The following is a 57,671-nucleotide window of genomic DNA, read 5'->3' on the forward strand; positions in this document are numbered from 1 at the left end:
ATTCCTCTGTTATGGGCCTCATTCACAAGAGTTTTTAAATCATATTCAGTACCGTAGTATTTATCAAGAGAAAGCATGGCAAAGGGATTATAGCCCCAGCTTAAGTTGCCTTCAAATTCCATAACAGGCATAAATTCAATAGCATTTATCCCTAAAGATTCAAGATAATCAAGTTTTTTCGTGACTGCATCGAAAGTTCGTAAATCCGTAAAATCCCTTACCAAAAGCTCATAAATTACCAGATCTTCCTTTTCAGGTTTAACAAAATCTCCATCAGACCAATCAAATTGTGGCTTATTAGTTTGAATATATCCTGCAGCTTCCGATGTTTGGCCAACCGGATAAGGTTTTAAGTCAGGATATCGGTTGTCATCAATGATCTCCGGATCGTCAAATTCAGAACTTATTTTTTCGGTATATGGATCATGAATTCTAATAGTTCCGTCTACCAGGTATTGAAATTGATATTCCTGTCCTGGAATAAGATTATTAATAGTGAGCCAAAATTGATTGCCATCTTTAAACATTAAATAATCCACGTCCAAAGACCAATCGTTAAAATCTCCGATAACAAAAACATTCTCTTTATTAGGTGCTACTAAAACAAGTGTTACACTCGTTTCACTATTGTAATTAATTCCTGCAAAGGCCCCCTCTGGTGTTGGCTGTTCCTCTACTACAGGTGTGGTTGAATAGCTGTAGTTAATTTCTTTTGTTTCATCACCATTATTAGCAACAAAAGTAAGCTGATGTGTATTTCCATCATCAATTACATTGTGGGTGGTAATAAATTCTTGTATTGAGGTAGCTGATTCTTCAAGAACCCCATCTACCAAAAATTGTACATCTGACGCTTCGGATACTATTAAACGTACAGGGATTTGATCTCCTGAATCATAAAAAGCAAAATTACCTTCAGGGCTCTCCAATCTAACATCAAAGCCATCACTTACGGAAGTAATAAAATCACCAGTTTGCCCGTCTGACCAATCATTTCCTTTTAATAACATGCCTATTTCAGAGATTTGGCTGGCATTCTGATTATAAAAATCAGCCAGCACCATATTTATAGAAAAGAATGTCCTGCCATCGCTAGTAGACTTAGTAAATTTTGCCTGAGCAGTAGCTTCAGGGTTAGAGTTAGCTGGATTGATATTGCTGGGAGCATTAATGCTTTTATCAGGCAACCACATCCAAATGTAAGCCTCCGAAAGACTGGCTAAATTTGTTCCTGTTACATCATAAGTAATAGTAAGCTCATCACTTGCAGTAAAGAATTCAGGTGAGATGGTGGGAGTTTGTGCAAATGAGGTGTTTATTAGTGCACTTAAAATTAAAAATGAAAAAAGGAAGTATATTTTATTCATCAATATAAGATTTAAAGAATGAAAAAAGGATGAGGCGAAATGCCTCATCCTTTAATTAGGAAAAAAAATTACTGGGCAGTAAAAACTGCTGAGTAGTTTGTTCCATCAAAAGATAATACTACTTCATAGTCGCCTGCTTCCACTGATAAGTTTCCACCACCTATTGTAAGATCAGGGATAGTTCCACCTAAATCGAACTGCCATTCTCCTCCAGCTCTGAATTTGAACTCTCGACCATCGAAATTTCCCGTATAGCTATATGTAGTAACCCCATCTGCAAATCCGTTCGCTGTCATTTCAACATCTTCATCCCAACTAGCTGTTGGAGAGCCTTCTCCTATTAATGCCCATCCAAAATCCTTCATAGTAGCAGTCCATGTATCGCCTTCATCAGCAGTAGAAAGCGTTATATAATATGCCCCGGCAGCAGGAGCCTGAATGTCCGGGCCATTTGCTGTTAGTTGAGCTTCTCCTTCAGTCGTTAGAGGACCGCCTAAATTAAATGCCCAATCATCATTAGTTCTTAGTTTAAATCTTCTTCCTTGGTCATCCACACTTTCTTCCGCAAAATATACAACTCCATACCATGTATGTACCCCATTAGAAACACCTTTATAAAACATATCTCTGTCCGCATCAAATCCATTAGCTGTAACACTTCCCAAAATACCAAATCGATAATCATCAGGATCAAAAGTAATAGGCTCTACAGTGCCGGTTTTTGTAGCTTCGAAAGAAGCCCCACCGTCATTCGTCAAAAGAATCCTCACCGTATAAACTCCCTCGTTAGCTTCATCAAAGGGAATATTACCTCCTCCAGGAACTAAATTATCTGCACTTCCTCCATAATTAGTAAAAGCCACATATCCTGTTCCTGCATCATTATTACGAACAATTTTCCATGAGTTATTTATTCGAACTTTATACTCACCTTCTCTCAGAGTCAAGCCACTAACCTCAGCCACTATTCCCTCATCAGCATTAACCGAAATTATATTGAGTTGCGTATCATTTTCCCACCCGTTAGGAGTCGCATTTCCCCTTAATGAAACATTCTGCACTTCCATAACAATTAATTCTGAAAGAGTCTCATCGTATGAAATTTTAAACAAACCATCAGAATCTATGGTAATTTGTTCATCTCCTTCTTCTAATAAAGCGAGTTGATAGCCTGTAGTGGTAGGTTCATCAGCCGACAAACTATCCCCGGAGATTTGCCTAAGGTCTCCCCCAATAGTTGAAACTACTTCCCTAGCCTCTACTTTTTGTAATTGATAATTCCCTGCTTGTAAGAAAACGTAATTTCCAAAAAAGCCCTCTCTATCAGTAGGAGCGTTCCCTTCTCCTTCAACCTTTTCAGGAAGTAGCGCCCGCTCTTCTACTGGCTCCTCTCCTTCTTGTACAAAGTAATAACCATCTGCCACAGCAATACCATCTCCAACATCAATCACTGGTTCATCATCCTCTCCACAAGAGAAAAGAAACAATGTTGCAGAAAGCAAAACTGCCATGCTTAAAATTTTTGTTAAGTGTTTCATAATCTATTAATTGTTTTAAGTTTAATATTTACCGATACCAGCAGCTCGACAATCACCGCAACAGTATTTTCAATGATCAATGTTAAAGCTCTTAAAGCTCATTCAGTAACCTAAAGCAACATTTTTTACCGCAAACGTCTTCGCAATCGTTTGCGTAAATTGATTGTTTTTTGCACTTTTGCATTCGCTCAAAATTTTGTAGATTATTTTATTATTAATTCTGTCATCAACTTCTGAAAGCGTAGTTAAAAGCGTACATACATTTCTATAAAATGAAAAAAACCAATATCACAATAAAAGACATCGCCAGAAAACTGGGGGTCTCACCTTCTACAGTCTCCAGGGCCTTGAAAGATCACCCGGACATCAGCCCGCAAACTAAAAAGGAGATCCAGGAGCTGGCCTCAAGTTTAAACTACCAGCCTAATTCCGTGGCATTAAGCCTTCGCCAAAGTAAAACCCATACAATTGGTGTGATTATTCCTGAAATAGCTCATTTTTTCTTCTCAGCAGTAATTAGTGGTATTGAGGATATTGCCCATAGTGCAGGTTACCATGTAATTATTACGCAATCCAATGAATCTTTTGAGCGTGAGGTCATGAATACAAAAGCACTGTTCAACTCACGTGTGGACGGTATTATGCTTTCCATTTCAAGGGAAACCAATAATTATCAGCATTTGCAAAACCTGCTTGATAATAATGTGCCGCTGGTCTTCTTCGATAGAATGGTGGAATCATTGAATGCCTGTAAAGTGATTGTAAATGATGAACAGGGGGCTTATGAAGCCACCACTCATTTAATTGAACAAGGTTACTACAGAATCGCCCATCTGGCAGGCCCTCAAAACCTGGGCATCAGCAAAAACAGGCTCAATGGCTATAAAGCTGCACTAGCTGACAATAAATACATGATGGACGATAACCTGGTCAAAGTTTGTGGATTGGGGACTTATGAGGAAGCTGAAGCCATCACTAATGAGCTGCTTGACTACCGCTTCCCGCCTGACGCCATTTTTTCCAATAATGATGTGGCTGCTTATGGTGCCATGACGGCTATTAAGAAAAGAGGATTAAGGATCCCTGAAGATGTAGCCATAGTGGGCTTTAGTAACTGGCGTTTTTCCAGTTTAATCCAGCCAGCTTTGTCTTCTGTTACACAACCGGGTTTTAAAATGGGACAGGAAGCTACCCGCTTATTAATGAAACAAATAGCACTGGGAGACGATGAAGAAGCCATTACAGAAACAATTTCCCTTAAAACCAATCTCGTGGTGAGAGAGTCCTCTTTAAAAAAGAAAAAGCCTGCAGTTAGTTAACTACCGGCATTCAGTAAGTATTTGAAAGAGGCAGCACTTTAAAGATCTTTGGTTATTGCGAGTTTCTCAAACTTTCTCAATTCCATTGGTAAAGTTTTAAGCGTTTCTATCTTTTTATTATAAATTTAACACAAAAGTCTGGCTCTTATATACGGTGTCAGTCCGGAATTTCTTTGAACGGATTTCTTCATTTTGAATACTAAACAAGTTGAAATTTAGAAGATTAGAAATAACCAATTAAAGAATAAAGATATACCTCCATGAAAGAACCAATAGTTAGTGCGAGCTGCTAATACTTAGCCAATATAATGGGGTGAGCATTAAACGCGGCAATCATTGAATTATAAAACAAATGAAGAGTAATTAGCCATAACCTCTTCACATCTTTATATTACAACATATTTCTCCAAGTTAAATAATCCACAACATCAATTTTTCAATAACTTGTATTCCGCAATCGTTACCGCAATCGTTTGCGGTCTTTTAGTTGTTCTCTTTTCAACTTTATATATGCTTTATTAAATAGTTTAGCGGTTTAACCGATAATATTATATATGATTTCTCAACAAACCATCAAAGCTTCAGGACTTAGCCAACATTGTGGGAAAATAACTCACTATGAAAGAATTCCTTATGGGATGATGGGAACTACCGAATATACATTTTTTAAGGTTTCCGTTGTTCAGGAAGGCATCATTAAAGTACACTTGAGCAAAAATGAAGACCTTGATGAGCATTCCTATGCGGTAATTTCCAAACCTGTAGGGATTGATTTTAGCATTGTAGATAAAAACGACTATTTAGAAATTCATACGAATAAATTAAGTCTCTACATTAATAAAGAGCCTTTCACTGTTACTTTTAAGAATAAAGGAGGTGAAATAATTAATGAAGATGATCATGCTTTAGGTACCTCCTGGATTGGTGAACAGGTGAGTACATATAAAAAACTCCAGAATGGGGAGCGTTTTATAGGACTGGGAGAAAAAACCGGACCACTCGACAGAAAGGGCCATGGTTATCAAAACTGGAACACTGATCATTTTGGATATCCTCCCGATAGCGATCCACTTTACTGCACCACTCCCTTTTACATCGGGATTCATAGCAATTTAGCCTATGGAATTTACTTCGATAATTCACATAAAACGCATTTCAATTTCGGTGCTTCCAACCGAAGGTTCTCAAGCTTTTCTGCCGATCAGGGAGATATGGCCTACTACTTTATTTATGAGGATAGCATAGAAGAAATTATTTCCAGCTATACTGATTTAACCGGAAGAATGGAACTTCCACCATTATGGAGCCTTGGGTACCAGCAGTGCAGGTATAGCTACAGACCGGATAAAGAAGTATTAAGTGTCGCAAAAACATTTCGGGATAAAGAAATTCCTGCTGATGTGATTGTGCTCGATATCCATTATATGGAGCAATATAAGATCTTCACCTGGGACAAAAAAGATTTTCCTGATCCCGAAGGAATGCTGAAACAGCTAAAAGATTTAGGTTTTAAGGTAGTAGTAATCTGTGACCCGGGTATAAAAATAGAGTCAGGATATGAGGCTTACGAATCAGGTTTACAGCAAGATGTGTTTGTTAAATTTCCGGATGGCAGCAACTATGAAGGGGAAGTATGGCCGGGCTGGTGTCATTTTCCTGACTTCACTAATCCTAAAGTGCGTGGATGGTGGGCAGAAAAGCTGGAAAGCTACACTAATATGGGCATAGAAGGCTTTTGGAACGACATGAACGAAATAGCCACCTGGGGCCAGCAGCTTCCGGAACTCATAGAATTCGATTTTGAGGGAAACAAAGCCACTGCCAGAAAGGGTCGCAACGTATATGGTATGCTCATGGCTAAAAGTGCGTATGAGGGTGCCAGGAAAAACCTTCCCAATCAAAGAATTTTCAACCTGACAAGAGCAGGGTTCTCAGGCATTCAGCGTTATGCAGCGGTTTGGACAGGTGATAACGTTGCTGACGATGAGCATATGCTGCTAGGTGTGCGGCTGGTAAACAGTTTAGGAATAGCAGGGGTAGCATTTGCAGGCTATGACATTGGCGGTTTCGCAGGCGAGGCCGACAGCCAGCTTTTCGCTCGTTGGATTTCCATCGGAGCTTTTGCCCCTTTCTTCAGAGGTCATTCTATGATTAATAGCAGGGATTCCGAGCCATGGGCTTATGGAGAAGAGGTGGAGGAAATCTCGCGAAACTACATTAATCTAAGGTATAAAATGATGCCTTACATCTATTCAGCTTTTTACCAGGCACATGAAAAGGGAATTCCTGTTGCCAAAAGTTTGGCCATAAAATACCCACATGACCCCAGGATATATTCCTCACTATATGAGAATCAGTATTTATTTGGATCAGACATTTTGGTTGCCCCGGTAGCCAGTAAAGTGAACCTGGCTAAAGTGTACTTTCCTGAAGGCGAATGGTACGACCTTTTCAACGACACCCATTACAGCGGAAATCAGGAAATTATTGCAGAATGCCCTATTGAAAGGCTTCCAGTATATGTAAAAGCATCAGCTATATTGCCAATGCAAGACAAACTGCAGAGCTTGACCCATAACAGTAATGAGATACTTATTATCCACATATATTGTGGTAGCAATGATAATGTTTTTCAATATTATGAGGATGACGGAGCCACTTTTGACTACACAAATGGGGACTCATACCAAAGACAAATAGCTTACCATCCGGCAAATAAAGAAGTCTTATTTACTGAAAAGTCAGGGGATTATACTTCTCAATATAAAAAGCTGAAAATCTATTTTCATGGATTTAATGGTCAGTTGAAAGATAAGATGAAAGTCAACCAAAAAACCGTTCCTATTCAAAAAGAGGATTTTAAATTTATTGATCAAATCTCAAATTTTGATCCACTACCCATGTCGGAAAGGATTTTCCTGCAAGTGGAAAACCTCCCTTTTATTGAAATTGATAATATTGATGAGTTTATTGTAATCAACTGGTTATAAACCATATACTAACGTAATATGTATAAAATACAGCACCTGTTAATTGCTATACTTCTGACCGCTCTACTTCTGGGTTGTGGGAACACTAATGAGCAAAAAGCAGAAAATAGAGAAGTTTCTTTTCCTGAAAAGGCTAGCCACATGAATATCTATGAAGTAAACATAAGGCAATATACGTCAGAAGGTACTTTAAGAGCATTTTTACCCCATATGGAAAGATTAAAAAATATGGGCGTTAATATCCTATGGATCATGCCCGTACAGCCAATTGGTGAAAAGAATAGAAAAGAACCGCTGGGCAGCTATTATTCTATAAAAGATTACACAGACGTAAACCCTGATTTTGGAACTCTTGAAGATTTTAAAGCAGTAGTAGAAAAAGCGCATGAACTGGATATGTTGCTTATCCTGGACTGGGTAGCCAACCATACGGCTTATGATCATCATTGGGCTGAAGAACATCCTGAATACTATAACCTGGATTCACTGGGTAATTTGCAATCTCCTGTAGCTGATTGGACGGATGTGGCAGATTTAAATTATGACAATCCTGATTTGCATCAGGCAATGATCAGCGAAATGAAATGGTGGATTACTGAAACAAATATCGATGGTTTCAGATGCGATGTAGCAGGCATGGTGCCTAATGAGTTTTGGCAGAAGGCTATTGATTCATTAGAAGCCACAAAGGATGTGTTTATGCTGGCAGAATGGGATGAAGCTGAAATGCATGATGCCGGATTTGATATGACTTACGGTTGGTCATACCATCACTTAATTAATGATATTGCACAAGGAAAGGCTAATGCTGATTCTTTAGATGTCTTCCTCCAAAGAGATAACACAAAATATGATTCAGCTGATTTCAGAATGTTTTTCACCTCCAACCATGATGAAAACTCCTGGAATGGAACTGTATTTGAAAGAATGGGGGATGCTTATGAAGTAATAGCTGTATTGACATCCACAGTTAAAGGAATGCCTCTCATTTATGGCGGACAGGAAGCAGGCCTCAATAAGAGGCTTCCCTTTTTTAGTAAAGACTCCATCGACTGGAGTAATTTATCCTACGAAGATTTCTATGCTGATTTATTAAAGCTAAAACATGAAAATCCAGCACTATGGAATGGAAGCTACGGGGGAAAAGCCGTAAGAATCAACTCGAATAGTAATACGGAAAATGTATATGCTTTCAGTAGAAAAAAAGATGACAATGAAGTGATTGTGTTACTCAATCTTTCAGATACTGTCCAGACTTTTAAAGTAGATGCCCCTTATTGGGGAACTTCTTACACAGATTTCCCCAGCGGCAGCGATATGACGATAAGCGAAAAAGAATTAACACTTGACGGCTGGTCCTATAAAATCCTTACTAAAACCATCAAAGAAAATTAATGGAAAGTGTATCAATCACCTCAGAAAAACCCAGGTTAAGTTTTTGGCAAATCTGGAATATGAGCTTTGGCTTTTTGGGAATCCAGTTTGGTTTTGCCTTACAAAATGCCAACGTCAGCAGGATTTTTGAAACGCTGGGAGCAGATAAAGAGAGTTTACCAATTCTGTGGTTGGCTGCACCTGTCACAGGCTTACTGGTCCAACCAATTATCGGCTATTATTCTGACCGAACCTGGTCTCCACGCTGGGGACGAAGAAGACCTTTCTTTGCTGTAGGAGCCATTTTAGCTTCCATTGCTTTATTTATCATGCCCAATTCACCCGAGTTATGGGTAGCTGCAGGCATGCTTTGGCTTATGGATGGCTCCATTAATATCAGTATGGAGCCCTTTCGTGCTTTTGTAGGCGATATGCTTCCTGGCGACCAGCGTACAGTAGGATTTGCCATGCAGAGCTTTTTCATTGGAATAGGTGCCGTAATCGCCTCCTGCCTTCCTTATATTTTCACCAACTGGATTGGCATGAGTAAAACTCCCGCACCGGGTGAAATACCGGATTCAGTAAAATGGTCTTTCTACATAGGAGGAATAGCTTTTCTTTCTGCGGTTATGTGGACTGTTTTTAATAGCAAAGAATACCCACCGGAAGACCTGGAGCTGCTAAAGAAACAGAATAAAGAAAAAGGCATCTTTGGCGGATTGGCGGAATCTTTTATGGGAATCTTTAAGATGCCTAAGACGATGGTGCAACTCGCCTTTGTACAGTTTTTCTCGTGGTTTGCTCTATTTTCCATGTGGATTTATACCACTGCTGCTGTTACAGAACACGTTTATGGCACTACTGATACCAGTTCCGCCTTGTACAATGAAGGTGCAGACTGGGTTGGGATATGTTTTGGGGTTTACAACGGAGTGGCAGCTCTGGCTGCATTTCTATTGCCGCTGCTAGCTAAGAAAGTCGGCAGAAGAATGACTCATTTAATAGCCCTTTTTTGCGGAGCAGCAGGACTTATTTCTATTTTCTTCATCAATGATCCGGATTTCTTAATCTTATCAATGATAGGCGTTGGTATTGCCTGGGCTAGTATTCTATCCATTCCATATGCACTTCTTTCCACTGCTTTACCCGCAGAAAAAATGGGCTATTACATGGGCGTATTCAATTTCTTTATTGTAATTCCGCAAATTGTAGCAGCAGGCTTACTGGGATTTATCCTAAAGAACTTCTTTGGAAATGATGCTATTTATGCCCTCATAGTAGGAGGTGCGGCCATGATATTGGCAGGTTTATTAAGTTTGCTTGTTAATGACAAAGATGAAGTGAAAGTAAGCTAGAAAATAGCATTATTCATTGAGTCTATCAAATCCCTTATCACAAAATAAGAAGGTAAAATTCTATTTATGGATTCTTAGTGATATGTTTACATAACTTACGGACATAAACAGGAATGCTCAAAATATATCAATTTTCTAAATCTTATTCATCAGGGTTTACATTAGAAATACAATCTTTAGAGTTAAAACAGGGAACGCATTTAATAAAAGGAGAAAATGGATCAGGCAAATCCACTCTTTTTAAAGCCATTGCAGGAATCCATGCATTTGAAGGTGAAATCATTCTGGAGGGTGTATCGCTACAGCAACAGCCGGTAAAATTCAGGAAATTGGTAAATTATGCTGAAGCTGAACCCCAATTTCCCGATTTTCTTAGCCTGGATGATCTGATTTTATTTGTTTCTAAAGCTAAAGAGGCTTCCTCAAGTCAAATAGCACATTTAAAAGAAGCATTTGGTGTCAATAACTACGCTGCCAATAGCATTTCTTCTTACTCGTCAGGAATGCTCAAGAAGGCCTCACTCCTACTGGCTTTCCTCGGTACTCCTAAATTGATTATTCTTGATGAGCCCTTTACCACAATTGACGCTGAAGCCCAACAAAATCTTCTGGGGATTATTAAGAATAAGAAGGCTAAAGGAATAAACTTTCTCATCTCTTCCCATCACTTACCTGATATGCAGGAGTTTGAATTCACTTCCATTCAGCAACTCATCAATGGCAAACTTATCAATAGATGAAAGCAGTTTTTACCAAAGCATTTACTCTAACATTCTATAAAGCTTTTATAGGTTTTTTCATCCTTCTATTAATTGTTTTTGGTTCCTTTATGCGGGTTACAGAGCATATTATGCTTGCTCAATTTATACTGCATAGCCCTTTTGGTTTAGCATCTGCTTTGTTTCTCTTTACGTTGTATGCTTATTTTGAAATGAATTTCAGGATCAAGCTCTCTCATAGTAAAGAATACCTGATTTTTCACCAAACAGGTTTATTCAGCCGAGCACAATTCTTCAAAACCCACTTATATATCTGGGTTTATAACCACCTGTTAATTGTGATTTATTCTCTGTTCTTAACTTATCAGGGGTTAATAACAGAAAATGTAAACATTGTTGTAATATTTTCTATCTGGTTGGTGCTTATACTCTTGTTTATTGGCTCTACTACTTACCAATTCCATCTGCTGAAAAAGCCTCTGCCGGAATATAAATTTAAAAAAGTTAAATTCAGATGGTTTATGCAATCAAAAATTACAAGAGTATTTTGGTTTCCTATCCATCTATTGCAGGAAAGACCTTTACTATTCATAGGCTCTAAATTTACGAGTCTGCTGTTGCTCAACATCTTCTTCAGTTCCTACTTAGCGGGCGGATATGACGAAAGATGGCTCTTCTTCTCTATAACATGCTCTGCTTATCTTAACACAATGATTTGGTCAGAAAAAGCATCATTCGAGCAAAAAAAACTTTCCTATTTCCTTAACATGCCTTTAGATATAAAAAGCAAGATTTTTAATCATCATCTGGTTTTCTTAATGATTCTTATTCCTGAATTCTTAATAATTCTCTACCAATCCAATTACAATGTACTCTCCCTATTTTCCCTCATCGCTATTGCTTTAGCCTCAAATGCAGGGTTATATGCTTTATTCAATCTGATAATAGATGAAAACAACTTTTCAAGAGTAATTTTCTTCACATTCTTTCTGTTCTTTTTCCTGATTCTATTTGGCATACCAGCAGTTGTACTAATACTTATATGTTACCTGCCATTTATGTATCTTTTTAAATCGCCCTATCAAATTTAAGTAAGCTAATAGGTAACTGAAGTAGCTAAAAGGTAGTTATCAATGGAAAAAAGCTAAAAGCTATGATAAAAGAAGGAAGCAAAGTAAAATGGAGCTGGGGTAATGGTACGGCTGAAGGAAAAGTAAAGTCCACATTTGATAAAGAAGTGACCCGCACTATTAAAGGAAACGAAGTTACCAGAAAAGGAGAAAAAGGTAACAAAGCATTATACATTGAGCAGGAAGATGGAGACCATGTACTTAAATTAGAAAGTGAAGTAGAGAAAGTATAGATTTTTTATTTCTGATAAGATAGAATTTAACCATTAATTCCCAAGAAGATTAGTTTCCTATCAAATAATAGATTCTGATTAGTTAACTTAGGGATTTAAATCACTGTAAATACGATTATCCTGAAACTTCGTATTTCCTGGATAATTAGAATAAAAGTAATTATTGGTAAATGAGTAGATTCTACATTTCTGTTATTATCGGTTGTTTTACTTTTGTGCTTGGTGCCCCATTAAAAGGACAAAGTCAATCGTTCTGGAAAAAAGCTAATCAATCCAGCTTTAGAACAGCGAGTTCCGCTACCATTCAAAATGCGCAATATTATTCACTGGCGCTGGATGAGTTCGTAAAATCTAACCAACAAAACATTTTCATTCCTTATCCTGATGGCAGCTTAGGCGAATTCCGCATTGAAGAGGTTCCTGTAATGTCACCTAAGCTAGCTAAAAAATATCCTGGAATTAAAACTTTTAAAGGAAGAAATATTGCTAATGGTGAAGTTATCCGCTTGAATTATAGCAAGAAAGGTTTTCATGCCATGATCTTCTCGGAAAAAGGACAAATCTTTATCGACCCTCTTTCACTTGATGATGCTGAAAACTATCACGTATATTATAAGAAAGATTTTGCTAAAAGTGTGCCCCAAAAAGACTTTTTCGAATCAGAACCAATTATTTATGATCAGCAACGCTTGAATGCTGCAAGGCAGTTAGCTTCAACAGGCGCAGTACAGAGACCTTCTGGTACTCAATTACGGACTTACCGGATAGCTATTGCGGCAACAGGGGAGTATACACAATATCATGGAGGCACAGTGGAAGATGCTTTGAGTGCTATCGTAACCACATTAAATCGTGTAAACGGTATTTATGAAAGAGATGTAGCTGTAAGGATGGTGCTGGTAGATAATAATGATGAAATAATTTTCACCGATCCTTCTACGGATCCATTCAACAACAGTAGCAATTCGATTCTACTTAATCAGCTTCAAACTCAAATTGATGAAATAATTGGATCAAACAATTATGATATTGGCCATGGTTTTTCAGTTGGAAACGGAGGAGTAGCTGGCTTGGGAGTAGTCTGCCAGAACGGATCAAAAGCAAGGGGTGTAACGGGATCATTTGATCCTGTTGGAGATCCTTTTGATATAGATTATGTTGCCCACGAATTAGGACATCAGTTTGGAGCTTCTCATACATTTAACAGTGAAATAGGCTCGTGCTCAAAAGGTAATAGGTCGGCTAATTCTGCCTATGAACCGGGAAGCGGCACAACCATTATGGCTTATGCGGGCATTTGTGGTAGCGATAATATTCAACAAAATAGTGATGCATACTTTCACGTAGAAAGCTTAATAAATATTAACTCTTTCATTCAACTAAGTGGAGGAAACTCATGTGCTCAGATTACAGAAACGGGTAATAATATCCCGATAGTTGAAGCCGGCACTGGAGGTTTTACAATCCCAATAGGAACTCCATTTCAATTGAATGGCTCAGCTACCGATCCGGACGGAGATGCTATGAATTTCGTGTGGGAGCAGTATGACCTTGGTCCAGCAGGAAGCCCCGAAACTCCTTCTGGAAACGCACCACTTTTTCGTTCTTTTCTTCCTTCTTCGGATACTTTTAGAATTTTTCCGCAACTATCAGACATTTTAAACCAAACACAAACAATTGGGGAAATCCTTCCTGCTTATTCCCGTGATCTAACTTTTAGGTTTGTAGCCAGAGATAATCAGGAAGTAGCAGGAGTTGATTATGATGAAATTTCCTTTTCAGTATCGGATGCAGCAGGACCTTTTACAGTGGATACCATTGAAGGCCAGTACAAGGGTGACTCGGCCATAACTATAACATGGAATGTAGCGAATACTAATTTAGCTCCTGTAAATTCGCAATTGGTCAATATCTACCTATCTACAGATGGGGGATTAACTTTTACCCGAACTCTTATAGAAAACACGCCAAATGATGGAATTGAAACTGTAAGGCTGGCAAATGTAGTAACTACTCAGGCCAGAATAAAAGTGGCATCGGCAGACAATGTGTTTTTCAATATCAATAACACAGATTTTAGCATTTTTGAAACCCCATCTTTCGATTTAGCCTTTGACTTCAATCAACCAAACTATTGTTCTGAAGATGATATTACAATAAATATTAATACAGCTCCAGTACTCAACTTCCGCGAACCTATTAATTTTTCTTTAAACAACCTCCCCTCAGGGTTTTCAGCCTCTTTCTCTGACAATAATATTGAACCCGGACAATCAACCACCTTAACCATAGTAAATGAAGAAGGATTTGTAGGGTCACTCTCCTTTAACCTAAATGCAAATGCAGGTAGTATATCAAAAGAAGAGACACTATCTACTATCGTTCAAAATATTCCAGGCAAACCAAGTATACTTTCTCCTTCTCAAAGCCAGACAGATGTGTTTTTTCTGCCTATAATAGTATGGGAAGATCAAAATGTATTAACCAATTATGATTTGCAAATAGCCACCGATAGTGACTTCACCAATATTGTAGAAAGTGCGGAAAACATAAGTGGATTCGGGTATCAGGTGCAAAATGAACTGGAAGGTTTGACGCAGCACTTTGTCAGAATCAGAACAAAAAACAATTGTGGCATCAGTGATTATGCTGTCACTTCATTTACTACTGAAAACATAGATTGTGATGTAGCAGCAAGTAGCAATGTACCTATCATTATACCTGACTCTGTTTCCACTATTCAATCAACTTTGGTGTTAAAAGAAAAAGGAAGTATTGTTTCTGTTGAGGTCAGAGACCTAAGAGGAACCCACTCCTTCATCTCTGATTTGAGGGTTACTCTTATAAGTCCGCAGAATACCCAGGTTGTACTTTTTGATGGAATTTGCACAGAACAGGATAATTTCAATGTATCTTTTAGCGATTTAGCAGAATCTGGCAATTTACCCTGCCCACCAGTTGATGGATTAACATATTTACCATTAGATTCATTAGATGCCTTCACTGGAGAAGAAATAGAAGGTAAGTGGACTTTAATGATTGAAGACCTTGAAAATTTAGATGGAGGTCAACTAACGAATTGGGGGTTAAGATTTTGTGTGAGGAATCCTCAATTCAGACCTGATCCACCTTTAAACCTTAAAGCAAGTTATGCAGGAGGCAAAAAAGTTCAACTGGATTGGGAGGATGTAGAAAATGAAATATCCTATACTGTAGAAAGAGCAGTAAGGGAAAGAACAAGGTTTGAGGAGATTGCTGTATTGCCGGAAAATACAACTACTTATATTGAAGAGCTTCCTAATTCCGAAATAACCTATGAATACAGAGTATTTGCTACAAATACTATTGGAGATTCCGATTACTCTAATACTGTAATGGCTTCACTTAGCATTTTAAACACTAATAATAAACTAAGTAGCGAAATAATAATCTACCCTAACCCTGCGAAAGATAAACTTTATATAAAAAATGAAAGTCAGCAGAAAATTGAAGCAGTTTATATTCGCAATACCATGGGACAATTAATTAAGCAGCAAACAGGGCAGGTTGAAAGCATTGATGTTACTACTCTTCAGGCTGGCCTATACTTTATTCAACTACAAATAGGAAATGAACAAATTGTTAAGCAGGTAGTTATTCATCACTAAAAAACCATGAAAAAGATACTCCTCATTTTATTTGCTTTAATTACTTTTCAAATTAATGCGCAAGATCTCATTAAAACCCGTGCAGGTGATGTAAAAATAACGCCTGTTCTGCACGGTAGCCTGGTGCTTGAAATTGATGGCCAAACCATTTTTATAGATCCTTATGGCGGTGCAGAAAAATTTAGTGGTTTTAGCGATGCTGACCTGATTCTCATTACTGACATCCATGGCGACCACCTTCACAAATCCACTTTGGAAGGTCTAAATACCTCAGAAGCCACTTTTATAGTCCCAAAGGCTGTAGCTGAGCAAATGGAAGAAATTAAAGGCAAGGAGAAAAAGGTGATCAATAACGGAGAAAAAACTACTTTCAATAAAATTCAGATTGAGGCCATTCCCATGTATAACCTTCCGGAAGACGAGCAGTCGCGCCACACTAAAGGCCGTGGAAACGGTTACATATTAACTATTGGTGATAAAAAATTTTATTTATCGGGCGATACAGAGGATATTCCTGAAATGCGCAATCTCAAAAACATAGACGTAGCCTTTATTTGCATGAATCTGCCCTATACAATGGATATTCAGCAAGCTGCTGAAGCCACTATAGCCTTTACACCCTCCATTGTTTACCCTTATCATTACAGAGGCCAGAATGGTCTTTCTGATGTGGAAGAATTTAAAAGTATAGTAGAGGAAAGTGCTAAAACTGTTGAAGTAAGGCTTCGAAATTGGTATCCTGAAAATTAATTAAAAAAAAATATTTTTTTTTCTTCAAATCTATTTGATTTTTCAAAAAACAAGTAAATTTATGCCGTTAATCAACAAGCAAAATAATAGTAAAAATGGCTCTTAAAATGGCATCAGATTTCGACAGGTTTGACGAATATGATGAAGAGGACGATGATTGGGATGATAATGATTCCTTTGATGATGACGACATTGACGATGTAGATGAAGATGAATTTGATGATGATTTCGAGGATGATGACGATTCCGTAGACAACATTAGATTCGAAGACATTGACGATTATGATGAAGAAGACTACGACTCAGGTGAAGATCCTGATTTTGATAACTTCTAATCATACTTGAAACAGCCTCGATTTTGTATCGGGGCTGTTTTTTTTTATAGCTATACAGGAAATATTCTTCCAGCCATTAATTGGGCCTCATTAAAAGCTTCTTTATCAATTCCGACTGATGCATTTAAAGTATCAAAACAGGCTATCATCTGCTCAGTAGCCATATTGCCTACTAAATCATCTTCAGCCATTGGACACCCTCCAAAACCTTTTATTGCGCCATCAAATCTTCGGCAGCCTGCTTTATAGGCAGCAGTAACTTTTTCATTAACAGATTCCGGAGTGCTGTGTAAGTGAGCACCGAATTCCACCTGAGGATATTTAGGAATCAGCTCATTAAAAATCCAGGAAATATTTTGAGGATTGGAAACGCCAATAGTATCAGCCAAAGAAATTATTTTAACTTCTAAGGTCAGTAACTTCTGTACAAATTCCTCAATATAGGAAGCATTGTAAGGATCACCATAAGGGTTACCAAACCCCATGGATAGATATACTACCAGTACTTTGTTGTGCTTAATGCAGAGGCTTTGAATTACTTTAAGATCTTCCAATGCAGTTGCAATGGATCTTTTAGTATTGCGCTGCTGAAAAGTTTCTGAAAGAGATAACGGGTATCCTAAATATGTTACCTGAGAAAACTCCACCGCCTGCTCCGCCCCTCTTTGGTTAGCCACAATGGCGAGAATTTTAGAGCCGCTTTCTGACAAATCAATTTTATCAAATACTTCGGCCGTATCACGTAATTGCGGAATGGCCTTTGGCGAAACAAAACTGCCCGCATCTATTGTATCGAAGCCAACTTTCAATAACTGGTTTAAGTAATCTATTTTTGATGCTGTAGGAATAAAATCATGTAATCCCTGCATAGCATCACGTGGGCATTCAATAATTTTTACAGTACTCTCTTGATTATCTTGCATAACCAAAATTAAGAATTCCTGCTTAATCAGGAAAAGAAATAACAACAAGGATTATAATGTTGCCTATTTTTAAATAATTGCTTTCATCTTCTTAAATTTCGGTTTCGAACTAAATCAAAACTGTGGGAATAGTCATTAAACAAAGTGCGTATGCTTCAGCCATCAGCTATATTGGTGTGGTGATTGGGGCTGTAAACACTATATTTTTACTCCCCGAATTCTTCTCACCGGAAGATTTAGGACTTTACAAAGCCGTATTTTCTATGGCCATACTACTTTCACCATTTGCGCAAGTAGGGTTGGCACGCAGTACCCTCCGGTATTACCCTCGTTTTGATAATAGCCCTAAAACATCAGGAAGGTTTTTAGGTCTTATTTTGATATTAGGCTTCTTTACTATTTCCCTTTTTATTCTGCTCTTTCAATTGGTAGATGATTGGGTATTTGCATTTTTTCAACAAAAAGCACCAGAGCTAATCAGGTATTACTGGCTCATACTTGTGTTAGCATCCATCATGGTATACATCTCTATTTTTGAAGCCTACTATAAAGCATTATTAAACGTTGTAGTGCCTACTTTAATGAAAGAACTCATGCTTAGAGTGGTTGTAGGCTTACTGGCCATACTCTACTTCTTAGATATAATTTCATTTGAATGGTTTCTTAATTACACAGTGATAAGTTATGTACTAAGTTTATTTCTGCTGATAGCTGTGCTGATTATCAAAAAACAAATCCATTTGAATTTATTTATTTTTCAAATAGATAAAGCCTTCATTAAAGAACTGTTAAAATATATGTTTTTTATAATGGCAGGAGCCGTTGGCTCCGCCATTGTACTTCAAATTGATCAGTTGATGGTTACGGGGTATCTTGGCCTAAAGGAAAATGCTGTTTACGTAATTGCCTTTTTCATGGCAACGGTTATTGAAATACCAAAAAGGGCGATAGCACAAATGTCTGATTCCATAATTGCTAAGTCGTTCGAATTCGAAAGAATGGATGAAATAAAAAAAATTTACAAGCAAAGCAGTATTAATCAGCTCATTTTAGGAAGCTATGTTTTTCTGTTGATTGTGATGAACCTGGATAATATTTACCAAATTATGCCTAAAGGAGAGATTTACGAAGCGGGAAAATGGGTGGTAGTATTAATTGGTATGGGTAAAATAGCTGAGATGGGCTTCGGTGTAAACTCAGAAATCATTATTTCTTCTAAACTTTACAAAATAAATATTGGATTTGTACTTTTACTGGCCCTACTTACAATTGCTTTAAATGTATTATTAATTCCTACTTATGGTCTGATAGGTTCGGCCATTGCTTCATTTGCAGCACTTTTCTCATTTAACCTTATTAAAATGATTTTTATCTGGAACAGGTTCAAGTTTCAGCCTTTTTCCTGGTCTACATTATCAGTTTTGTTGATTGCAGCCATTACATTTATAAGCATCTACTTTGTACCTCAGCTGGAAAACCCAATTATTAACCTGCTTTGGATAAGCCTTCTGCTTACACTCATATTTGGTGCTTTAATTTTATTATTTAAACCCTCTCAGGAGATTCACAAAATGCTCTTACACCTGAAAAATAAAATTACACCTTAAAAAAATTCTTAATTTGTTCGCATACATAATAAATCTCTTCTTCTGTATGGGCAGGATGAATAGGCAGTGAAAGCACTGTAGCTGCAGCTTCTTCAGCATTTTGACAGGATGTTTTATACTTTAAAAAAACCTCCATTTGAGTTAGCGAATTAGGATAATGAATATCAGTTTCTACACCTTGCTCCTCTAAAAACTGCCTCAACTCCTCTCTCCTATCTGTTCTAATTACAAACTGGTGATAAACATGGCCGGAATAATTACCTGGAAGTTGGATGGCAGTACCAGACAATTCCTGATGATAAATATGTGCCAGCTCCTGCCTTCTGCTATTTTCTTTATTGAGAAAAGGAAGCTTAGCCGCTAAAACTGCTGCCTGTAACTCATCTAAACGGCTGTTCCTTCCTAGTTGTACATGCTTATTTCTTATAAGCTGACCATGATTTGCCCACTTTTTATAAGCATTCGCCATCTTTTCATTATTGGTTAATATACATCCACCATCACCTAATGCACCTAAATTTTTGGTGGGATAAAAACTAAATGCAGCTACATCACCAAAAGTACCTGACATGTTACCTCCGGTAGAGGCACCATGCGCCTGTGCACAATCTTCAATTAATAAAATCCCGGCATCTTCACAGAGTTGTTTAATTGCTGTAATTTCAGGATGAACCATACCAAATAAATGTGGTAGAATAATCGCTTTTGTTGCCTCTCTTATTAACCCTTGAAGATCGTTTGAGAGAATCCCATAGTGCGACAGGTTTATATCTGCAAAAACAGGAGTAGCACCAACTAATTCAATAACAGAAGCATCAGAAAACCAGGTAAAAGATGATGTAATCACCTCATCTCCAGTACCTATTTCATGGGCACGTAAAATAATCTCCAGCGAATCGGTGCAATTAGCAGTAGAAATAAAATAGTTGATACCTATGTATTCCTTGAAAGTTCTTTCGAATGATTCAGTATAATATCCATTAAAAAAAATGCCATTATTCATTACATCATTCACCGCATTTATTACTTCAGCAGGGAGCGGACTGAGGGTTAGGAATGGAATAGTTTTTTGAGACATTCTTTTAAAGTATTGATTACATTTATATCTTCAAAGCTAAATATATAACAGAAAAAATTTGCCTTCAGACAATCCTTTTTGAGATATAATTAGGCTTTCAGAAAGCAATTAAGTTAATTTTGATTTTTATTACACAAAAATTACAATGAAGAAAGTAGCCATATTTACCTCCGGAGGAGATGCCCCGGGAATGAATGCATGTATAAGAGCCTCTGTAAGAGGCGCTATTTATCATGGAGTTGAGATTTTCGGTATTTACAGAGGATATGATGGGATGATTGAAGGGGATATTGAACCGATGAATTCTTATTCTGTAAGCAATATTATTCAAAAAGGAGGTACAATTTTAAAATCTGCCAGAAGTATAGAGTTCAGGACCAAGGAAGGCAGGCAGAAGGCTTATGAACAACTTCAGAAATTTGGCATTGAAGGATTAATTGCCATAGGAGGAGATGGTACTTTTACTGGTGCTAAAGTATTTTATGAGGAATTCGGAATTCCTACCGTTGGTGCGCCAGGCACAATAGATAACGATTTATACGGAACAGATTATACTATAGGCTTTGACACAGCAGTAAATACCGCTTTAGATGCCATTGATAAAATTCGTGATACTGCAAACTCCCATAATCGCTTATTTTTCGTAGAAGTTATGGGGCGTGATTCCGGCTATATTGCAATCAGATCGGGTATTGGTGGAGGTGCTGAGCTGGTAATGGTACCGGAAACTGCCACTTCAATCACTGAAGTAATTAGTACACTTCAGGAAGGCTGGAATCGAAAAAAAACTTCTTCTATTGTAGTAGTGGCAGAAGGCGATGAAGAAGGAAATGCGATGGAAATTGCTGAGAAAGTGAAAAGCCAAATTCATATGAAAGATGTTAAAGTTTCCATTCTGGGCCACATACAAAGAGGTGGCACACCAAGTGCTCAGGACAGAATATTGGCCAGCCGCTTAGGTTTAGGAGCCCTTGAAGGTTTACTCAATGGAGAAAAAAATGTGATGGCAGGTATCATTAATGAGAAACTTGTTTACACTTCATTCGAGGAAAGTATAGGTAAAACAAAAGAATTGAATCAGGATTTAATAAGAATGGTGAAAATACTAAGTGTCTGATCTGCCAAAAAACACCTACATTTTATTAAAATGAATTTTTAGAGCTCTTTTTGGGTTATTACTCGCTATTTCATTAAATGAATGATAAATAACAATGGAATTTAAAACAACACTTGAAATAAAGCCTTCAGAAGAGAAAATCCACCCCCACTTTAAGGTGGTTTCTATAGGTTCTTGTTTTGCTGACCACATCGGTCATAGGTTTGAGGAAATGAAAACAGATATTCTGAGTAACCCGTTCGGAATTATCTACAATCCTATTTCTCAAATGCGTTTAATTAATTTATGTCTTGATAACCAACCACTTAATCCAGAACATATAGTAGAAAACCAGGATATTTATAATCATCTTGATGCGCACAGTATGTTTGGCAAAAAGAAGCTTGAAGAACTTCAAAAAGGAATTCAGGAAGCTTCTGATTCATTAAAGAATTACCTGGAACATTCAAAAGTATTGATCCTAACTTTCGGTACGTCCTGGGTTTTCCGCTACGAGAAAACAAAAGAAATTGTAGCCAATTGCCATAAATTACCTTCTCAAAATTTCACGAAGGAACTTTTAAGCATTGAAGATATTACAAGTGAAGTAATAAGCACACTTAAAAAACTGAAAGAAGTAAATCCGGCTATCAGAGTGATACTTACAGTGAGCCCGGTGAGGCACATCAAAGAAGGTATTCCTGAAAACATGTTAAGTAAGTCCATTTTACGGGTTGCTGTAGATCATATAGAAAAAGCGCTGCCGGACATTTCCTATTTCCCGGCTTATGAACTCATAATGGACGATTTGCGCGACTACCGCTTCTTTGGGGAAGATATGATCCACCCAAACCTGATGGCCAGGAATTATATTTGGCAAAAATTCAGGGAAACTTATTTCTCTGATGCACTTTTTACTTATTGCGATAAATGGCAATCCATTAAAAATGACTTAAACCATAGAGTGATGAACCCCGGCTCAATAGAACACGTTCAGTTTCTTGAATCCTTATTAAAGAAATTAGAAAAATTCTCGGTGATAGGAAACGTTAATGCTGAGAAAGAATACGTGCAAAAAGAATTGGAAGATGCCAGAAGCCAATAAACTCATTCATGAAACCAGCCCTTATTTATTACAGCATGCCTATAACCCTGTAAATTGGCAGGCATGGAATGCAGAATCTTTAAAAGAAGCCCAAACACTTGACAAGCCCATTCTTTTAAGCATAGGTTATGCCGCATGCCACTGGTGCCATGTGATGGAGCATGAATGCTTTGAAGACGAAGAAGTAGCTCAAATTATGAATGAGAACTTCGTCTGCATTAAGCTGGATAGAGAAGAAAGACCTGATGTGGATCAAATTTATATGGATGCCATCCAAACCATGGGGCTAAATGGTGGTTGGCCCCTCAATGTATTTTTGATGCCCGATCAAAAACCATTTTACGGAGGCACTTATTTTCCGAAGAAAAATTGGATGAGCCTGCTGGATAATGTTGCAGTGGCTTATCAGAAAAATAGAGACAAACTTGCGGAATCAGCAGATAATTTTGCGGAAGCCTTAAGCACTTCAGAAATAGCAAAATTACAAGTTGCTGATAATAATAAAGTTTCTTTTTCTGCCACTTCATTATCGGAGACTTATAAGCAACTGTCAAAGTATTTTGATGAAGATAATGGCGGCACAATTGGTGCACCGAAATTTCCTATGCCTGTTATCTGGCGGTTTCTCACTAAATATGCCAGCTTAAATAACCATAAAAGTGCTACTGACCATTTTAGCTTCACTTTAAGTGCAATGGCGCAAGGGGGAATTTATGATCAGGTGGGCGGTGGATTTGCACGTTATTCAGTTGATGCAGAATGGTTTGCACCCCATTTTGAGAAAATGTTATATGATAATGGTCAGCTAATTAGTTTATACGCTAATGCTTATCGTTTCACAAGACAGCAATACTTCCACCTTATATTAAAAGAAAGTATCGATTTTGTTAAGAGGGAATTGATGCACGAAAATGGAGGGTTCTACTCTGCCCTTGATGCTGACTCAGAAGGTGAAGAAGGAAAATTCTACGTTTGGACAAAAGAAGAATGGCAAGAAGTTTTAGGTGATGACGCTGAGTTATTGGCTAAGTTTTACAATATTCTCCCTCAAGGAAACTGGGAGAAAGGCTGGAACATCCCTTTTCAGCATAGCAATGCTGAAGCATTTTGTAAGGCAGAGGTTATCGATTTAGATCTATTCCTACAAAAACTTAAAAAGGCAAAAAAGAAGCTACTACAGAAAAGAAGTAACAGAGTGCGGCCCGGTCTTGATGATAAAATGTTGTGTGGATGGAACGCGCTGATGCTCACAGGACTTTGCGATGCTTATAAGGCTGATAATAATGAGGAATACCTTCAAATGGCAAGGGGAAATTTTGAATTTATTATCAGTAAACTCCTCAAAGGAAATAAACTGCACAGAAACTATAAAAATGGAAAATCAACTTTAGATGCCTACCTGGAAGATTATGCACTTACCATTCAGGCTTTTATAGCCTATGCAGAGGTTTCCGGCAATCTTGATGCTTTACATAAGGCCAGGGAATTGGCAGACTATACATTAGCTAATTTTTACGATGAAGCAGAAAAGCTGTTTTATTATACTGATGCTCAATCGGAAAAATTAATTGCTAGAAAAAAAGAAATTTTTGATAACGTAATTCCAGCCTCTAATTCTGTAATGATGGAAAACCTGCATTGGCTGGGTATACTTAGCGCTGGTTCTGACTATCTGGAAATTTCTGACACAATGCTTCAACAGGTGGAGCATTTTATTAGCAAGGAGCCAAGGTATATGTCCAATTGGGCTTCTGCAGCTACCCTAAAAGTGCATAATACATATGATGTTGTCATTATTGGGCCTGAAGCAAAAAATATGCAGCAACAAATGTGGGCTCAGTTTCACCCTAATGCATTAATTCTAGCAAGGGAAGAACCTACTGAAATAGCATCTGTATTTAAAGGAAGGGAATTATTGAACCAACAAACTACTATATTTGTGTGTCAGATGAATGCCTGCCAAAAACCTGTGAATACTGTAGGCGAAGCTATTGAGCAACTTAAAAGATGAGTCAATTAAACCTTCAAAGTAATTTCCCGGAAAGTAAACAGCCCACACTTTTTGCCAAAATTCTTTTACCACTTCCACTGCCTAAAACCTTCACCTATAGAATTCCGAAAAATCTACAGGATCTCATCAATGTAGGTGTTCGCGTTATAGTGCCTTTTGGAACCAAAAAAATAACTACCGGTGTAGTAAAGGAAATTCAGCAGACTCCTCCTGAAGGCTATGAAGCTAAGTACATCCTTGAGATTTTAGATGAATTTCCGGTTTTATGCAATCAGCAATTCAGGTTGTTTGAATGGATGGCTCAATACTATATGTGTACGGAAGGGGAAGTAATGAATATAGCGCTGCCTTCAGGAATGAAATTAAGTAGCGAATCCAAAATTCAACTGAATCCTGCTTTTAAGCTTGAGCAAGCTAACTTTATTTTTAGCGAGCTTGAACTGGTAGTGCTCAATTTACTTAAAAAAGAAAACTTACTCTCCTATCAGCAAATAGCGGAAATCAGTAATACCAAGCAAAGCAGCCTCATTATTAAGGATTTACTAAAAAAAGAGGCCATCATCCTCATTGAACAGGTACAGGAAAAGTATAAGCCAAAGACAGAAAAAGTAGTGAGACTGCATCAGCAATATTTGGATAAGCAATCCTTAGCTGCTTTAATGGACGAGCTTGAGAAAAAGCCAAAACAGTTGGACGTGCTTCTAAAATACCTGCAAGAAGTACCGGTTTTTTCTGAACCGGAGAAAAACGAATCCGGATTGGAAAAAAAGGTTTTCAAGCCGGAAGAATTTTCAGCTTCTTCCCTATCTACCCTTATCAAAAATGAAGTTTTTGAAGAAATGGAGGTGATTGTATCACGACTGGATTACTTAAGCAGAGGGAAAATAGTTGATACAGAAATACAGCTCAGTGATGCTCAAAACACCTGTAAAGAACAAATAATCCAATCTTTTCAGGAATTTCCAGTCACACTTTTACATGGTGTAACAGGCAGTGGCAAAACAGAAATCTATCTCTCCTTTATTAAAGAGGTGATAGAAAGCGGGTCTCAGGCATTATTCCTTCTTCCAGAAATAGCTATCACAACCCAAATGATCCAGCGTGTGAGAAAGCTCTTCGGAGATCAGGTAGGTGTGTACCATTCCAAATTTTCTGATGCTGAAAGAGTGGAAGTATGGCAGGGCGTGGCAGAAGGAAGGATTAACTTTGTAATTGGAGTCAGATCATCTGTGATGCTTCCTTTCAACAATCTCTCCTTAATAGTGGTAGATGAAGAACATGAAAGCAGTTACAAGCAATATGACCCTGCCCCAAGATATCATGCAAGAGATACTGCCATAGTTTTAAGCCAGATTCATCAGGCACAGATTTTACTAGGTTCTGCTACACCGGCTTATGAGACCTTTCACAATGCCCATAAAGGCAAATACGGGTATGTAAAACTTGCAGAAAGGTATGGAGAAGGAAAACTGCCTGACATAGAAATTGTGGATATGCGAAAGGCAGTAGCTAAAAAGCAGGTAACAGATGACTTCAGCCATGTTTTTCTTACCGCTATGCAAGAGGAACTGGAAAAAGGTAATCAGGCCATCATTTTTCAAAACAGACGAGGTTATGCGCCTTACCTACAGTGCGAAACCTGTGGATGGATTGCCGAGTGCGAAAATTGCTCAGTAAGCCTGACTTACCACATGCATCAACATGAATTAAAATGTCATTACTGTGGATTCCGCCAAAAGAGTCCTGCTGCCTGTTTAAAATGTGAGTCTACTGCCCTCAAAATGAAAGGTTTTGGTACAGAGAAAATTGAAGATGATTTAAAGCTTCACTTTCCTGACACACGTATTCAGCGGATGGACAGAGATACCACCAGGAAAAAATATAGTTACCAGCAGATTATTGAAGCTTTTGAATCCGGTGAAACACAGGTTTTAATTGGTACGCAAATGGTAAGCAAGGGCCTGGACTTTGAGAATGTCAGTTTGGTAGGTATAGTTGATGCAGACCGAATTATGTACTATCCTGATTTCAGAGCTGAAGAACGAGCCTTTCAATTGATGCTGCAGGTAAGCGGACGTGCAGGTCGGAATAATAAGTCGGGCAAGGTGATGGTGCAGACTTTTCAGAAAGATCATCCGCTCTTTCATTATCTTATTAATTATAATTTTGAAGGGTTCTATCAGCTTCAGCTAAAAGAAAGACATTCATTTTTTTATCCTCCATTCTGTAGAATTATCAGGATAATACTAAAAGGGAATCAGGCAAATATCACCAGAAGTGGAGCACAAAACCTATACAATGCGCTATCTCCCATAATAGGACAAAAAAGGTTGTTAGCACCTCATGAACCTATGATTGCTAAAATCAGGAACATTTACCATATGGAAATATGGGTTAAATTGGAAAAAGGTTACCCTCTGGAAAATACAAAAAAACAGATTATTGAATCTGTTGAGAAGATGAAGGAAAATAGTCACTTCAGAAAATTGAGGGTAGTATATGATGTAGATCCCCAGTAGGTAACAAAAAAATTATCCTTTCAAATCTTATTCATGTTAAGTTGTAACTACAGCAGAAGCTCAACGTTAACATTGCTATAACTTAATTTTTTAATCACTAAATTTTTTAATTATGAATAAGGATATAATTGCAGGGAATTGGAAAGAAAAATCAGGTAAGTTAAAGCAGAAATATGCAGAACTTACTGATGACGATTTAAAATACTCTGAAGGAAAAGAAGAGGAGCTTGTTGGAAAAATCCAGAAAAAGCTAGGAGTAGGAAAAGATGAAGCTGAAAAGATAATCAGCGACATTTAATTGGAATAAAAGGCCTTAAAATTTTAAGGCCTTTTATATTTTCTAATAACGTCTTAATTCCGCTGCTTAGTAATCGAAATGTCTTTTGGAAAATGGAATTTTCTTAATTTCTTCAATATTTTCCAAAATCTGATCTAATGTGTCATGTAAATCAGTTGAATCAGGTGCCATACCTGAGAAAATGTCTTCTAGTTCTTCTTCCGACATTTTTTTCAACTTTTTAATCAATTTATCGGATTTTTCCAGAAATTCATATTCATCTTTGGAGGCTTCAGCTACTAATCCAAACTGAACAGTAAGGTCATTGTCAAACTGTTCTGCTTCTTCAATTACTCCTTCGTATGTTTCTTTTGATAAATTATCAGTATCCATTTAAAATTACATTGTTTAACAAAGGCGAATATAAAATATTATTATTCTAAATTCTCCTCAAAAAGCTTTAAAATTCTACTATATTCATCCGTCCAGCTGCTTGGCTCTACAAAACCATGATTTTCAACCGGATAGACTGCCATTTCCCAATTCTCCTTGCCCAATTCAATCAATCGTTGAGCAAGCCTCACCACATCCTGAAAATGAACGTTAGTGTCCACCATACCATGGCAAATCAAGAGAGCCCCTTTCAATCCATCTGCATAATAAATAGGCGAACTCATCCTGTAAGCAATACTATCCTGCACTGGTGTATTTAATATATTACTTGTATAACCATGGTTATAATGAGCCCAATCAGTAACTGAACGCAATGCTGCGCCTGCAGCAAACACATCCGGAGTGGTGAACATAGCCATTAACGTGATAAAACCACCATAAGAACCTCCATAAATTCCGATTCTGTCAGCTGCTATCCCATGTTCTTCTACCAGGTATTTAGCACCATCTACCTGATCTGTTAGGTCTTTCCCTCCCATATGTCTGTAAATCGCAGTCCTCCAATCGCGTCCGTAACCTGCGCTTCCTCTGTAGTCAATATCCATAACGGTATATCCTAAATCAGCCAATAAATTATGAAACATATATTCTCTGAAATAGCTGCTCCACCAATGGTGAGCATTTTGTAAATATCCAGCGCCATGCACAAAAATTACCGCAGCACCATTTGGATTCTCCGGTTTGTAGATACGTGAATGTACTTCTTCTCCATCTCTTGCCTTAAAAGTAATTACCTCAGCCTCTCTCCATGGGTACTCCTCAAAAGCCTTTGTGGTAGACTCAGTGATTTGTTTTTCTTCCCCCGCGCTACCAATAGCAGGATTATTGGTAATAAACAATTCAGTGGGTTGATTGGAAGCTGAGTATAACAAAGCTACTTTTTTATCATCAGGTGAAAAGAACGCTTCACTTTTACCCCTTTTGCTTGTAAGGGCAATCATTTTACCCCCGCTCACAGGCATATAATAAACATTTCTGATGCCAGGATGCTCCGGATTGGCCTTGAAATACCAGTATTTTTTATCAACACTAATGCTTGGCTCATAAATTTCAAATGTTCCTTTAGTCAATGCTTTCTTCTTCTTTTTTGCAAGATCAACAGTATATAGATGAGAATAGCCTGATTCTTCAGACTGAAAATAAATGCTCTTACCATCTGGCATAAATCCTAAAACACTGCCTCCGTAGGTCCAGCCAATACCTGGCCCGCCTATCCAGGCTTCATCTCTTTGTCTGTCCAACACTTCCAAATCACCAGTCTCAGGATTTACCAAGGCAATCCAACGGTCTTTATTATCTTTAGACCGAATATTAACAACTAAATACTTTCCATCTTCTGACCAAATTGGCTGGTTGGAAATTACTTCCCTTTCAGCATTGCCTTTTCTGTTATAATCACTTTGATAATCAGCAGGCTCTTCTATTCCTTTCAGCTTATCAGTCTGCAGGAAATATATGCTGTCAGTTTTTAAGTTATAGATTCCTACTTTGGCATCGGACATATCGCTGCCTACTTTAGATCGGGCATTTAAGTCTTCTGTGTAGCCTGATTCATCCAGATAATCAGGCACTTTGGTACCCTTTGTCTCGGCTCGTTTAAACAAAGTAAAGGTGATATAATCCTGCTTCGGACTAAGTTCTATCCCTCCTATTGATTGTCCTTTTAAATAATAGGTCGCAGGCCTGTCTATTTTCTGTAACTTCCTGTACTTACTTTGTTTTTCATCAGTCTCTTTTCTCTCCTTCAGCACCTGAATTAAACTCAGATTATCCTGTTCCAACCATTTATCTTGCTCAGATTGGCCGCCTCGGCTCCATGACTTATTGTCTTTAAAATCTGTTAACTGACTTACAGAACCATCTTCAAGAGTAATCAAAAACAAATTATCATCATGAATATAAGTGATTTGATTTCCATCAGCCGTAAATGAAGGATCTGATTCATTTCCAAGCGTATTAGTCAGCTGCTTTATTTTTCCGCTAGCTTTTGAATAGATAAACAAATCACCATTTCTGCTATAAACTTTTAGAGATTTATCCTTATTATAATCCCCTCTTCTTGAAGGCAACATTAATTCTTCTCTCCAATTCACCATCTCCGGAGTACCACCCTCTACAGAAACTTTGTATAACGAATCAGATGGATGTTGCTCCGGATTCCAACTAAAATATAAAGTTTTACCATCTTCCGACCAGAAAGGATCTGAGGGGGAAGTGCCAACCCAACCTTTAGGGTCTTGCATAATTTTTTGAACAGAAAGTTCACTTTGCTGTCCGTAGGCAGACACAGTTACACTAGTAAAAAGTATTAAAAGAATTCTATGCATTGATGTTCATTTTTTTCTGACATGAAGATATAAATATAAAAGATAGCAGAGAAAATGGATTACATGAATGGTAATGAAAACAGTATTAGAAAAGAGTTGCACACATTTAAAGCAAATGATTTGTATGAAAAAAAATAGAGATGGATTAACTTTTCTTTAAGTAATATTTCAAAGTATTTATAAACTATCATAATAAGAATATCTCTACTTTATATAATATCTAAAATTTACAAATCAATTTTTCTGTGTAATATTTCTATTCATAAAACACAATAAAAACTATTTAATCGTTAGCAGGCCCTTATCAGGGAAAATAGTTAAAATTATAACTACCCCCCAACTTATATTGATTAACTAATTAAAATACAGCAAATTAAAAACAGAATAAATATTCTAAACTATAATTTTAAGAATACAACATTTTACATGTTAATTTTATATTACTATTTATTGAGAAATCCTTAATCATTTAATAGTCGTTTAACCAAGGTAACTTTTAAGACAAAAAACTACTTTTATCATTCGTAAAACAAAAAAAACTATGAAGAAAAGTTACAACCAAAAGCTTATTAGGCCACTAAAAAACTTATTTTTTATTGCCATATTAAGCACATTAGCAACATTTACTGTTAATGCTCAAGAAAGAGAAAGCATTACACTTTGGGATTTCAATAACAACACCCCTGAATCAAATACAAATTGGGCTCAACCTATTTTACCAGCTCAAGGTAATGGTCAGATAAATTTTGAATTTTCTGAAGCTTACAGTTTTGGAGGGTCTACTGCAGATTTAGAGGGGTTCAGCGTAACCTCATCAGGTGGCTCATTTGCTCCTCGAGGAGGCGAAGATGAAACTAATAATGGACGTTCTTTCACTATTTCATTGTCCACATTAGATTATGATAATGTTAAATTAAGCTACGCCACACGAGGAACCTCAACTGGTTTCCAAACACAAACTTGGACTTACTCAATAGATGGTGGCACCACTTTTACCGATTTGCAAGTAATAGACGGAATAACCTCATCCTTTGAATTGAAAGAAATTGATTTAAGCACAATTGAGGAAGTTAATAATATTGATAATTTATTATTGAGATGTATTCTGGATGGAGCAACTTCATCCTCTGGCAATAACCGCTTTGATAATATCCGAGTAACGGGATTTAATACTTCTGATGATGGCGGAGAGGATGACTTCTTCACTCCTTTTACTCTCAATACTGTTACTTTACCATTCACAGATGACTTTGAAGAATGCACCACAGGTTTTCCTGCTAATTGGAATGTAGTAACTCCAGAACAGTCTAATCCTAATACAGAAGCGTGGTTATGTAGTGAGTCTGGTCAATCAGGTTCAGGCCTAAGAACTAATGGCTTTGCAGAAGGTGCACCAAGAGAATTAGACACATGGCTTATTTCACCCAAGTTTGCTGTTGAACAAAATACCTTCGTACAATTTGCCATGGATAGAAGATTTGATGGACCTGAACCTCAATTTTATGTATCATCCACCTTTGATGGTTCTGAATGGGATGAAAGTCTTTGGGAAGAAATAGAAGTCAATTTTCCTGCACCAGCAGGCTCAGATGGCAATTGGAGTACTGTCTCAGTGGATTTATCAAATTACGAGAATTCAGAGGTAGTAATCGCTGTAAGATACATTTCTAATAGCTCAGGAGCAACAAGGATAACTTTAGATAATTTTGAAATCAAAACATTAATAGACATTCCTGTTTCAACGAACGAAATCAGCTTTACGGAACCGGTGGGATCAGGCAGTTCTTCAGCACCACAATCATTCACTATTTTAGAAACTACTACTACTGAAGATTTAACATTAACAGCCTCTTCTTCCTTCGAATTATCAACTTCAGAAGAAGGTCCTTTTGAAAGCACTTTGACCATTCCTGCTGCTGAATTGGCTACCGAAACCCACATTTTTGTTCGCTTTACCCCTAATTCAGGTTTTAGCGGTGTAGTGGAAGGCAATATCGGTTTCAGCATCAACCCAAATGTGAATATTGCTTTAACTGGTTTGGAACAAGGGTCAGCACTTCCTTTAAACTATTCCGAAGATTTCAATGATCCCGATCTTTTTGAACAGCCTGAATGGCAAAGGTATCAGGAAGTTGGTGCTCAAAACTGGCAGATTACTGATGAGACAAGAGATAGCAACCGCCCGTTTGTAGCAGTGATGAATGGTTTTGCGGGAGGACCTCAGGAAAATACCACCTGGCTCATCAGTCCGCCAATTAATATGGCTACGGAAGACGAATACATATTAATGAGTTTTGATACTCGTTCTTTCTTTAATGAAGCTTTACCCGCTTTGAAACTACTGGTATCTACTGATTATGACAGATTGGGAGACCCAACAGATGAAGCCTACACCTGGACAGCACTCAATGGACAGTTCCCTACCTCAACGGGGGTTTGGAAAAGCACAAATGACATCAATTTATCAGCTTATAAAAATGAGGAAAACCTGAGTGTTGCTTTTGTGTATACTTCAAACCCAACAGAAGGTGCCGCAGAGTGGATGGTTGACCAGTTTGAAATTACTACAACCAATGAAGCTCCTACCCCATTTTTATCAACCAATAATTACGCTTTAACGGATTACTATTTTGGTGTACTGGAACCAGGTACATCATCCGAGTCAAGGGAAATCAACATAGTAGGGCAGAATTTCCAATCTGATGTTACATTTACTGCTGATGAGGGTATAGAAATCTCAACTGATGGAGTGGATTTCGCATCAACACTGGTAGTGGATGAAGCTGCTATTGCCAATAGCGCAGATTATACTTTGCAGGCAAGAATGACAGCTCCGCCTAATGAAGGTGTATTAGCACAGGCGGGTGGCATTAGGATTTCCACTGAAGGAATAGCAGATCAGCGATTTGGCTATTTCAATCACACTACTATAGAAAAAGACATCACATTTGATGTTGTTACCTGGAATATCGAATGGTTTGGTGACGCCAACAATGCTACTACAAGCAACGTGCAAACACAACTGGAAAGAGTTAAGACCATGGTATTAGATTTGGATGCTGATGTATATGCTTTTCAGGAAATCACAAATCTTGATATATGGAATCAGCTGGTAAGTGAACTAGAAGGCTATAGAGGGGTAGTTTCACCTGAAGCCTCTCAGGGAGCAAATGAATTTGAAGGAGCACAAAAGCTCACTTTTCTTTTCAAAACTGCCTCAGTAGATACCATAAGAACAAGAGCATTGCTAACCGGAGTTAATGTAAATACTGATTTGCCAGATTATCCGGGAGGTGACCCTACAAGGTTCTGGGCAAGTGGAAGGTTCCCGTTTATGATGGATATTGTAACAAATATAGACGGTGTAGAGCGGGAAATAAGCCTGATAAATGTACATGCACGTTCCAACGGTGGTGGAGAGTCATCAGGAAACCCAAGATATGCCATGAGAAGATACGATGTGGAAGTTCTATATGACTCACTTGAAGCATATTACAGCGACAAATCTATCATTATGTTGGGCGACTATAATGATGATGTAGATGAAACCGTTGCTGATACAGGGGCAGCTACTGTACCTGACTCAGGAGAATCTTCCTTTTTTAAATTCCTAAGTGATGAAGATTATAGGGCAACTACTTTACCTCTAAGTGAAGCCGGAATGAGATCATTCATTTACAACGAAAATGTAATCGATCATATCACTATAAGTAATGAACTTTTTTACGATCATATTGTAGGTGCTGAAAGAGTAGTGATTCCTTATTCTTTAATTCCTGATTATAATAATACAGCTTCAGATCATTTTCCTGTGGAAGCCAGGTTTAAGTTGATATCTGATGAAGTATTAGCTATAACAGAAGTATCTACTTTAGAGTCCATTCAGGTAGCTCTGGGTACTCCATTCTCTCAATTGGAACTTCCTGATAATGTACAGGTGACGCTGGAAGGAGGTTCAACCACTTTAGTTGCAGTAAACTGGAGTTTCGAAGATTATGACGCAAACACTCTCGGACCCAATACAATTGAAGGGGTACTTTCTTTACAGGAAGGTATTTCTAATCCTGATAATTTAACGGCTGCCATTGAAGTAATAGTGAAGCCTGTAGCCATCACTGCGCTCAGAGAGTTTACTCCGTTGGAAGTAGCTTTCGGCACAAGCTTTGAGGAATTAAGCTTACCATCTTCAACATTTGTTACATTGGAAAATGGAGATACTACCCTCCTTTCGATTAATTGGAGTGCAGCGGGTTATAACGCCTCTCAAGCTAACACTTATAATTTGCAAGGAGACTTAGTGTTGACAGAAGGAATTGCAAATCCCGATATCTTAAGGCCAACTATAGAGGTAACGGTAAAGGAAGAAGTTACACTATCAAACAAAAAAGGTCAGGTAAATTTCGAGCTTGTCAATTATCCGAACCCATTTACTACCACCACCACTTTAGCCTTTAATATTAAAATTAGTGGGCAAGTTAAAGTTAGAGTACTGGATATGACAGGAAGGACCGTTTCCACCGTCATCGATAAAATGCTTACAAAAGGCAATCACAAGATAGAATTTGAAAGAAAAAACCTGCCTGCCGGAGTTTACTTTTTTCATATTGAGAACAGTGAGGGAGCACAAGCAAGCAGGATGATAGTAAGGTAAATATTTCAGCTACCTTTTAAAAGCCGATATGTTAAATCAGATACATATCGGCTTTTTGTTTTTACAAGAGTGCCATTGTCTTTTATAATTGTTTTACATCCTGATTTTCAGTATATTTCCAGCATTATGAAAGCGCTCAGAAAAATCGGATATTTTAGTGCATTTATCATTCCTGTCTTAACTATTATTAGCTTCTATCTTGGCGGAATAGCTAATTTATCTACTCTTTTGTTTGTTTATTTATTGATACCTGCAATCGATAGCATTACAGGAAGAGATTTGTCTAATGTACCTAAAGCATCCGTCAGTGAAGTAGCAAATGACTTTTATTACAGGTTCATCACCTACTGCTGGACCTTTTTCCAACTTACATTCATCGCTTGGGCAGCCTTTGTTTTTACCATACACACCCTTTCACTATTTGAGCAGATAACATTTATCATTGCTGTATCACTTTCCACAGGAGGAATTGGAATTACAGTAGCACATGAGTTAGGCCATAAAAAATCTTTATTGGAAAGGTTTTATAGTAAAGTTTTATTGATGACTGTGAGCTATATGCATTTTTATATTGAACATAATAAAGGGCATCATGTAAGGGTCTCAACTCCGGATGATCCTGCTACATCCCGGCAGAATGAAAGTTTCTACGCATTTTGGTGGAGATCAGTAACCCGCGGATATAAAAGTGCCTGGGAAATTGAAAACAAAAGATTGGAACGAAAAGGGATTTCAAGCTTTTCTATTCATAACAATATGATCTGGTTTACGCTACTTCCTTTTATCTTTGCTGGCTTACTTTCTGCTGGGTTCAGTCTGTATTTAGGTTATTTTGTATGGCAACCTATCGTTTTCTTTTTCGCACAAAGCTTTTTTGCATTCTCATTACTAGAAGCTGTTAACTATGTGGAACATTATGGACTGATGAGAAAGAAGATAGATGAGAACAGATATGAGCGTGTGGCACCGCATCACTCCTGGAATGCAAGCCAAATTGTAAGCAACTTCTTCTTATTTCAATTGCAAAGACATTCAGATCATCACTTTAATGCCATTAAAAGATATCAGGTTTTAGACCATTATGATAACGCTCCCCAACTTCCGGCAGGTTATCCTACTATGGTTTTAATGGCTCATATCCCCCAACTTTGGTTTAAAGTAATGAATCCCAGACTAAAAAAATGGAATGAACTTAACCCTGGTACTGATAACGCGAGCCAATAAACTTAAAAATGCTTTTTATTCAACTTTTATCTTACCGGCTAAAATCACAGTAGCCACCCCTGTAAGTACTATGAAAGCAAAAGATAACTGAAGATTCATCCAACCGGCTAAAAAACCTATTAAAGGAGGTCCAATTAAGAAACCGAAAAAAGCCATCGTTGAAACAGAGGCTAAAGCGACACCTGAAGACATCGTTTTGGTTCTTCCTGCAGCACTAAAAACCAATGGTACCACTGAAGAAACCCCGATGCCCACTATAAAAAAACCTAATAGAGCTGTGACGAAATAAGGGGCTAAAATAGAAAGAAGTAAACCTGTAACAGTAAACATTCCACTCACCCTTATCACTCTTTTAATGCCGTACTTCTTGGTAAAATTATCTGCCAGAAACCTGGTTCCGGCCATACTGATCATAAAAGCAGTATATCCTAAGCCCACCCATTTTTCAGGCGCGTTTACTATTTTCTTAAAGTACACTCCACTCCAGTCAAACATAGTACCCTCTGCCAACATGGAACAGAAGGCAATGATACCCAGTAAAACCAAGTGTTTATCAGGCAAGGCAAAAAGAGGTTTATCCCCCCCTTCTTCCTGATCATTCTTAAGCAACCAGTTAAAACTGAACCATGCTGCCACTATACCTGATCCGAAAATAATAGCGTAATGATATTTGATTAGCACATCTGCTCCAATCATAAAAGCTCCTATTGCTGCACCAGCAAAGCCAGCCAGGCTCCACATTCCGTGAAAAGTAGCCATAATGTTTCGCTTAAAATAAATTTCCAGTCCTACTGCCTGCGTGTTAATTGCAATATTAAGCATGTTCCCCATCAGCCCCAGGCAAAAGAGTACAAAGCCTAAAATGTAAATATTTTCAACAAAGCCAATGGTGAATAGGCTCAGCAAATAAAGGTTAATTGACAACTTTGTTACTGTTTTACTATTCCATTTAGCCACCAGAAACCCTGCCAGGGGAAGTGAAATAAAAGAGCCTAAGGGTAACATTAATAACAATGCCCCTAAGGATGTCTCATCTAAATTGAATTTCTCTGTGATAGTGGGTATCCTTGATGCCCAACTGGCAAAAGTTAATCCATAGCAAAGAAATATAATGCTTATAGCAATTCTGGATTTGGTTAAAGAACTCTGAGATTGACTTGTCATAAACAAGCTATGTGAGAATTTAAAATTGAGAATGGTTTTTGTAAATCAAATAAGGAGATACATTGAAAAGTACAATTCTTTCAATAGTACCATTTAGCTTTTCCTCTTCTCAGTAATTTTCTGAGATCTCTGATAAATGCAAGTGCCATGTAAAGCAAAATGGGGGAACCAAAGGCTAAAAAAGAGCTGTAGACGAAAAAAATTCTAATTCTGGAAGTGGGTAAATCCATAATCTCCCCTAGCCTGGTACATACTCCAAACGCCTGATTTTCGATAAACTGCTGAACTTTTTTCATAATTGTGATTAAATTTAAACAATTTAAAACAAACCTCCGTTAAAAATTCGATGAAATTAAATTTCTTTTTGTTAAAAATGATAAATTCATTGCAATAGTAACAATATAAATATAATTTCGCATTAACTTCCAAACTTAATCAAATAATGAATCACATGAAAAATTTATTCTACGCAGCTATCCTTTTAGGATCACTAACCTTTTCGGGCTGTGCATTAAACAAAATGATGAAGGCGGCCGAGGATCAGGCTGTAACAGTTACACCAAACCCATTAGAATTACATGGCGATGAAGTTTCTTTTACAATTGATTACCAATTGCCTGCTAAAATGCTCAAAGAAGGTATCGTATATTCAGTAAAACCATATTATGTATATGGAGATAATGAGATAAGCAATTTAGAACCTTATAACTTTGTTAAAGCTGATTTCCCAAATAGTGATACTGAGCCTGTAACAGCTTCAAAAGAATATTCTTTTCCTTACGAAGAAGATATGACCACAAATGGTGAGTTATTATTACAAGGAACTGCCACGCTTGAGAAAAATGATAAATCTAAGTCTACTGAAAGAAAGCAATATGCTACTGGAATTATCACTACTTCACAAATGGTTACTCCTTCTTACTATGCTTCTTATGCAGATCATGGATATAACAATCAGGAAGAATTAGTTCCAACAAACGTTGCCTTCTATTTCCAACAAGGAAGATCACAATTGAGAACTTCAGAATTAAGAAGTGACCGTGGTCAAAAATTAAACGCTTTTATTGCTGACAAAAACGTAACAAGAACAGTAACTATTACTGGTACTCACTCTCCTGAAGGTCCTGAAAGAATCAACAAAAACCTTTCTCAGGAAAGAGCAAAAGCTATTGAAGATTACTACAGAAGACAAATGAGAAGATATGACTACAAAGGCATGTCAGATTCTATTGAATTTATTTTAAAGCCGGTAGTTGAAGATTGGTCACTTTTCAAAAGTATGTTAGCTGAATATGATGGTATTACTGAAGCTCAGAAAAATGAGTATGTTCAAATTGTAAACGGTTCAGGTTCTTTCGAAGAAAAAGAAGACAGACTACACCAATTAGCTACTTACGATAAAGTTTTCAAAGATATTTACCCAGAGTTAAGAGCTGCTAAAACTGAAGCTTTAACTGTAAAAGAGAAAAAATCAGATGCTGAAATATCTGTTTTAGCTAAGCAAATCACTAAAGAGGAAGCTTCTGCTGACACTTTATCAATGGAAGAATTACTTTATGCTGCCAGCTTAACTCCATCTTTAGAAGAAAAAGCTGCTATCTATTTAGCTGCTACAAAGAAAAATGATGACAGCCCGGTAGCTCATAACAACTACGGTGCAGTTCACTTAGAATTAGCCAAAAATGCGGAAGGTGCTGAAATGAATAACTTAGTTCAGCAAGCTATCACTCAATTTGAGATTTCTCTTAAGAAAGAAGAAACTGCTGAAGCTTATTCAAACTTAGCAGTAGCAAACGCAATGTTAGGTAACTATGAAAAAGCGTACGAAGCAGCTTCTAAAGCTAGTGAAATGCAATTAAGCTCTGACAACGAAAGAGGTTTAATGGGGGTTAAAGGTTCTTTAGAAATTATGATGGGTGATTATGATGAAGCATCTACTTCATTAAACAACGCAACAGATTCTGAAGCTAACATGTACAACAAAGGCTTAGCTCTTCTTTTAAAAGGTGAGTATGCTAATGCTGCAAGTACTTTCGATGAATTAGCTGGTAAAACTTCTGGTGAAGGTATCCACGCTAACGCTCATTACTTAGCTGCAGTGGCTAATGCAAGATTAGGAAAAGATGCTGAAGTAATCAGCAACATTAAAGATGCAACTTCTGCTGACGCTGATTTAAAATCTAAAGCGCTAAATGATCTTGAGTTTGCTAACTATCAGGCAAATGAAGAATTCAGAAATGCTTTAAAATAATTAAAAGTTAATCTATTTTAGAAAGCGCTTCCATTGGGGGCGCTTTTTTTTATTTATAAGGAGTAGTAAGAAGTTGGTATTTGAAGTTTGAATAGCTATTTTTACGGTGTAAAATTTGTAAATAGATGAGAGAAATTCAATTCAGAGAAGCCCTAAGAGAAGCGATGTCAGAAGAGATGCGCAGAGATAAGAACGTTTTCTTAATGGGTGAAGAAGTAGCAGAATATAATGGCGCTTACAAGGTGTCACAAGGTATGTTGGATGAGTTTGGTCCTGAAAGAGTGTTGGACACACCCATTGCTGAACTTGGCTTTGCAGGTATTGGTGTGGGTGCAGCCATGAATGGCATCCGACCTATTATAGAGTTCATGACATTCAACTTTTCATTAGTTGCTATAGATCAGGTAATAAATTCAGCTGCCAAAATGTTAAATATGTCAGGTGGCCAGTTTAACATTCCAATGGTTTTTAGAGGCCCAACAGGAAATGCTGGTCAGCTAGCCTCACAACATTCACAAAATTTTGAAAACTGGTATGCTAACACTCCTGGTTTAAAAGTAGTAGTACCTTCCAATCCTTATGATGCTAAAGGTCTATTAAAGTCAGCCATCAGAGACAACGACCCAGTAATTTTCATGGAGTCAGAATTAATGTATGGTGACAAAGGCGAGGTGCCTGAATCAGAATACCTGGAGCCAATTGGTAAAGCTAAAGTAGTTAAAGAAGGAACTGATGCTACAATAATTTCATTTGGTAAAATGATGAAAGTAGCTTTGGCTGCTGCGGAAGAAATGGAAAAAGACGGTCACTCAATTGAAGTAATTGATTTAAGAACTGTAAGACCTATAGATTACGCAACCTTATTCGAGTCAGTGAAAAAAACCAACAGATGTGTAATTGTAGAAGAAGCATGGCCTCTTTCTTCAATCGCAACTGATCTGGCTTTCAATATTCAGAAGAACATCTTTGATTTTCTTGATGCACCAATACTTAGGGTAAATAATTTTGACGTACCAGTATCATACGCTCCTACCCTTTTGGAAGCTGTATTACCAAATGCCGAGAAAACAATAAAAGCTTTACGAAGTGTGATGTATCTTGATTAAATAAAACTACTTAACACTCTTCACGAGTAGTTAATAATCAATGATTTACAAATTATTTGAGCCGATCTAAAAAGGATCGGCTTTTTTTATGCAAAATATTTTTTTACCAGAAGCAACTTTTACAAATTCCTCAAGTCTTTTGAGCAGATAATAAAAGAAATTGGAAACAACTACTACTATAGAGATTCATCAAGACCTGATAGAGAGCTGCAAAGCTGGTAGTCAGCAGGCATTTGGGAAACTCTACCATTTATATGCAAAAGCGATGTACAATGTTGCTCTGCGTATTATCAAGGTAGAGGAAGAGGCCCAGGATATTCTACAGGAATCTTTTGTTAAAGCTTTTAACAAGATTAACCAGTACGAATACCAGGCAAATTTTGGGGCCTGGCTTAAAAGAATTGTAATAAACCAGGCACTGGATAATATCAGGAAGAAAAAAGATATTATCTCAAAAGATATTGAAGGAATGGAAATTGCGGAACAGGAAGAAGTGGATTGGCAGGAGGTAGATTTTACTATTGAAAGAGTAAAAAAAGCCATTATGGCTTTACCTGATGGCTTTAGAGTGGTGGCTAGTATGTACCTGTTCGAAGGTTTTGAGCACAAGGAAATAGCTCAAATCCTGGGAGTTACAGAGAGTACCTCAAAATCACAATTTCACCGGGCAAAAATAAAATTAAAAGAAATTCTTAAGACATATGAAAACTGAAAGAGATAAGCTGGAAGAATTTATTGGTAATAATAGAAATGCTTTTGAAGAAGAATTCGATAGCAGTAAAGGCTGGGAAGCGATAGAAAAACAAATCACCCCTTCTTTAAAGGATAAAAAGAGCACTCGAAAGATAAATTGGTATGCAGCTGCATCCATAGCATTGCTTTTAACAGTAAGTTGGTTAATTGTGGATAGAATATCCCTCAACGACAGAGTGAATGAATTAGAGAGCCTTACAGTTGACGGGAGAAGCTATAAAGAGATAGAAAGCTACTACACCCAAACAATTAATACCAAGTCACAATTGGTAAAAGAAAAAGCGAGTCAGATAGATTATCCGATTGAACAGGACCTTGATGAACTACAAAGGAACTATGAAGCCCTAAAGCTACAGCTCAAAGATGGTGTAGCTCATCAAAAAATAGTAGATGCAATGATTTTCAATTTAAGAACGCAGATTGAGGTGCTTAATGCACAATTAGAAATACTTGAAGAAGTGAAAAATTATACACAAATGCAAAACGAACAACAAAATGAAAAAGAAATATAATATCATCGTAATAATAGGTCTGTTGCTCATCAATTATACAGCCCTGGCACAGGAATCTACCGTTTTATTAGATAAATCATTTCCTGTAAATAAAAGTGCTTCTTTGGAACTTAACAATCAGTTTGGTAACATCACTGTAACCACCTGGAATAAACCAGAATTCTATGTTAAAGCACAGTTAGTACTAACAGGTTTATCTGAAAAAGAAGCGCAAAAGATTAAAGAAAAAGTAAATGTAAGCTCTTCTCAAAACAGTGACCGTGTAAGCGTTGAGACATTGTTTAAAAAAGGAGGAATCAATATGAATGGGTCAGGGAAAAAGTTTGAAATTAACTATACTGTAAAAGTTCCCAACAATCATAAACTCGACATAAAAAACAGCTTCGGTAACTTCTCTATTCAGGATTACAATGGACCAGTAGAGCTAAATGTAGAATACGGTAACATTTCTTTAGGTAATCTTAAAACACTTAAGCTTAAATTGGCTTTCGGTAATGGCAATATTCAATCTATAAAGGAAGGTAAATTAGATGTGGAATATGCAGATCAATTCAATATTAACAGTGTTATTAAACTTGATTTAGATAACTCCTTCTCCAAAGTAAGTATTGAATCAGCTGAACTTATTAAGCTGGACTCTAAATACGGAACGCTAAAGATTGGAACAGTAGATATATTAGAAGGAGATTCGGAGTTTTCAGGGATGAAAATCAAAAGGCTTAACAAGCGCTTGGAACTGGATGGGTCATATGTTAGTGGGAGTATGGAAATTGAGAGCATTGCCACTGATTTTGAGTTGATTGACCTTGAAATTGAATTCTCCAGCGTAGAGTTGAATTTTGAACCTGGAGTTAAAATACCTTTTGAGGTTTCCACCAGCTTTGGAGACTTCAAATACCCTAATAGCAAGGTAAACCTGACTTCAAGAATAGAAAAAGACTTTGGTAAAGAGTTTAAAGGCACTTTAGGAGAAGGTAATACCAGTTCAGGTAAAGTAACAGTAGAAACTTCTTATGGAAATGCTACTTTCAAGGTAAACTAAGAGAACTACCTATAAGAACAAAAGCCCTGAAGAATAGTTATTCTCCAGGGCTTTTGCTTTTGAGTGTTTGTTTCAATCAGAATAAGTTAATATTAAAGAATATTTTTAGCACACTTATGACAAATATAGTTCCTACTACAAGAGGAGAAATGTACCTCACCATAAATAAGATCACTTTCTCTGTAACAGAACCCTCTAACTGAGGATTTCCAAAATACAGTTCTTTCTGAAAACCTTTATCTCTCCACTTCCATGCGGCAAAAATGGCAATAAAGAAGCCGCCAAGTGGTAATGATAAATCAGAGAATACATTTTCAATCAAAGTGAAGAAGTCAATATCCTTACCTCCATAGAAAGTGAATTTAGTGAAGAACTCACTGGCTCCCTGAGAAAGCATAGTGGGTAAACCTATAATAAATATAATAAGGGCTACTCCATAAACAGTTTTCTTTCTATGAAATTTAAACTGATCTGTTACATAGGCCACAGGAACTTCCAGTAAGGAAACTGTAGAGGTTAAGGCAGCAAAGCAAAGTAAAAGAAAGAAAATAGCTCCTACAAAAGGACCTACACTACCCATTGATTCGAAAATACCTGGTAATGCTACAAATACCAATCCAGGGCCTGCATTAGCTTCAATACTTGGCTGGCTAAATACCAGTGGAAAAATCATTAAACCAGCCAGGAAGGCAATAGAAATATCAGCAATAGTAATCAGGGCAGCAGCACCTACGATGCTATCATTTTTACCAACATAAGAGCCATAAGTGATTAAGGCCCCCATACCTAAAGAAAGAGAGAAGAAAGCCTGAGCCAAAGCCGTATAGAAAGTATTTGCATTAATTTCACTAAAATCAGGAACCAAATAAAAAGCAAGGCCTTCGGAAGCACCATCAAGCGTTAAACCATAGCAAATAAGCCCCACAATCATTATTACTAAAAGAGGCATTAGTATTTTTGTCCATCTTTCGATTCCTTTTTGCACACCACCTGCCACAATTAGAGCAGTTAGTACCATGAAACCAATGGAAAAGAATAAGTTATCCCAAATATTGGACACAAAACCACCAAAATGATCACCGTAGTTTAAGCCCTTGCTTAGCAAACCTCCAAAACCTATTTCAAGAAAATAGCCAAAAGCCCATCCGGCAACCACATTGTAAAAGCTTAGAATCATTACACCGGAAAGCACGCCCATGATACCAATAATGCCCCATTTTCTTCCTCCCAGTTTACGAAAAGCACCGTAAGGGTTTAAGCGAGTATTTCTTCCTATAGCTGTTTCTGCCAACATAATAGGTAAACATATCAAAAACGCACACGCAAGGTAAATTACCAAAAATGCCGCTCCACCATTCTCTCCTACCTCATATGGAAACTTCCAGATGTTACCTAAACCTACAGCCGAGCCAGCTGCAGCTGCTATAAATCCTAATCGATTAGAAAATCCTCCTCTTGATGCCATGTATTAAAATTTTTAGGTCGTAAAGATATCAGATAATTCTATTTTGGCAATAAAATAGAGGAATGGATATTATTAAAATATTACCAAAGGCTAATATTCCTTAAAGATTAGCAAAAATTATGACATAAGCTGAGCTATTTTCCTTGTCCCAGGAAATTCACTCATAATTGTTTTCATCAGTACCGTTAAAGGAATGGCTAATATCAAACCAGGCACACCCCATAGGAAGCCCCAGAACATTAACATAATAAGCACTACAATAATGTTAATAGAAAATGATTTCCCCATCCAGATAGGTTCTAAAATAGAGCCAAATAGTACCTGAGCACCTGTAAATAATAATAAAGCTGCAAGTACAGTTCCCGGAGCTTCCAGCTCAATAAAAGCAAATATTGTGGCTATGGCAGTAGCTATGATAGAGCCAACCATTTGTACAAAATTAATTACGAAAGCAAATAAACCCCAGAAAATAGGAAAACTTATATCTAACGACCAGGCTATTATACCAAATGCCAGCCCTGTAAGTAAACTTACCAAAATTTTAACTTTAAGAAACTCTGATATGCTTCTTTCAATTTTAACAAAAGTCTTTACAGATTGTGTTTTTCCATGGGAAAGCGTATATTTTACTATGTCATTAAAATTCATGGAGCCTGCCAGCAGCAGTACCAGGAAGAACAGAGTCATCAAAATATTAACCAATGTATGCCTGGCCAATGTGAAGGTGAGTTGAAAGTTATTAATAAAAGCCTCACTCACTTTCTCACTTTTCAGCAACTCCTGGATAGTACTCTGGTCTTTTGAAGGTTGAATGCCTAACATATCAGAAAAAGGTGTGATAAGGTCGGCTACTTTATCATCAAATTTCTGAAAAATCTCTCCTTTTCCTGCCTGAATCTCCCTTCCGGATAGCTCAACCACTTTAAATACAGTGAATAAGGTTAATGCTAAAATAAATATTACTGCTATTAATGACACAAAATGAGGCCATTTACGCTTTTTCATCCAGCGCATCATCGGTGTAAACAATAATGCTATAAAAATAGCAAACATCAAGGGTATAAATATAAAAGATAAGACTTGCAGGATATAAAATACAACAGGAATCACCAAAATTAACAGCAACCTGTTGGTGGTAGCCAAATCATTTATTTTCATAGGGTATTATTTAAACTAGGAGGTTTTAACGCTAACACATTAAAAATGATACGCTGAAACTTCATTTAAGTGCGTGCAATTAATACACATTTCAATTTTAGTGCGTAAAGTTAATGAAACTCAAGGACTAATTACCGATTGCCTGTAGAAATAAATTACCTAAAAGGTTATCCTTTGAAATAGCTAAAATCATGAAATATATCTCTCTGCTTCTGATAATTTTATGACTGATTGATTAATTTTATGCCATGTTTAAAAATACAATATTAAGTCTGGTAATTATATTACTGGCAAACAATTACAGCCTTGCACAACTATACAGAGTAGTCAACCCGCAAAACGAACCTATCCCTTTTACAACTGTTTTTGAACCTGGAACAGAAAATGGGGACCTTACCGATGAAAATGGTATTTTTCGCTATACGCCTAACAAAGTAGTGGTGTTGAGTAGTCTGGGGTATAAAACAGATACTGTTACACTAAAGCCTAGTCCACATACTTCTCTTTTAATTCTGCAACCTGACAATAAATTATATGAGATAGAAAGACCGGAAATGCTAGTCATTCAAAAAGAAATTGGGAGTTGGAAGTCAGGCCATTTCCTTGAGAAAAGAAAAGAGTATTATTACTTAGCCAGTGATAATGTAACCCTGTTAAGCAAGGTAACTAATAAACAAAACGCATATGCTGAAATAAAAAAAGCTTACTTTGACTTAAAGATTAGTAAGCAGTCAAGCATAAGAGTAAGGGTTTTATCAGTTGACAAGCAAACTGGTGGGCCAGGTAAGGATTTACTGAGAGAAAATGTGATTGTTAATGAGACCAACCTTATTGGCTATTATAAAGTGAACTTAGCACAGTACAATATTATAATGCCTCCTGAAGGAGTTTATATTGGTTTTGATTTGCTACCACTTGTAGAACTACCTAACCTGGTTGTAAAAGTAGGGCTTGGTACTGAAACAAACTCTAAAGACAGCTATATTGGTACTGTTACCAGCAAAAAATGGACCTCTTTCAATAATAGAATTAAATCTCAGGCTTCTCTGGGTAATTTTAGATTTGGAGTAAAGGCTGTTTATTAACTGAAGAGATAAACTCACGCTATGTAACAAGGACGCTTAGGCCAGGCATTTGCAATGTTTAAAAGTAAATAGCCCCTCTCCTAACTTTTGAGAGCTTTTGCCCATACAAAATAGCAGCATATACAGCGAGAGATGACTCTTGAAGAACAGCTTTAGTACAAGTTAACTTTCTGAGTTGAAAACTCATATTTTGAGAATCCTCTTTGCAAACTAGGACTAGTGGAAGAATTAAAAGATCTCCAACGCATTCGCTAGCTTTCTACAGCAAAATTGAGAGGACCTCATAGGGAACCATAAAACAAAAAAGCGAGCTGTGAGCTCGCTTATTATTTTATTTCTACCTGTATTTAATATATTACAGTTCTTTCTTAGTATCCCATTTTTCAAGGTAATCAGCTACTCTGCGTACTACCATACCACCTAAAGAACCATCTACTACTCTATGATCATACGAGTGAGAAAGGAACATTTTGTGTCGTATAGCTATTACATCGCCCTGAGGAGTCTCAAGTACTGCGGGCTTCTTCACAATAGCTCCCAGAGCTAAAATACCCACTTGAGGTTGCATAATAATTGGCGTACCCATTACATTTCCGAAAGAACCTACGTTGGAGATTGTAAAGGTACCTCCTTCGAGCTCTTCCGCTTTTAATTTATTGTCTCTGGCCCTTTTTGCTAAATCATTTACTTTATTAGCCAGACCTCTGATGTTTAACTGGTCAGCATCTTTAATTACAGGTACAATTAGATTACCACTTGGTAAAGCTACAGCGACACCAATATTAATATGCTTTTTCTTAATTATTCTGTCTCCATCAACCTGTACATTAATCATAGGGTAATCCTTGATTGCTTTGGCTACAGCTTCTATAAATAGCGGTGTAAAGGTAAGGTTACCCCCCTCCTGCTCTTTAAATTGATTTTTATACTTGTTTCTCCATTGCACAACGGCAGTCATATCTGCTTCCACAAAAGAAGTAACGTGTGGAGAAATACGTTTGGAATCTACCATTCGGGTAGCAATCATTTTACGCATTCTATCCATTTCAATGATTTCATCATCACCTGAAATGCTTACAGGCACACCCTTTGGTGCTGGTTGTGTTGCTGCTTGCTGCGTTGTTGCAGTTTGTTGAGATGGCTGGCTTTCCTGCTGAGCCGGTTGCTTTCCTCTTGTTTCAACATAGCTTAGAATATCCTTTTTGGTCACCCGGCCATCTTTGCCTGTTCCATCAATATTCTCAAGCTCATTAATACCTATATTCTCCTCTTTAGCAATATTACGTACTAGTGGAGAATAGAATTTACCTGATTCAGAATGAGCTGAAATCTCCTGCCCGTTGGATGTTTGTGCACTTACTTTTGTTTGAGTATGCGCACTAGCAACTACTTCTTCCTTGCTCTCTTGTTTATCTTCCTGCTTGTTGGATGTTTCAGCACCATTACCAGCTCCTTCAGTTTCAATAATAGCAATTGGATTTCCCACGGCAACAACGTCTCCTTCTTTGGCTAGTATCTGCTTGAGGACTCCTCCTTTTAATGCCGGAACTTCTGTGTCTACTTTATCAGTAGCTACTTCCAGTACGGATTCGTCTTCCTCTATTGTATCACCTTCTTTTTTCAACCAGGTGAGTACTGTTGCTTCCATTATACTTTCGCCCATTTTGGGCATTACCATTTCTACAGTTGCCATGAATTACTTTTCTTTTATTGAAAATAAATAATTTAAATCCTGAATATTCCCTGACGAATCATTTCAAATTCCCGGGCACCTTTTCAAACTCTATTTGAGATTGAATTACTACTATACATATACTTACCTAAATAATTTGCCAATTTAACATTAATTCTATTGAATCAAACAAACAGGTTAAAAGCAAATATTATTTGTACAAATTTACAATTAATCAGCTTTTTCTCAATTATTTTGAAGATAAAGTTTGTCTAACCAAATTTAAAACTGAATTAGCTGTGAGATCAATATTACTTTCTCTGTCAAATTGAAAATTAAATAATTTAGTTTGGGTTTCTTCACCATCTGCCAAAGCTACCCAAATAGTACCTACTGGCTTTTCAGGTGTACCGCCTGTTGGCCCTGCAATTCCGCTGCTGGCCACTCCAATATCTGCTCCAAAGAGTTTTCTTACATTTTCTGCCATTTCCCTCACTGTTTCTTCACTAACGGCACCATATTGGGCTATGGTTTCAGCTTTAACCCCTAAATTATTAATCTTTAGATCGTTATGGTAAGGAACGATGCTTCCTCTATAATACGCAGAACTTCCGGAATTTGCGGTAATAAGCTGTGAAATATGCCCACCAGTACAGCTTTCAGCACAGGCGATTGTTAATCCTTTACTTAAAAGTAATTCTCCTACCTTAGCGGCCAGGTTGCTTTCATCTGTTCCATAAATGTACTGCCCTACCTCCTTGTAAAGCTTGTCCATTTCCTGTTGAAGTAATAACTCAAGCTTAGCTTTATCTTCTCCTGAGGCAGTTAATCTAAGCTTCACCTGATTTAAACCGGGTAAATAGGCCAATTTGATTTCCTGCGGTAGATTATTTTCCCAATCCTCTAATTTTTCGGCCAATGTGCTTTCAGGAATACCCACTGTCCTCACCATCTGATGAATCAGAAATGGAGTTTTAAAGAGTTCTTTCAAATCAGGAAGCACTGTATCTTCCATCATGTATTTCATTTCTTTGGGAACACCAGGCATAGAAACAAAAATCTTTCCTCGTTCATTGAACCACATACCTGGAGCAGTTCCATATTGGTTAGGCACTATTTTACATTTTACAGGTAATTCTGCCTGTCCCTTATTGAGTGCATTTAAATCCCTGCCACGCTTTGCAAACCTATCGGTAAGATCTGCCAGTACTTCTTCATTCAGATACATGTCCGATTGAAAATATTTTGCAAGGCATGGTTTGGTGAGGTCATCTTTAGTAGGCCCTAAACCTCCGGTAATCAAGACTATGTCTGCATTATTTTCTGCCTCAGCTAAAGCATTCAATATTGACTCCTCGCTATCAGCAACTGTCACTTTTCGCTTTACCCGAATACCCAACTTATCAAGTTCTGCACTTATCCAATGCGAATTAGTATCAAGTGTTTGGCCGTATAAAATCTCATCTCCAATTGAAATAAGCTCTGCATATATGTTTTTAATCATATTATAGTATATGTTCTCCTTTTAAATAGTGCTAATGTTAAATAGTGCTAATGGAATAGTGAAGTAATGTACCTAATTACTATTAACCTCAAAATAATCATCTTCAAAGATGATTGTTTCAAATTTATACCAAAATACTTAAAGGAGGGAAGAAATCGTTAATGTTTTACAATGAACAAAAATGCTGCTTCACTCTTTCCTTTTTTAAGTACCAGGTAGTAAGGTCCATTCTTCAATTCACTGGTGGATATTACTTCGGCCTGCTGTACAGGGTTCTCGCTTTTCTTTGTGAGTATTTCCGCACCTTTTACATCCATAATTTTATATGAATCATACTTAAAGTCTCCTCTAGCTTTTAAATGAATGAATTTATTGGCAGGATTTGGAAAAATAGAGAAGAACGATTTTAGTTGTGCTTCATTTCCTAAAAGAGGATCATTAACAACTACTAACTTTTTGGTTTCAGTAGCAGTACAGCCCATATAATCTTTAACTGTTAAAGAAATATCATACACTCCGGCAGCATCGAAATTAACATTCAGTAGTCTTCCATCGTAAGTTTGCTCACTTCCTAACCGCCATTCCCAATTACCTACATTAGTTGCTATACCTTCTAAACTGAGAGAATTGTTAAACGCTGTATTGAGAGTATCTGTACTCATTTTAAAATCGGCATTTAACTTATTGACATAGATAGGTATTTTCACTTTAGCTGAAGGTACAACATTATTGATATTGACAGCATACATTAATGTATCTGATTGTACATTCGATAATAACAACTCTTCACCCTTGCCTATAAACTGTGTTAAAGAGGAATCAGCATAGAACAATAATGATGAGGTATTGGTAGCACTTATGATAATATTGCTATTACTACAAGTATAAAAATCATCAAATACCGGAACTTCGCTTACAACAGGGTTAAAAATAAGGGTGTCAACACAACCTGATTGACTAAAAGCCAGTAACTTCAATTTTTGATTTTGCAGTGCAAGCAAATCAAAGGATACAGTATCTGAGCTTCCCAATTCTTGATTACCTAATAACCATTTTACACTGCTTGCAAACTTACTTTTATTACGTGCTTTTCCTTTATCGTTATCTGAATTAATATCATTAATTACTTCCATAGCAGCTTGTAAAGGAATAGCTTTAACAGCAACAGGTGCCATCAGCGAGGGATACTCACCTGTTTCATTACGGATGTAAAAGACTGTATCTTTGCTTACGGGAGGCGTTAAAAATGATTGTCCCCTGTATATTTCCTTACTGCCCGCTAAATCCTGGTACACCACAATTTCCTGTAACGCAGGATCTTCAAGAGAAACCCTGCTATTGCTACATATTTCAACAGATGCAATTTTTGGTACAGAAACTCTCCAGCGCGTAATGAACGTTTGGTTGATAGTATCTATACACCCAATATAATTTTCTACAATTAGCTGAACGTCTATGCTAGTCGCTTCATTAAAAGCGATAAGCGGATTTCTTTTAGTGGACTGGAAACCATTGCTAAAACTCCATTTCCAGCTAACGGCATCTTTACTGGCATCTAAAAACCTGTAACTATTGCTGGCATCAGGATTAAGTAAAAAAGGTTGATCGGGCAATTCAAATTGCGCAACAGGTTTAGAAATTGCCAGCTGCAGTCGCTTTCTTAAAGTTGTAAATCCTGCTGAATCAATCTCTTCATAATAAAAAGTAGTATCAGCCTTTATGACTCCCGGCTCAAAATCAGTCCCTTCATAAATTACAGTACTTGATAAAGCATCAGAGTAAATCTTATATGTACTTTTTGATGTTGTTGAAATGATGGGCGAATCATCCGGGCATACGTAAACCTGTCTTCCCATAGGAGGATTAGCATATACTTGATGATTTCTTTCTTTGGCCTTATCTAATAAGGCATATAACGCCTCAGTACTTTCAGCTGTTAATAAAGCTAAGGTTGCGTTACTGGAAGATCCACTGTAAAAATCATTCATTTCCAAGCTATACATACTGGCAACATCATTCCCAACTCCTATATCTCCTGCTGTTCTTTTTTGGAAAATCTCTGATATTTTCTTCCATAAAAATGAATCTGTAAATTCATTATTAATAAGATCAGAGGTATTTCCATTGCTATTACCAACATCTATTGCATTAAAATTCAGAAATCCTCCCTCAATCACCGCTAAGCCTGCATATAAATTATCGGAAGAATTATACGCATAAACCAATCTATTTAAAGAGTCAAATTGAATTTTGTTATTAGCTTGTCCGCCAACAGCCCAATCAGCAAGGAAACCAAAATAAAGCTTCTTATAATCCTTGTTACTTCTGTTCATCAACTGATATTTCAAAATCAGCAGTCCTTCCTCACCTTCATCTTGCCAACCTAGAAGCCTTTGGCGAATGTATATTCCCAGCTTTGAAGAGATGGTATCCTGCTCTTTCAGGACGCTCCTCACATCAAAATCAGCCGTTACATCATTATATCTTTTAAGCCTTTCAACCGTTTCTAATTCTTCCGTAAACAGATAACTTTCGGGATCAAGGGCCATGTTTTTGCTGATACTATCTTCAGCAGTTGCCAAAGCTATTCCCAGGTGATCCAATAAAGAAATGCCTTTGTAACGAAGAGAATAAGAGATAAATGGATTTTCATAACTTCTACCTATATTACCTGTAGAAGTAAACCCGAAGCGCCAGTTGTTAAAATTGTAAATCTGTGTTTTAGGACTCGAAAAAATTCTGAAAGACTGATAATCCGAATAAAGCTCTCCCTCCATTAATATTCTAAAGCTAATGACTTCATTTTCCGGCAGGTTTTCCGATAAAATCACTACAAAAGGAGAATCATCATTACTTGTTTTTTCAGATGTGGCAAGTGAAGGAATTGTGAAATTGCTATTAACTATTGTGACATACTCACTTTCTGAAGTAAGCGTGACTTCCACATTCTCAATAGGTTCCAAGTAATTGGTAAACTCCAGGGAAATGGAAAGCGTATCACCGAAATATGCTGCTTGCTCCAGGCCGTTGGTGTAATTCACATTAGAAATTCGTATCGCAGGATCATCAAAATTAGCCAGTGCTTTAAAAATATTGAGCCTCCCCTTACCAAATTTGTATTCAAAATTTGAATTATCAGCCACAGCGCTAATATCATCTGAATTGACTCTGAGTTGCTCCATTACCTGCAGCGCGTTCCATTCCGGATGAACCGCCCTGATTAAAGCCGCAGCACCTGCTACCATTGGTGCAGCGTAAGAAGAGCCTCCGTCTCTGTTATATGTATTATTATTCTGTGTGGTGTAAATACTTACTCCCGGAGCCACTACATCAATATAATTACTATATGTTGCGTTGGGATCTCTTACATCACTGCCATTTACAAACCCTACAGAAGTCACATTATCATAAGAAGCCGGAAAAAAGTCAAGTTCAGCATTGGTATTTCCGGCAGCCGCTACTACCACTACGTCTTTTTCGAGTACTGCATAATTAATAATATCCTGCGCAAACTGAGAATATCTTCCTGAATTTCCCCATGAAAGGTTGATGACATCACAACCTTTATCTGCCGCATAAATGATTGCCTCATAACTATTCCGAGAGGAATTATCTGACGATCTGAAAATCTTCAAAGGCATAAATTTGGTTTGAAACCCAATTCCTGCCATTCCAAGGCTGTTATTAGTACTGGCAGCGGCAATTCCTGCCACCCCTGTTCCATGTGCACTGCCATCAGCTTCAGGCATATGATCTCCATCCGCAAAGTCCCATCCGTAGTAATTATCAATATAGCCATCCCCATCATTATCTACTCCATCTATCGGGTCAGCTGTGTTAAGATATAAGTTTTTCCGGAGGTCTTCATGGTCCAAATCAACACCTGTATCAATAATGCCAATAATTTTCGTACTGTCTCCCTGAGAGATATCCCACGCCAGATACGCTTTAATTTGTTCCAGATATGTTTGTGAAGCACCTATTTTAGCCTGAGGATCATTAGGAACCAACAGTGGATAAACATTGGGATAAGGTTCTGCATAAGCCACATTATCAAAAGAGTTTAAATAATTCAGGTATTCTTCTTCATTAATGTCCGCTTGCAAATCAATTTTGTAAAGGCCAGAAAGGATGCTGCTTTGCCCTCTTCTTTGCAAGGCCTGAGATGAAATTACTGCTTCCACTTTTTGTACACGGTTATCTTCCTGTAACATAGCTTCATTAAGAAGTATTTCCCCGGTACCCCGGCCAGCTTCCTGCTTTAATTTTATTACTACCAATCCCGGAACATAGGGCTCTGTTTGTGCGTGTAGAAAAGCAGAGTAGAGAAAGATAAAGCTGAGCAGTAATATTTTTTTCATATGGCTAATAAGGTTAAATCGAAGGATTTATATTTATCCATCAAAAAGCATTTTCCAGCTTCAATTCTTAAATGTATCTTTAGGCAATGACAATTCACACAAATTTAAATAATTTATATCGATGAGTTTATTCAAAAAACACAAAGAAACTTTAAATAAAGCAATTGATGCCATCCATGACAGAGCATTTTTTGCACAATACCCGGAGCATCCCTCACCTAAAATATACGGAGAAGAAGCCGATAAGGATGGCAGAGAGAAATTTCAGGCCGGCCTCAATAAAAAGTTTGAAGATTTATTGCAGGAAAGCCCTGAGGCCTGGGTGGGTCAGGAAGAATCTCCTTATATGCAAAAGCCTTTGGGAATTCTTTATCCTTCATTTAGTCCTAACACTTTAATCAGCCGAAGTAAAACAGCCTGGAGTCAGTGGAGAAACATCAGTATTGATGACAGGGCAGCTATTTTAGTGGAAAGCCTTGAAAGATTTAAGGAGCGGTTCTTTGAAAATGCATATGCTACCATGCACACAACAGGACAGGGATATATGATGGCATTTCAAGCCTCGGGACCTCACGCAGCTGACCGTGCTTTGGAATCGCTTGCTTTAGGTTATGAAGAGCAGAAAAGGTTTCCGGAAAAGAAATTGTGGGAGAAGCCAATGGGTAAATTTAATATCCAACTAAATAAAACCTGGAGAGCTGTACCAAAGGGAATTAGCCTGGTGATAGGCTGTAGCACCTTCCCTACCTGGAATTCCGTACCGGGATTATATTCCTCATTAATTACAGGAAATACCAGCATAGTAAAACCTCATCCGGGGGCAATATTGCCAATGGCTATTGTAGTGGCAGAAATTCAAAAAGTATTGAAAGAAAATGGAATTGACCCTAATGTATGTCAATTGGCGGCCGATACTTATGATCATATGATCACAAAAGAGTTGGCAGAAGACCCGGCCGTTAAGTTGATCGATTATACAGGTGGTTCAGCATTTGGGTCTTACCTGGAAGGATTAAAAGGCAAAACAGTATTTACTGAAAAAACCGGGGTAAATTCCATTATACTGGACTCAGTAGAAGACGTTGATAAAGTAGCACAAAACCTGGCATTTTCCATCTGCCTCTATTCCGGCCAAATGTGTACCTGTCCACAGAACTTTTTCATTCCGGAAGAAGGCATTAAATCTCCCAACGGAACAATCAGTTTTGATGAGTTCGCACAAAAGCTGGTTGATAATATTAATGGCTTAGTGGATAATCCTAAAGCAGGCCCTTTTGTATTAGGAGCTATTCAGAACCCAAATACTGTTGCTCATACGGAAGAAGCCAAAAAATTAGGAAGCAAAGTATGGATGAAAAGCAGAAGCATTGAAAACCCTATGTTTAAAGAAGCGAGAACTGCTACCCCTATAGTTGTAGAAATGACTACTAAAGACAAAGACAAGTTTACCAAAGAACTATTTGGTCCGGTTGTACTATTAATTAAAACTAAAAACACACAGGAATCTATTCAATTGGCCTCAGAATTGGCTGAAGCTCATGGAGCTATCTCTTGTGGCGCTTACACAACTGATAATCTGACAAAAAATGCCATTATGGATGCTATGGCGCTGGCTGCCACTCCCGTGAGCTTTAACTTAACAGGAGGCATTTATGTAAACCAGAATGCTGGTTTTTCTGATTTTCATGTAACAGGGGGCAATCCTTCCGGAAATGCTTCTTTAACTAACCCGGAATATGTAATTAAAAGATTTACCTGGGTGGGTTTTAGAGAGCCTGTTGAGGAATAATTGATTTGACTTAAGCCCTCCGAAAAAATAAGCTTCGGAGGGCATTTTCTTCTTCCACCTCTGCGATTATATAAAAAGACTATTCCAATAAAGCCACCTATCTTCTACAATTTATTATAAAAAAAGATACCCCACAATGCAGATTTCAGGAGTATTATACGTCTTAAACCGAACACTTTTCTGTCCACTTTTGAACACACTAATATTTGGGGGAAATTCCTACAGGAAATAAAAATAACCTCTTCACTCCCTCTGATGCAGGAATTGCAAAAAAAATTCTTTTCCCATGCAACCACTTTAAGTTTAGGCACATCTATTGAACAGATTATAAGAAATAAAAAATAAAACCTAAACTAAAAGATGATGAAAAAGATTAACTTACTATTAGCAGCCCTATTATTTGTAACAGTAACTGTATCTGTAAATGCGCAATCCATTGATGCCAAAGAGATTATAAAGAAAGCAAAAGCTGGAAAAGACATTACCTATCAAAATGCCACCATTAAAGGAGTTTTAGATTTTACTCCTTATGAAGAGAAAAAGGATGATCTGCCAGGCCGTTCGTGGTTTAGCACCTCATCCAACACCATTAAAAATGAAATCTCAGGCAAAATCACCTTTATCAACTGTACATTCGAAGATGATGTATTAGCCTATTTACATGATGATGACACAGAATACACTTTTGTTTCAAATTTTGAAGAAGATGTGATTTTTAAAAATTGTGCTTTTAAGGAAGGTGCTGCATTTAAATATTCCACTTTCTCAGGAATAGTTGATTTTTCAGGTTCTGAAATAAAAGAAGAAGCTAATTTTAAATATGCAGAGTTTGAAAAAGAAGCTGATTTTGCAAAACTAAACTTTAAAGAATTAGCTAACTTTAAATATGCTGAATTTGAAGAAATGGTTACTTTTTCCGGTTCAACATTCAATTCAGAAGCTAATTTCAAATACACTGAAATAGATAATGGTGTTAATTTTAGCAATACCATATTCGAAGATTTTCTGAATTTAAAGTATACCAAATTAAACGGTGCTGTGAACCTTAAAAACTTTCAGATAAATGGTGATATGGATACTAAATACACCGAAGTGAATGGTAAAAGCTTTACTTCTTACCTGGTAAACAACAGATAACCCTATCAATGGGAGTTCGGTAAAAAAGAATCCTCCAACCCTATAAAAGAAGCTGCCACATAAATAATGAAGGCAGCTTTTTTTTATTTAATACTGTTCAGATTGTATTATATTGTGGAATAGTTTGACCAGGAGTGCAATTCCTGTAACAAATTAGCTTACACATATGAAGAAATACGATTTGGCGATTATTGGAGCCGGTCCTTCCGGCTATGCTGCTGCCATGCGTGCAGTGGACTTCAGAAAAAAAACGCTTCTCGTTGAAAAGCAAACTTTAGGTGGTGCAGGCATTACCAATGGTGCACTTTCTTCTAAAACATGGTGGGAGTTGTCGCGTGATATGCTGGCTTTCCGCAGAAATCTCTCCCGCTATGGCATGCAGTCACCTGCCACCATCTGGAAAGAAATTCAGCAAGAAGTTAATTTGGCTGTAAAAGAGAGAATACACCTTTTGCAACATCACCTTGATTGCCTGAGAGATAGCCCTACTTATAGCCAATACCTTGATTACCAAACGGGGACTGCAGAAATTGTGGATGAAAATACCATTAAAATTACAAATGATGAAGAAACTGATGTAGTGCATGCGGAATACATCGTTATAGCCTCAGGGAGCCGTCCAAGAACACTTCCTCATTTACCAA

Annotated in this window: 40 protein-coding genes (2 of these 40 running past the window's edge); 27 read left to right on the forward strand and 13 right to left on the reverse strand. The window is 37.3% G+C overall.

From position 1 onward, the window contains the following. Positions 1-1,367 carry the 5' portion of an alpha-amylase family glycosyl hydrolase gene (locus IEV85_RS16900; RefSeq protein WP_188465608.1) on the reverse strand. 1,366 nt of this gene lie to the left of the window's left edge, so only the first 1,367 of its 2,733 coding nucleotides appear in the window; the start codon lies at positions 1,365-1,367; the stop codon falls past the left edge of the window. A 68-nt stretch (positions 1,368-1,435) separates the two neighbouring features. After that, positions 1,436-2,905, reverse strand: coding sequence for a hypothetical protein (locus IEV85_RS16905; protein ID WP_188465610.1), 1,470 nt, complete (start codon positions 2,903-2,905; stop codon positions 1,436-1,438). 272 nt (positions 2,906-3,177) lie between these two features. On the opposite strand from IEV85_RS16905, the gene IEV85_RS16910 reads away from it, so the two are divergent. The 10 genes from IEV85_RS16910 to IEV85_RS16955 all read left to right on the forward strand — a co-directional run bounded on the left by IEV85_RS16910 (position 3,178) and on the right by IEV85_RS16955 (position 16,757). Beyond that, positions 3,178-4,224, forward strand: coding sequence for a LacI family DNA-binding transcriptional regulator (locus IEV85_RS16910; RefSeq protein WP_188465612.1), 1,047 nt, complete (start codon positions 3,178-3,180; stop codon positions 4,222-4,224). A 554-nt stretch (positions 4,225-4,778) separates the two neighbouring features. After that, complete coding sequence (locus tag IEV85_RS16915; protein WP_188465614.1) at positions 4,779-7,214, forward strand: glycoside hydrolase family 31 protein; 2,436 nt, start codon at positions 4,779-4,781, stop codon at positions 7,212-7,214. Positions 7,215-7,232: 18 nt separating this feature from the next. Continuing rightward, the gene (locus IEV85_RS16920; RefSeq protein WP_188465616.1) at positions 7,233-8,609 is read left to right on the forward strand and encodes an alpha-amylase family glycosyl hydrolase; all 1,377 of its coding nucleotides are present in this window, start codon (positions 7,233-7,235) and stop codon (positions 8,607-8,609) included. Next, positions 8,609-9,943 carry an MFS transporter gene (locus IEV85_RS16925; RefSeq protein WP_188465618.1) on the forward strand — a complete coding sequence of 445 codons (1,335 nt, stop codon included), beginning with the start codon at positions 8,609-8,611 and terminating at the stop codon, positions 9,941-9,943. The genes IEV85_RS16920 and IEV85_RS16925 overlap by 1 nt, the downstream gene beginning before the upstream one ends. A 113-nt stretch (positions 9,944-10,056) precedes the next feature. Beyond that, positions 10,057-10,683: an ABC transporter ATP-binding protein gene (locus IEV85_RS16930; protein WP_188465620.1), complete on the forward strand. Its 627-nt coding sequence runs from the start codon at positions 10,057-10,059 to the stop codon at positions 10,681-10,683. Further along, positions 10,680-11,753: a hypothetical protein gene (locus IEV85_RS16935; RefSeq protein ID WP_188465622.1), complete on the forward strand. Its 1,074-nt coding sequence runs from the start codon at positions 10,680-10,682 to the stop codon at positions 11,751-11,753. Before IEV85_RS16930 ends, IEV85_RS16935 begins: the two co-directional genes overlap by 4 nt. Before the next feature lie 62 nt (positions 11,754-11,815). Next, a complete protein-coding gene (locus tag IEV85_RS16940; RefSeq protein ID WP_188465624.1) occupies positions 11,816-12,025 on the forward strand; it encodes a hypervirulence associated TUDOR domain-containing protein in 210 nt (69 codons plus the stop codon). Between the two features lie 170 nt (positions 12,026-12,195). Next, positions 12,196-15,672: a reprolysin-like metallopeptidase gene (locus tag IEV85_RS16945; protein ID WP_188465626.1), complete on the forward strand. Its 3,477-nt coding sequence runs from the start codon at positions 12,196-12,198 to the stop codon at positions 15,670-15,672. Between the two features lie 6 nt (positions 15,673-15,678). Next, the gene (locus IEV85_RS16950; RefSeq protein WP_188465628.1) at positions 15,679-16,422 is read left to right on the forward strand and encodes an MBL fold metallo-hydrolase; all 744 of its coding nucleotides are present in this window, start codon (positions 15,679-15,681) and stop codon (positions 16,420-16,422) included. A gap of 107 nt (positions 16,423-16,529) precedes the next feature. Further along, positions 16,530-16,757 carry a hypothetical protein gene (locus tag IEV85_RS16955; protein WP_188465630.1) on the forward strand — a complete coding sequence of 76 codons (228 nt, stop codon included), beginning with the start codon at positions 16,530-16,532 and terminating at the stop codon, positions 16,755-16,757. A gap of 50 nt (positions 16,758-16,807) precedes the next feature. Here IEV85_RS16955 and IEV85_RS16960 read toward each other — a convergent pair whose 3' ends face one another. Next, the gene (locus IEV85_RS16960) at positions 16,808-17,680 is read right to left on the reverse strand and encodes a hydroxymethylglutaryl-CoA lyase (protein WP_188465632.1); all 873 of its coding nucleotides are present in this window, start codon (positions 17,678-17,680) and stop codon (positions 16,808-16,810) included. Between the two features lie 122 nt (positions 17,681-17,802). Here IEV85_RS16960 and IEV85_RS16965 point away from each other — a divergent pair, with 122 nt between their 5' ends. Continuing rightward, positions 17,803-19,287: a lipopolysaccharide biosynthesis protein gene (locus tag IEV85_RS16965; RefSeq protein WP_188465634.1), complete on the forward strand. Its 1,485-nt coding sequence runs from the start codon at positions 17,803-17,805 to the stop codon at positions 19,285-19,287. Here the strand turns inward: IEV85_RS16965 and IEV85_RS16970 are convergent. Next, on the reverse strand, positions 19,277-20,365 hold the full coding sequence (locus tag IEV85_RS16970; RefSeq protein WP_188465636.1) for a DegT/DnrJ/EryC1/StrS family aminotransferase: 1,089 nt from the start codon (positions 20,363-20,365) through the stop codon (positions 19,277-19,279). The genes IEV85_RS16965 and IEV85_RS16970 overlap by 11 nt on opposite strands. Before the next feature lie 145 nt (positions 20,366-20,510). Here IEV85_RS16970 and pfkA point away from each other — a divergent pair, with 145 nt between their 5' ends. The 5 genes from pfkA to IEV85_RS16995 all read left to right on the forward strand — a co-directional run bounded on the left by pfkA (position 20,511) and on the right by IEV85_RS16995 (position 27,394). Further along, entirely contained in the window at positions 20,511-21,482 is a 972-nt protein-coding gene (pfkA, locus tag IEV85_RS16975) for a 6-phosphofructokinase (RefSeq protein WP_188465638.1), read from the forward strand. Positions 21,483-21,576: 94 nt separating this feature from the next. After that, positions 21,577-22,566, forward strand: coding sequence for a GSCFA domain-containing protein (locus tag IEV85_RS16980; RefSeq protein WP_188465640.1), 990 nt, complete (start codon positions 21,577-21,579; stop codon positions 22,564-22,566). Further along, positions 22,550-24,577, forward strand: coding sequence for a thioredoxin domain-containing protein (locus tag IEV85_RS16985; protein ID WP_188465642.1), 2,028 nt, complete (start codon positions 22,550-22,552; stop codon positions 24,575-24,577). Before IEV85_RS16980 ends, IEV85_RS16985 begins: the two co-directional genes overlap by 17 nt. Continuing rightward, the gene (gene priA / locus IEV85_RS16990; protein ID WP_188465644.1) at positions 24,574-27,096 is read left to right on the forward strand and encodes a replication restart helicase PriA; all 2,523 of its coding nucleotides are present in this window, start codon (positions 24,574-24,576) and stop codon (positions 27,094-27,096) included. The genes IEV85_RS16985 and priA overlap by 4 nt, the downstream gene beginning before the upstream one ends. A gap of 112 nt (positions 27,097-27,208) precedes the next feature. Beyond that, positions 27,209-27,394: a CsbD family protein gene (locus IEV85_RS16995; RefSeq protein WP_188465646.1), complete on the forward strand. Its 186-nt coding sequence runs from the start codon at positions 27,209-27,211 to the stop codon at positions 27,392-27,394. A gap of 66 nt (positions 27,395-27,460) precedes the next feature. Here IEV85_RS16995 and IEV85_RS17000 read toward each other — a convergent pair whose 3' ends face one another. Together IEV85_RS17000 and IEV85_RS17005 are read right to left on the reverse strand one after the other, a co-directional pair. Next, positions 27,461-27,766 carry a hypothetical protein gene (locus IEV85_RS17000; RefSeq protein WP_188465648.1) on the reverse strand — a complete coding sequence of 102 codons (306 nt, stop codon included), beginning with the start codon at positions 27,764-27,766 and terminating at the stop codon, positions 27,461-27,463. Positions 27,767-27,807: 41 nt separating this feature from the next. Continuing rightward, positions 27,808-30,153, reverse strand: a complete 2,346-nt coding sequence (locus IEV85_RS17005; RefSeq protein ID WP_188465650.1) for a S9 family peptidase — start codon at positions 30,151-30,153, stop codon at positions 27,808-27,810. Positions 30,154-30,694: 541 nt separating this feature from the next. On the opposite strand from IEV85_RS17005, the gene IEV85_RS17010 reads away from it, so the two are divergent. Further along, entirely contained in the window at positions 30,695-34,804 is a 4,110-nt protein-coding gene (locus tag IEV85_RS17010) for a T9SS-dependent choice-of-anchor J family protein (protein ID WP_188465653.1), read from the forward strand. 75 nt (positions 34,805-34,879) lie between these two features. Then, positions 34,880-36,028, forward strand: a complete 1,149-nt coding sequence (locus tag IEV85_RS17015; RefSeq protein ID WP_229712634.1) for an alkane 1-monooxygenase — start codon at positions 34,880-34,882, stop codon at positions 36,026-36,028. Between the two features lie 15 nt (positions 36,029-36,043). Here IEV85_RS17015 and IEV85_RS17020 read toward each other — a convergent pair whose 3' ends face one another. Together IEV85_RS17020 and IEV85_RS17025 are read right to left on the reverse strand one after the other, a co-directional pair. Then, entirely contained in the window at positions 36,044-37,192 is a 1,149-nt protein-coding gene (locus IEV85_RS17020; protein WP_188465655.1) for an MFS transporter, read from the reverse strand. A gap of 80 nt (positions 37,193-37,272) precedes the next feature. Continuing rightward, on the reverse strand, positions 37,273-37,488 hold the full coding sequence (locus IEV85_RS17025; RefSeq protein WP_188465657.1) for a PspC domain-containing protein: 216 nt from the start codon (positions 37,486-37,488) through the stop codon (positions 37,273-37,275). A 155-nt stretch (positions 37,489-37,643) separates the two neighbouring features. Between IEV85_RS17025 and IEV85_RS17030 the strand changes: the two genes are divergently transcribed. The 5 genes from IEV85_RS17030 (at position 37,644) to IEV85_RS17050 (ending at position 42,856) form a co-directional block, all read left to right on the forward strand. Further along, a complete protein-coding gene (locus IEV85_RS17030) occupies positions 37,644-39,443 on the forward strand; it encodes a tetratricopeptide repeat protein (protein ID WP_188465659.1) in 1,800 nt (599 codons plus the stop codon). Between the two features lie 125 nt (positions 39,444-39,568). After that, the gene (locus IEV85_RS17035; RefSeq protein ID WP_188465661.1) at positions 39,569-40,549 is read left to right on the forward strand and encodes a pyruvate dehydrogenase complex E1 component subunit beta; all 981 of its coding nucleotides are present in this window, start codon (positions 39,569-39,571) and stop codon (positions 40,547-40,549) included. A 160-nt stretch (positions 40,550-40,709) separates the two neighbouring features. Next, positions 40,710-41,261, forward strand: a complete 552-nt coding sequence (locus IEV85_RS17040) for an RNA polymerase sigma factor (RefSeq protein WP_229712635.1) — start codon at positions 40,710-40,712, stop codon at positions 41,259-41,261. Continuing rightward, a complete protein-coding gene (locus IEV85_RS17045) occupies positions 41,251-41,814 on the forward strand; it encodes a hypothetical protein (protein WP_188465663.1) in 564 nt (187 codons plus the stop codon). Before IEV85_RS17040 ends, IEV85_RS17045 begins: the two co-directional genes overlap by 11 nt. Continuing rightward, positions 41,798-42,856 carry a DUF4097 family beta strand repeat-containing protein gene (locus IEV85_RS17050; protein ID WP_188465665.1) on the forward strand — a complete coding sequence of 353 codons (1,059 nt, stop codon included), beginning with the start codon at positions 41,798-41,800 and terminating at the stop codon, positions 42,854-42,856. Before IEV85_RS17045 ends, IEV85_RS17050 begins: the two co-directional genes overlap by 17 nt. Positions 42,857-42,932: 76 nt before the next feature. Here IEV85_RS17050 and IEV85_RS17055 read toward each other — a convergent pair whose 3' ends face one another. Then, positions 42,933-44,321, reverse strand: a complete 1,389-nt coding sequence (locus tag IEV85_RS17055) for a sodium-dependent transporter (RefSeq protein WP_188465667.1) — start codon at positions 44,319-44,321, stop codon at positions 42,933-42,935. A gap of 117 nt (positions 44,322-44,438) precedes the next feature. Further along, complete coding sequence (locus tag IEV85_RS17060) at positions 44,439-45,479, reverse strand: AI-2E family transporter (RefSeq protein ID WP_188465669.1); 1,041 nt, start codon at positions 45,477-45,479, stop codon at positions 44,439-44,441. Positions 45,480-45,727: 248 nt separating this feature from the next. Here IEV85_RS17060 and IEV85_RS17065 point away from each other — a divergent pair, with 248 nt between their 5' ends. Then, complete coding sequence (locus tag IEV85_RS17065; protein WP_188465671.1) at positions 45,728-46,564, forward strand: carboxypeptidase-like regulatory domain-containing protein; 837 nt, start codon at positions 45,728-45,730, stop codon at positions 46,562-46,564. A 355-nt stretch (positions 46,565-46,919) separates the two neighbouring features. Here the strand turns inward: IEV85_RS17065 and IEV85_RS17070 are convergent, their stop codons facing one another. The 3 genes from IEV85_RS17070 to IEV85_RS17080 all read right to left on the reverse strand — a co-directional run bounded on the left by IEV85_RS17070 (position 46,920) and on the right by IEV85_RS17080 (position 54,101). Further along, on the reverse strand, positions 46,920-48,257 hold the full coding sequence (locus IEV85_RS17070; RefSeq protein ID WP_188465673.1) for a dihydrolipoamide acetyltransferase family protein: 1,338 nt from the start codon (positions 48,255-48,257) through the stop codon (positions 46,920-46,922). Positions 48,258-48,486: 229 nt separating this feature from the next. Beyond that, positions 48,487-49,740: a competence/damage-inducible protein A gene (locus IEV85_RS17075; RefSeq protein ID WP_188465675.1), complete on the reverse strand. Its 1,254-nt coding sequence runs from the start codon at positions 49,738-49,740 to the stop codon at positions 48,487-48,489. Between the two features lie 158 nt (positions 49,741-49,898). Then, on the reverse strand, positions 49,899-54,101 hold the full coding sequence (locus tag IEV85_RS17080) for a S8 family serine peptidase (protein ID WP_188465677.1): 4,203 nt from the start codon (positions 54,099-54,101) through the stop codon (positions 49,899-49,901). 121 nt (positions 54,102-54,222) lie between these two features. Between IEV85_RS17080 and paaN the strand changes: the two genes are divergently transcribed. From paaN to IEV85_RS17095, 3 genes are all read left to right on the forward strand, one after another. After that, positions 54,223-55,890: a phenylacetic acid degradation protein PaaN gene (gene paaN, locus IEV85_RS17085; RefSeq protein WP_188465679.1), complete on the forward strand. Its 1,668-nt coding sequence runs from the start codon at positions 54,223-54,225 to the stop codon at positions 55,888-55,890. 363 nt (positions 55,891-56,253) lie between these two features. Continuing rightward, positions 56,254-57,027, forward strand: a complete 774-nt coding sequence (locus IEV85_RS17090) for a pentapeptide repeat-containing protein (protein ID WP_229712636.1) — start codon at positions 56,254-56,256, stop codon at positions 57,025-57,027. 166 nt (positions 57,028-57,193) lie between these two features. Next, on the forward strand, positions 57,194-57,671 hold the 5' end (the start) of the coding sequence (locus IEV85_RS17095; protein ID WP_188465683.1) for a dihydrolipoyl dehydrogenase family protein. Its footprint extends 1,007 nt past the window's final position; 478 of the gene's 1,485 nt are visible here — the first part of the coding sequence; its start codon is at positions 57,194-57,196; its stop codon lies off the right edge, out of view.

The sequence above is a fragment of the Marivirga lumbricoides genome, from assembly GCF_014636295.1.
Classification (GTDB): Bacteria; Bacteroidota; Bacteroidia; order Cytophagales; family Cyclobacteriaceae; genus Marivirga; species Marivirga lumbricoides.

Excerpts from the sequence above, each read along its gene's own strand:
- IEV85_RS16905 (WP_188465610.1), bottom strand. The coding sequence starts at position 2,905 with ATGAAACACTTAACAAAAATTTTAAGCATGGCAGTTTTGCTTTCTGCA.
- IEV85_RS16910 (WP_188465612.1), top strand. The coding sequence starts at position 3,178 with ATGAAAAAAACCAATATCACAATAAAAGACATCGCCAGAAAACTGGGG.
- IEV85_RS16915 (WP_188465614.1), top strand. The coding sequence starts at position 4,779 with ATGATTTCTCAACAAACCATCAAAGCTTCAGGACTTAGCCAACATTGT.
- IEV85_RS16920 (WP_188465616.1), top strand. The coding sequence starts at position 7,233 with ATGTATAAAATACAGCACCTGTTAATTGCTATACTTCTGACCGCTCTA.
- IEV85_RS16925 (WP_188465618.1), top strand. The coding sequence starts at position 8,609 with ATGGAAAGTGTATCAATCACCTCAGAAAAACCCAGGTTAAGTTTTTGG.
- IEV85_RS16930 (WP_188465620.1), top strand. The coding sequence starts at position 10,057 with ATGCTCAAAATATATCAATTTTCTAAATCTTATTCATCAGGGTTTACA.
- IEV85_RS16935 (WP_188465622.1), top strand. The coding sequence starts at position 10,680 with ATGAAAGCAGTTTTTACCAAAGCATTTACTCTAACATTCTATAAAGCT.
- IEV85_RS16940 (WP_188465624.1), top strand. The coding sequence starts at position 11,816 with ATGATAAAAGAAGGAAGCAAAGTAAAATGGAGCTGGGGTAATGGTACG.
- IEV85_RS16945 (WP_188465626.1), top strand. The coding sequence starts at position 12,196 with ATGAGTAGATTCTACATTTCTGTTATTATCGGTTGTTTTACTTTTGTG.
- IEV85_RS16950 (WP_188465628.1), top strand. The coding sequence starts at position 15,679 with ATGAAAAAGATACTCCTCATTTTATTTGCTTTAATTACTTTTCAAATT.
- IEV85_RS16955 (WP_188465630.1), top strand. The coding sequence starts at position 16,530 with ATGGCATCAGATTTCGACAGGTTTGACGAATATGATGAAGAGGACGAT.
- IEV85_RS16960 (WP_188465632.1), bottom strand. The coding sequence starts at position 17,680 with ATGCAAGATAATCAAGAGAGTACTGTAAAAATTATTGAATGCCCACGT.
- IEV85_RS16970 (WP_188465636.1), bottom strand. The coding sequence starts at position 20,365 with ATGTCTCAAAAAACTATTCCATTCCTAACCCTCAGTCCGCTCCCTGCT.
- pfkA (WP_188465638.1), top strand. The coding sequence starts at position 20,511 with ATGAAGAAAGTAGCCATATTTACCTCCGGAGGAGATGCCCCGGGAATG.
- IEV85_RS16980 (WP_188465640.1), top strand. The coding sequence starts at position 21,577 with ATGGAATTTAAAACAACACTTGAAATAAAGCCTTCAGAAGAGAAAATC.
- IEV85_RS16985 (WP_188465642.1), top strand. The coding sequence starts at position 22,550 with ATGCCAGAAGCCAATAAACTCATTCATGAAACCAGCCCTTATTTATTA.
- priA (WP_188465644.1), top strand. The coding sequence starts at position 24,574 with ATGAGTCAATTAAACCTTCAAAGTAATTTCCCGGAAAGTAAACAGCCC.
- IEV85_RS16995 (WP_188465646.1), top strand. The coding sequence starts at position 27,209 with ATGAATAAGGATATAATTGCAGGGAATTGGAAAGAAAAATCAGGTAAG.
- IEV85_RS17000 (WP_188465648.1), bottom strand. The coding sequence starts at position 27,766 with ATGGATACTGATAATTTATCAAAAGAAACATACGAAGGAGTAATTGAA.
- IEV85_RS17005 (WP_188465650.1), bottom strand. The coding sequence starts at position 30,153 with ATGCATAGAATTCTTTTAATACTTTTTACTAGTGTAACTGTGTCTGCC.
- IEV85_RS17010 (WP_188465653.1), top strand. The coding sequence starts at position 30,695 with ATGAAGAAAAGTTACAACCAAAAGCTTATTAGGCCACTAAAAAACTTA.
- IEV85_RS17020 (WP_188465655.1), bottom strand. The coding sequence starts at position 37,192 with ATGACAAGTCAATCTCAGAGTTCTTTAACCAAATCCAGAATTGCTATA.
- IEV85_RS17025 (WP_188465657.1), bottom strand. The coding sequence starts at position 37,488 with ATGAAAAAAGTTCAGCAGTTTATCGAAAATCAGGCGTTTGGAGTATGT.
- IEV85_RS17030 (WP_188465659.1), top strand. The coding sequence starts at position 37,644 with ATGAAAAATTTATTCTACGCAGCTATCCTTTTAGGATCACTAACCTTT.
- IEV85_RS17035 (WP_188465661.1), top strand. The coding sequence starts at position 39,569 with ATGAGAGAAATTCAATTCAGAGAAGCCCTAAGAGAAGCGATGTCAGAA.
- IEV85_RS17045 (WP_188465663.1), top strand. The coding sequence starts at position 41,251 with ATGAAAACTGAAAGAGATAAGCTGGAAGAATTTATTGGTAATAATAGA.
- IEV85_RS17050 (WP_188465665.1), top strand. The coding sequence starts at position 41,798 with ATGAAAAAGAAATATAATATCATCGTAATAATAGGTCTGTTGCTCATC.
- IEV85_RS17055 (WP_188465667.1), bottom strand. The coding sequence starts at position 44,321 with ATGGCATCAAGAGGAGGATTTTCTAATCGATTAGGATTTATAGCAGCT.
- IEV85_RS17060 (WP_188465669.1), bottom strand. The coding sequence starts at position 45,479 with ATGAAAATAAATGATTTGGCTACCACCAACAGGTTGCTGTTAATTTTG.
- IEV85_RS17065 (WP_188465671.1), top strand. The coding sequence starts at position 45,728 with ATGTTTAAAAATACAATATTAAGTCTGGTAATTATATTACTGGCAAAC.
- IEV85_RS17070 (WP_188465673.1), bottom strand. The coding sequence starts at position 48,257 with ATGGCAACTGTAGAAATGGTAATGCCCAAAATGGGCGAAAGTATAATG.
- IEV85_RS17075 (WP_188465675.1), bottom strand. The coding sequence starts at position 49,740 with ATGATTAAAAACATATATGCAGAGCTTATTTCAATTGGAGATGAGATT.
- IEV85_RS17080 (WP_188465677.1), bottom strand. The coding sequence starts at position 54,101 with ATGAAAAAAATATTACTGCTCAGCTTTATCTTTCTCTACTCTGCTTTT.
- paaN (WP_188465679.1), top strand. The coding sequence starts at position 54,223 with ATGAGTTTATTCAAAAAACACAAAGAAACTTTAAATAAAGCAATTGAT.
- IEV85_RS17090 (WP_229712636.1), top strand. The coding sequence starts at position 56,254 with ATGAAAAAGATTAACTTACTATTAGCAGCCCTATTATTTGTAACAGTA.